Source organism: Shimia sp. FJ5 (genome assembly GCF_032918335.1).
GTDB lineage: Bacteria > Pseudomonadota > Alphaproteobacteria > Rhodobacterales > Rhodobacteraceae > Shimia > Shimia aestuarii_A.
On record NZ_JAWJUV010000009.1, the window covers coordinates 1 to 40,386 of the forward strand.

General features: G+C 58.6%; 39 protein-coding genes and 1 pseudogene. 19 read left to right on the plus strand and 21 right to left on the minus strand.

Translation table 11 applies throughout. The features are described from left to right. Nucleotides 1-388: 388 nt before the first annotated feature. From R1W01_RS18420 to R1W01_RS17430, 6 genes and pseudogenes are all read right to left on the minus strand, one after another. Nucleotides 389-484, minus strand: a pseudogene (locus R1W01_RS18420) (hypothetical protein); the annotation flags it as partial. Nucleotides 485-835: 351 nt separating this feature from the next. Continuing rightward, the gene (locus R1W01_RS17410) at nt 836-1,315 is read right to left on the minus strand and encodes a hypothetical protein (protein ID WP_297754097.1); all 480 of its coding nucleotides are present in this window, start codon (nt 1,313-1,315) and stop codon (nt 836-838) included. Next, the gene (locus R1W01_RS17415) at nt 1,302-2,381 is read right to left on the minus strand and encodes a PIN-like domain-containing protein (protein WP_297754094.1); all 1,080 of its coding nucleotides are present in this window, start codon (nt 2,379-2,381) and stop codon (nt 1,302-1,304) included. The genes R1W01_RS17410 and R1W01_RS17415 overlap by 14 nt, the downstream gene beginning before the upstream one ends. A 4-nt stretch (nt 2,382-2,385) precedes the next feature. Beyond that, the gene (locus R1W01_RS17420) at nt 2,386-2,913 is read right to left on the minus strand and encodes a hypothetical protein (RefSeq protein WP_297754091.1); all 528 of its coding nucleotides are present in this window, start codon (nt 2,911-2,913) and stop codon (nt 2,386-2,388) included. Beyond that, nucleotides 2,910-4,583, minus strand: a complete 1,674-nt coding sequence (locus R1W01_RS17425) for a DEAD/DEAH box helicase family protein (RefSeq protein ID WP_297754089.1) — start codon at nt 4,581-4,583, stop codon at nt 2,910-2,912. Before R1W01_RS17425 ends, R1W01_RS17420 begins: the two co-directional genes overlap by 4 nt. Next, the gene (locus R1W01_RS17430) at nt 4,584-6,926 is read right to left on the minus strand and encodes an ATP-binding protein (protein WP_317275386.1); all 2,343 of its coding nucleotides are present in this window, start codon (nt 6,924-6,926) and stop codon (nt 4,584-4,586) included. A gap of 335 nt (nt 6,927-7,261) precedes the next feature. Between R1W01_RS17430 and R1W01_RS17435 the strand changes: the two genes are divergently transcribed. From R1W01_RS17435 to R1W01_RS17490, 12 genes are all read left to right on the plus strand, one after another. Next, the gene (locus R1W01_RS17435) at nt 7,262-8,473 is read left to right on the plus strand and encodes a DNA cytosine methyltransferase (protein WP_297754083.1); all 1,212 of its coding nucleotides are present in this window, start codon (nt 7,262-7,264) and stop codon (nt 8,471-8,473) included. Then, nucleotides 8,473-9,324 carry an Eco29kI family restriction endonuclease gene (locus R1W01_RS17440; protein ID WP_297754079.1) on the plus strand — a complete coding sequence of 284 codons (852 nt, stop codon included), beginning with the start codon at nt 8,473-8,475 and terminating at the stop codon, nt 9,322-9,324. Before R1W01_RS17435 ends, R1W01_RS17440 begins: the two co-directional genes overlap by 1 nt. Before the next feature lie 554 nt (nt 9,325-9,878). Next, on the plus strand, nt 9,879-10,247 hold the full coding sequence (locus R1W01_RS17445) for a phosphoglycerate kinase (protein ID WP_297754076.1): 369 nt from the start codon (nt 9,879-9,881) through the stop codon (nt 10,245-10,247). Nucleotides 10,248-10,368: 121 nt separating this feature from the next. Further along, entirely contained in the window at nt 10,369-12,234 is a 1,866-nt protein-coding gene (locus R1W01_RS17450; protein ID WP_297754073.1) for a ParB/RepB/Spo0J family partition protein, read from the plus strand. A gap of 266 nt (nt 12,235-12,500) precedes the next feature. Next, a complete protein-coding gene (locus tag R1W01_RS17455) occupies nt 12,501-13,607 on the plus strand; it encodes a hypothetical protein (RefSeq protein ID WP_297754070.1) in 1,107 nt (368 codons plus the stop codon). A 279-nt stretch (nt 13,608-13,886) separates the two neighbouring features. After that, on the plus strand, nt 13,887-14,225 hold the full coding sequence (locus R1W01_RS17460) for a DUF736 domain-containing protein (RefSeq protein WP_297754066.1): 339 nt from the start codon (nt 13,887-13,889) through the stop codon (nt 14,223-14,225). 209 nt (nt 14,226-14,434) lie between these two features. After that, nucleotides 14,435-15,616 (plus strand): plasmid partitioning protein RepA, encoded by a 1,182-nt coding sequence (gene repA, locus R1W01_RS17465; RefSeq protein ID WP_297754064.1) that lies wholly within the window; start codon nt 14,435-14,437, stop codon nt 15,614-15,616. Between the two features lie 2 nt (nt 15,617-15,618). Beyond that, the gene (gene repB / locus R1W01_RS17470; RefSeq protein ID WP_297754062.1) at nt 15,619-16,590 is read left to right on the plus strand and encodes a plasmid partitioning protein RepB; all 972 of its coding nucleotides are present in this window, start codon (nt 15,619-15,621) and stop codon (nt 16,588-16,590) included. A 283-nt stretch (nt 16,591-16,873) separates the two neighbouring features. Beyond that, a complete protein-coding gene (repC, locus tag R1W01_RS17475) occupies nt 16,874-18,148 on the plus strand; it encodes a plasmid replication protein RepC (RefSeq protein WP_317275391.1) in 1,275 nt (424 codons plus the stop codon). A 134-nt stretch (nt 18,149-18,282) separates the two neighbouring features. Beyond that, nucleotides 18,283-19,374 carry a MarR family transcriptional regulator gene (locus tag R1W01_RS17480; protein WP_317275387.1) on the plus strand — a complete coding sequence of 364 codons (1,092 nt, stop codon included), beginning with the start codon at nt 18,283-18,285 and terminating at the stop codon, nt 19,372-19,374. Beyond that, nucleotides 19,371-20,258, plus strand: coding sequence for a nucleotidyl transferase AbiEii/AbiGii toxin family protein (locus tag R1W01_RS17485; protein ID WP_297754053.1), 888 nt, complete (start codon nt 19,371-19,373; stop codon nt 20,256-20,258). The genes R1W01_RS17480 and R1W01_RS17485 overlap by 4 nt, the downstream gene beginning before the upstream one ends. Nucleotides 20,259-20,474: 216 nt before the next feature. Continuing rightward, nucleotides 20,475-21,371 (plus strand): ArdC family protein, encoded by an 897-nt coding sequence (locus R1W01_RS17490; protein WP_297754050.1) that lies wholly within the window; start codon nt 20,475-20,477, stop codon nt 21,369-21,371. A gap of 51 nt (nt 21,372-21,422) precedes the next feature. Here the strand turns inward: R1W01_RS17490 and R1W01_RS17495 are convergent, their stop codons facing one another. Then, nucleotides 21,423-22,148 carry a hypothetical protein gene (locus R1W01_RS17495; RefSeq protein ID WP_297754047.1) on the minus strand — a complete coding sequence of 242 codons (726 nt, stop codon included), beginning with the start codon at nt 22,146-22,148 and terminating at the stop codon, nt 21,423-21,425. A 333-nt stretch (nt 22,149-22,481) separates the two neighbouring features. On the opposite strand from R1W01_RS17495, the gene R1W01_RS17500 reads away from it, so the two are divergent. The 6 genes from R1W01_RS17500 to R1W01_RS17525 all read left to right on the plus strand — a co-directional run bounded on the left by R1W01_RS17500 (nt 22,482) and on the right by R1W01_RS17525 (nt 28,062). Beyond that, nucleotides 22,482-22,682, plus strand: coding sequence for a hypothetical protein (locus R1W01_RS17500; RefSeq protein ID WP_297754044.1), 201 nt, complete (start codon nt 22,482-22,484; stop codon nt 22,680-22,682). Between the two features lie 70 nt (nt 22,683-22,752). Then, nucleotides 22,753-23,112, plus strand: coding sequence for a DUF2958 domain-containing protein (locus R1W01_RS17505; protein WP_297754042.1), 360 nt, complete (start codon nt 22,753-22,755; stop codon nt 23,110-23,112). Further along, nucleotides 23,109-23,336 (plus strand): hypothetical protein, encoded by a 228-nt coding sequence (locus R1W01_RS17510; protein ID WP_297754039.1) that lies wholly within the window; start codon nt 23,109-23,111, stop codon nt 23,334-23,336. Before R1W01_RS17505 ends, R1W01_RS17510 begins: the two co-directional genes overlap by 4 nt. A 322-nt stretch (nt 23,337-23,658) precedes the next feature. Next, nucleotides 23,659-24,243, plus strand: a complete 585-nt coding sequence (locus R1W01_RS17515) for a hypothetical protein (protein ID WP_317275388.1) — start codon at nt 23,659-23,661, stop codon at nt 24,241-24,243. Further along, nucleotides 24,236-26,152 carry a relaxase/mobilization nuclease domain-containing protein gene (locus R1W01_RS17520; RefSeq protein WP_297754033.1) on the plus strand — a complete coding sequence of 639 codons (1,917 nt, stop codon included), beginning with the start codon at nt 24,236-24,238 and terminating at the stop codon, nt 26,150-26,152. Before R1W01_RS17515 ends, R1W01_RS17520 begins: the two co-directional genes overlap by 8 nt. A 14-nt stretch (nt 26,153-26,166) precedes the next feature. Then, on the plus strand, nt 26,167-28,062 hold the full coding sequence (locus R1W01_RS17525; RefSeq protein WP_297754031.1) for a type IV secretory system conjugative DNA transfer family protein: 1,896 nt from the start codon (nt 26,167-26,169) through the stop codon (nt 28,060-28,062). Between the two features lie 5 nt (nt 28,063-28,067). On the opposite strand, the gene R1W01_RS17530 is transcribed toward R1W01_RS17525, so the two are convergent. From R1W01_RS17530 to R1W01_RS17595, 14 genes are all read right to left on the minus strand, one after another. Then, nucleotides 28,068-29,048 (minus strand): ATPase, T2SS/T4P/T4SS family, encoded by a 981-nt coding sequence (locus R1W01_RS17530; protein WP_411028174.1) that lies wholly within the window; start codon nt 29,046-29,048, stop codon nt 28,068-28,070. Then, nucleotides 29,045-30,433, minus strand: coding sequence for a TrbI/VirB10 family protein (locus tag R1W01_RS17535; RefSeq protein WP_297754028.1), 1,389 nt, complete (start codon nt 30,431-30,433; stop codon nt 29,045-29,047). Before R1W01_RS17535 ends, R1W01_RS17530 begins: the two co-directional genes overlap by 4 nt. Before the next feature lie 2 nt (nt 30,434-30,435). Continuing rightward, nucleotides 30,436-31,155, minus strand: a complete 720-nt coding sequence (locus R1W01_RS17540; protein ID WP_297754025.1) for a TrbG/VirB9 family P-type conjugative transfer protein — start codon at nt 31,153-31,155, stop codon at nt 30,436-30,438. A gap of 6 nt (nt 31,156-31,161) precedes the next feature. After that, complete coding sequence (locus R1W01_RS17545; protein ID WP_297754022.1) at nt 31,162-31,818, minus strand: virB8 family protein; 657 nt, start codon at nt 31,816-31,818, stop codon at nt 31,162-31,164. A 6-nt stretch (nt 31,819-31,824) separates the two neighbouring features. Continuing rightward, nucleotides 31,825-32,850, minus strand: coding sequence for a type IV secretion system protein (locus tag R1W01_RS17550; RefSeq protein WP_297754020.1), 1,026 nt, complete (start codon nt 32,848-32,850; stop codon nt 31,825-31,827). After that, the gene (locus R1W01_RS17555) at nt 32,850-33,290 is read right to left on the minus strand and encodes a hypothetical protein (RefSeq protein ID WP_297754018.1); all 441 of its coding nucleotides are present in this window, start codon (nt 33,288-33,290) and stop codon (nt 32,850-32,852) included. Before R1W01_RS17555 ends, R1W01_RS17550 begins: the two co-directional genes overlap by 1 nt. Next, nucleotides 33,287-34,066: a type IV secretion system protein gene (locus R1W01_RS17560; RefSeq protein WP_297754015.1), complete on the minus strand. Its 780-nt coding sequence runs from the start codon at nt 34,064-34,066 to the stop codon at nt 33,287-33,289. The genes R1W01_RS17555 and R1W01_RS17560 overlap by 4 nt, the downstream gene beginning before the upstream one ends. Further along, nucleotides 34,063-35,169 (minus strand): lytic transglycosylase domain-containing protein, encoded by a 1,107-nt coding sequence (locus R1W01_RS17565; RefSeq protein ID WP_317275389.1) that lies wholly within the window; start codon nt 35,167-35,169, stop codon nt 34,063-34,065. Before R1W01_RS17565 ends, R1W01_RS17560 begins: the two co-directional genes overlap by 4 nt. After that, entirely contained in the window at nt 35,169-35,369 is a 201-nt protein-coding gene (locus tag R1W01_RS17570) for a hypothetical protein (RefSeq protein WP_297754009.1), read from the minus strand. Before R1W01_RS17570 ends, R1W01_RS17565 begins: the two co-directional genes overlap by 1 nt. Then, nucleotides 35,360-37,750, minus strand: coding sequence for a type IV secretion system protein B4 (locus R1W01_RS17575; RefSeq protein ID WP_297754006.1), 2,391 nt, complete (start codon nt 37,748-37,750; stop codon nt 35,360-35,362). The genes R1W01_RS17570 and R1W01_RS17575 overlap by 10 nt, the downstream gene beginning before the upstream one ends. Next, complete coding sequence (locus R1W01_RS17580) at nt 37,725-38,096, minus strand: VirB3 family type IV secretion system protein (protein WP_317275390.1); 372 nt, start codon at nt 38,094-38,096, stop codon at nt 37,725-37,727. Before R1W01_RS17580 ends, R1W01_RS17575 begins: the two co-directional genes overlap by 26 nt. Nucleotides 38,097-38,111: 15 nt before the next feature. Then, entirely contained in the window at nt 38,112-38,393 is a 282-nt protein-coding gene (locus R1W01_RS17585) for a TrbC/VirB2 family protein (protein WP_297754000.1), read from the minus strand. Nucleotides 38,394-38,412: 19 nt separating this feature from the next. Then, complete coding sequence (locus R1W01_RS17590; protein ID WP_297753997.1) at nt 38,413-39,027, minus strand: lytic transglycosylase domain-containing protein; 615 nt, start codon at nt 39,025-39,027, stop codon at nt 38,413-38,415. Beyond that, nucleotides 38,999-39,331, minus strand: coding sequence for a hypothetical protein (locus tag R1W01_RS17595; protein ID WP_297753994.1), 333 nt, complete (start codon nt 39,329-39,331; stop codon nt 38,999-39,001). Before R1W01_RS17595 ends, R1W01_RS17590 begins: the two co-directional genes overlap by 29 nt. Nucleotides 39,332-39,488: 157 nt before the next feature. Between R1W01_RS17595 and R1W01_RS17600 the strand changes: the two genes are divergently transcribed. Beyond that, nucleotides 39,489-40,067, plus strand: coding sequence for a hypothetical protein (locus tag R1W01_RS17600; RefSeq protein WP_297753991.1), 579 nt, complete (start codon nt 39,489-39,491; stop codon nt 40,065-40,067). The last annotated feature ends 319 nt before the right edge of the window (nt 40,068-40,386 follow it).

Consider the following 40,386-nt stretch of genomic DNA (forward strand, 5'->3'; position numbering starts at 1 on the left):
CCAACTCCTGGCGCATATCTCGCCCCTCGGATGGGCGCATATCCTGCTCACAGGCGAATACAGGTGGAAAACCAGGTGATCTACGGGCTTCGGGTGTCATTCTGCACTCAGCCGGAGCAGACCCCGCGTAGATCGTTTCGTGGCTCACTCGAACCGGCTGTTCATCATAGGCAAGGCGGCCAGCAATCTGTTCTGAGGTCCAGCCAACCTTCAACTGTTTTATGACATGGGCGCGCAAACCTTCCAGCCGGATCAATTTGCGGCGCCGAGCGCGCCGAGCATCAGCCGCTCTATGCGCATTCACACGGTAGTAGCCATTCAAATACGGCAGTTCGTCATCTTCGAATTGGTTGCGTTTGATCTCACGATAGACGGTCGAGCGATGCCTGCCGATCTCAGCCGCGATCTTGCTTACAGGCATCTTTGCGTTCAACATGTCTTCAATTGGGCGTCTCTCACGCAAATCCAGCTCTGTGTGGGCCATGTTCTTTCTCCTTGCTTTTCAGCAGGATAAGGGATTTGTCGCAACCCAGTTTAGAATGTGCCCCTGCAAAAATAAATCTCGTAAGGTTTATTATGTTAAGTAAGTGGTGCCTTTGCGTTCGTTAGGACCATCGTACCTCAGTTAACAGATACTCCCGAATGATGCTTCGGACGATCACACCGTCATCCTCAAAAACGATATAAACATAAACACCTGGTTGGACGATTATCCACCCATCTGCCATGTCCTCACCGCTATACAACCGCTGGAGCAACCGGCTGCCAACTTCCGGCCAAGCGCTACCATGATCAACCAGAAGAAACTCGGCCAGTTTTTCCTCCTCGGTGTTGATTAGAGGGTGAATGAACACTTCCGACGGCTCATCTTGGCAAGGCTGTCCCAACTCATGAAATGCGTGCCCCCGGGCATTTTTACAACAACTGACCTGACGCGCTCGAGATCCGGGTACCAAGTCAGCCTTGAAATGCCGTCTTCGTCGGTGAAGCGTTCCACGCGTTCCGCTATCTCCCTCGCCAGTTTGAGATTGCCGCGCAACGCGCGACGGGCGCTCTCAAACATGTCGGGCACTGGATTAACGCCGCCATACATCGCGGCTCCCAGGAATGCCGCGAAGTATTCCTCGTCAGCGGAAAACCCGTTGTTGCATTTCTCACAGATGTCGACGACGTGAACATTGTCAGGCAAAGGATGATCCAGCAGGACTTTCGACGGGACATGATCGCGGGTTTGACGCATTTTACCCAACCGGGCGGCGCAGTGCAGGCAGTACCCCTTGTACCTTTCGTCCGTGAAGTCGTTAAACCTCTTCATCCATCTGCTCTATCAGCTCGTCGATCTCGTTCAGCCGTCGCCTTATCGTCGATCGGTCTATTGAAGTGCTTTTTTGCCGTCTCTGGTCGGGGTTTCCGGAAAGTTGCGCAATCAGATCATCGCGCTCGTCCTCCAGGGCGACAAGCTGATCCAAGCGCTCGCGGTCGGCGTCGCTTCTGGCCTTTCGTTCCTTGGCCTCGCTGTCCTGTCGCAGGCTCCTTTCGACCGCGTCCAAATCCTTCTTGATCTCGGGGTGGTGATCTACGGCGACACGAATGAAGTTGCCAAACTCGTAGATGTGAAACTCTTGCTCGGCCTCCCGCCTGAATTCCTCGACGAGTTCGGGGCGAGGACCAAGCTTTCGGCCGTTTTGCAGCCACCACCAATCCTCCTTGACATCATCGGATATGAAAATGACCGGTCGTTTCTCCGATTTCGCCTTTGCGATCATATCCTTCCAAATGATCAGATCACCGAACTTTCTGTACTCGTCGCCGTCCTTCTTGGCGTCCAGATATCCAGGCGGGACACGTCGCGCGTACCTGGTCTCCCCCTCTTTTTTTAGCTTGGCGAGCGTGTCTTCCGTCCATTGCGAGCCAACGCGGCCCTCAAACAGCTTGGTGACCTGATCGACAACGGCCGCGATTTCCTTGGTCGGGTGCGTTTCCCTCGCGGTGGTCAGTCGGGCTTCAAAATCGCTCTGGTACATGTCCAACGCGGTCAACTCGCGCTCAATCTCTATCGTTGGGTGCGCGCGCAGCTGGCGAAGACGCTCCCTGGCTTGCGCGATCGCCTTCCCGCAATCGCGTTGTATTTGATCGTAAGCGTCAAGGCCCGCGCGCTCCACGTCCAAGCGGTTCCTGTGAAACTCAAGACCCACCTGGTAAGGAATCCAAAGGGATTCACCCATGGCCTCAAACAACCTTAGCAACTCGTCCCTGACTTGGGCGGGGTGCCGTATGCAGTGCAGGAGAATATTCGCGTCAGGCACGAATATGGCGGTTTCCCAAATCGCAGCGACCTCATCCGTCGTTTTCGGATACCATCCGGCCAGCTCTTTTTTCATCGCCCTACTCCCACCAAACAACCGAGCCAACGCCCAAGCGTGCTGCCGCCTCCCGAACGAGGTCACGGGCGCCCGTGTCCAAGGTCTTACCGGTCTCGATGATCACGACAGAGGAACTCGCGGACGACTTTGTCGCCCATTGCCGTTCAAAGGCGGCCATCAATAGGTGTTTCCAGTCCCTGCTCTTGCCCCAACACACAACCCGACCGTCCGAAAGTCGCATGCCATGAGGTTTGATGAACTTCCTTTCGACGGCAATGTCAGGGTCAATGTTCAAAACCCGCAGTACCTGGTCGCCACTTTCAAGCAAACGCTCGCGGGCGTAGTCCTTCACCAAGGTGTCCTTGATGTAGACACGCACCGCCCGCGGGTCCATGAAATGGCCGAGCTTTCCGCCGATGTCAGGTGATTTGGTCCACTGTTCGTAGTACGTCGAATGATCGGCGTCTGACATCGTGAGCCAGCTTAAGTGGTCAAGCTTCTCCCAAAGAGCCTCTTTGATGCCGCGCCGGATGTCCTCAGGCATACTCATTGCACGGTTCCTCCGCCGTGGGGCTCGGGGAAATCAAACCTGGGAAGCTCCAACCGCGCGTCACCCTCTCGCGAGAAAAGATCCGCTTGATCTTTCATCCATTCTAGAATGAAACCACCGGCGCTCTCATCCCGGAACTCGACTACCCCTGGCAACCGAAGGCGCTCAAGATCGCCCTTGGCACCCATCTCCAGATTGATCACTTCTGAAATCCGACGCAGGTCGCTGACAAAGTCTAGGACAACGACTTTGTCCTTGCGTGGGCTGGTGCGCAAACCCCGACCGAGCTGCTGGACGAATATGCGCCGACTATGGGTAACCCGCATGAACGCGATCAGGTCCACATCCGGAACATCGACGCCTTCGTTGAAGAGATCGCGCGTCGTGACCAGATCGAGCGCGCCCGCTCGAAACCTGCTCATGACCTCATCGCGTTCGCGGGCGGACATCTCCCCGGTGATCGCCTCACAGCGAAGCCCAAATAGCCCGAGCATGGACGCGAAACTGTGCGCGTGCAAAACGGTGGAGCAAAAGACGATGCCGGATCGGCGTTTCTCGAAGTCGAAGATCTCTTTTATTTTCCTAGCCGCCTCCTCGTCACGCGTAGGAAGCAGAAGGCGTTGGTTGAGCTGGTTTATCGAATAATCATTGTGCGACCTGTCGCGGACAAACTCCCAATCAATATTGTCGGCGAAGAGCCGATAATCGGCCTCGCAGAGAAATCCGCGCTTGAGGCCCTCGGCTATACCAACTCTGATCACCGGCGGTCCCAACAACGTGTCGATGTCGTAGCCGTCCCCTCGCCAGGGAGTGGCGGTCACGCCACCGATCATGGCGTCCGCCATTCGGTCGGTCACAGCGCGGAAAGTGTCTGAACCCACGTGGTGAGCCTCGTCGATCAGCACAATGTCAAACTCGGGCAATTCTTCCAGACGGGCGACCGCGCTCTGAACCGTCGCGAAGGTTATGCCGTCCCAATAGGAGGGATACTCCCCTCCGACCAATCGGTGCGTCGGAATAGTCTTTGGTATCTGGTCCCAGAAAGCACGCTGAAGTTGGTCTACCAACTCACGGGTGCTGGCGAGGACCAATGTTTTTCTGCCGGGGACCAATCCATCCGTATATAGGCGCGCTACGGCCTCCGAGAGAACGACGGTCTTTCCAAGCCCTGTCGCCAATACAACCTGCCCCCTGCCCGTCTCCCGAAGTGAGGCGGTGAAGAGCTCAACTGCTTCCTCCTGATAGTCCCGAGGCTCCCGGCGCGAGGCGGGCATTTCTGGGCTTTTGCGTGCCATTTGAAGCAATTGGGCGGGCTCGAGGATGCCTATTTCAAGTCCCAACGCGCTCCAGCGCTCGATCGCGGCCCTCATGGCGGGCCCGGCTGGTCTCGACGTAGCAACGAATATTCTTGAGGCGTGATAAAACCGTGAGGCCTCGGCAACCTCGTCAACTGCCGAGGCGGCGGCGTAGCCGTTGGTTGTGAACTTGCACTGTATGACCCAAAGCTCGCCCTTCTTCCGACCCAGCACATCCGCGCCCCGGTCGCCGGAACCGCCCACGACACGAACATCCTCGAAACCGTTGCAGACTAGCAATCTGGCCACATCCCGCTCAAAGGCTTGCCAGGGGCCGCTCAACAGCCGGCGGGTATCCAGAAACGCGTCTCCCATTCAACTCGTCACATCAGGTCGCAGAAGACGCAGCGAACAGGTCGCTCTGATGATCGCGTCCCGGTTCGCGCTTTCAAGATCCCTGGAGGATTGGTTGGACAACCAGATCGCGTCTCCAAGGTAGGCGTCATATCGCGCGACAAGTCTTTTTCGAGCCTCGTCATCAACCAGCAGGTCGCCAAGGTTCAGTGTTTCGAATGGGTCAGCCCAGTATCTGCCATCGAAGAATAACTCGGGATGCCTGACAAAAGCGTCGCGCACCGAATGAAAGTCCATAAACTCCCAGAAACGCCCCTCCGAAATCACGCTACCCAGTTCGGATATGCCACGTGCCGCCATCTTCTTGGCGATATGCTCACGATCCGAGGAAGCCAGCTCATCATAAAACTCTTTGCCCTTTCCTGCCGGCAGCAGATCGGGAATGGCCTTGGTGAACTCCTCAAATGTCGTGTTCGCCACCGCGATGATCTCGGCGGGGTCCAACCGGGTCGCCGTGGCAAAACTGGATCGATAGTCGGCCAGGATATTGGCCAAAGTCACATCGTGAACCTGCCCTTTGAGGAAATCGAGCGTAAGCACCGAGAGCTCGGTGAGAAGCGCGTCCATGGGTGTCATGGTTGTTGATCTGAACACGTCATGTGTCGGATCCACAACGAACGCGTATGTTCTGGTTGCCACATCGTCCAGACGCAGCGTCCAGGGTAGGCCGCCGGAAAGTTCAGGGTCCGTCGGCTCGGTTGTGAAAGCCTCCACCGTGAACTCAACCCGATACGTTGGATGAACGTATTTTCGGCTTAGCTCATGTACCATGACACGCTCCGGAGCGGGCTCCTCCGGTTCGATTGGCTCGTCGTCATTTGATGGCGGGGTTTCCTGGTCCTCGGGTGGGTCCGCTGGATCGTCATCGTCTAGAAAGCCATCCGGCAGATCAGGCTCTCCGCCTCCTCTGCCCCCATCGCCCAAGATGGCCTTATCCTGCTCCTCAACGAGTTCCCACCAACGTTCATCGTCAAGATAATCGGTCTCATTCGAATGGAAGGAATCCGCCATCTGCTCGGATCGGTCGTTGTCTTTGACCACAAGGACACGGGACCAAAGGCCGTTTTTACCTTGGGGGCTGGAACGCCGGAAGGCTTGGAAGAGCTTGTACAGCGGGCTTGCGTTGCCATCGAAGCCGCTTTGCTTTGCGGCCATGGGCCGCAATGGCCCATCTCCCCGCACAATTCGAGACATTTCCGTCCAGGCGGGATCGTCCCGCTCGAACCGGTCCTTGGTGTAGCTCACCCGGCAGTGGTCTATGTGCACCTCGCCCACGAAACGCCCGCGGTTTCTGGGGTCGTCGATCGGGTATTCGACCTCTGATGTATCGCCATTGTTCCAAACAAAAAGATCCTTCGAACCGATCTCGATCTTTCGGCCATTTCGGATGAAGTCGATGCCAAAGTCTGACTTGTGCAAATACCGCTGAAGTCCAACCCAACCCCTGACGCGACGTTCGGTTTCGACAACCTCGCAATGATCGCTACCAGTGGGGCACTGCTCGTCCTGTGCGCCCAACGTGCGCATGCAATACCGGCAGTATCTGCGTGGCGCGAGCGCCACATCAAACTCCTCGACGGCATGGACGGACGTCCCGTCTCCGAGCTCAACGGAGCGAGACGGATCCCAGTGACAATGCCGCCTTGGTTCCAGCTTCTTGCCATTGACCTTGAGGCGGACGCGACCGGCCTCGGAGTTTTGCAGAAGGGACGAATAGGTGCGGGCGAGGTTCTTCCTGATCGTACCAAGGTTGGCGGAGCGAGCGAGATAGGCGCGCTGATCGGGCTTAAGCTTTGTGATCACAATTTCGGTACCGTGTAGACTGTGATCGGATTTTGCTCTTGTTTGCCGCGGGACCTTAAAGCTCTGGCTCGCTCTCAAAGAGTCAAGATCGATGCGAACACCAACGTATTCGGGATCACCGGCCCGTGTGGTCCAGACCTCCGTCACCAACCCCAATCGGGCCGTGGCGATATTGAAGCCCATGCCGAATAGGCCGAGATTGGTCAGGGGGTTGTTTCCGGTCCATCCGGCCCTTACCGCGTTTTCCAAAACGTCAATTGACATGCCCGGGCCGTTATCCCTGACAACAACACGCGCGTCGGGCTTGTTCGATGTTGGGATCGTAACGGATATCTCGGGATGCTCGATTGGGCTCCCTGACCGCGCGGCCTCGATCAAACCATCAATACCATTATCAATCAATTCGGCGATGCATCGCCACTGGTGCAGGTTGATCTCGCCCAGCATTTGAAGAACGCGCGGGTCGGGGGTGAGATCAAGTTCCTGAGTCAACGAATCCATCAATACAATGTCCTTTTCCACTCTTTCTAGTTGAAACGAGCAAACGAAAAAAGCCTTGTTCCCCATCGAGATGTCCAGTTTCGTAAAGGATGGGGCTAGTGACTGACGATCAGTTGTATAGAGGGCTCTCCGAAGTCATCGTGGGTCTGTGTTTGGGTCCCTTTCAACCGCATGCTGCAGTTGCTTCCGAGCAAATCTCTCATGATGTACTGGGTGCTGCGTCCAACTTCCTGTTGTGCTCGTTGATTTGATAGATGTGTGGTGCAGTTCGCCAAATTTTCTTGAGAAATGCGCAGCGTTCTGCTCTAAGAAAGAAAAAGAGCGGTTGAGAACATATGGCGAACACATGCACAGCGAAACTATCTAAACGCAAGTCGGTTGAGTTGTTCGCCGGAGCTGGTGGATTGGGTATCGGCTTGGCCAATGCGGGTTTTGAGCCGCAGCTTGTGGTTGAGCACAACAAATGGTGTTGTGACACGCTTCGAGAGAACCATGAAGTATTAGCGGAAGATTCATCGGAAAAAGGACCGTGGGAGGTCGTTGAAGGCGATATTCGGCATGTCGACTTTACCCCTTTTGATGGCTCGCTCGATTTGATTTCTGGTGGTCCTCCCTGCCAGCCATTTAGTCTTGGAGGACGTCATCGTGCCTATGACGATGCGCGGGACATGTTCCCGCAAGCCGTCCGCGCATTGCGAGAGGCCCGTCCAAAGGCGTTTGTTTTTGAGAATGTCAAAGGCTTGATGCGCGCATCGTTTCAGAACTATTTCGAGTATGTCCAACTGCAGATGGAACACCCCGAAATGATCTCGAAGCCCGATGAGCATTGGGAAGATCATCTGGCGCGTTTGGAGCGCCATCATACACGCTCAAATCGTCCAGGGCTGCACTATCGAGTTGTCACCCGCCTCCTAAATTCGGCGAACTACGGCGTGCCTCAGAAGCGCGAACGTGTACTTTTCGTCGGATTTAGAGATGATGTCGATGCTCGCTGGTCGTTCGATGCAGGTGATCACAGCATGGAAGCTCTGGTTTGGGACCAAACGTTCGGTGACTATTGGGAACGTCACAAGATTGCTAAGAAAGATCGCAGGCTTGAAGGCAGATCACTCCAACTATCGCGAAAACTCTCCGCTGAGCATCGACCGCTGTCGAAGCCATGGCAGACTACGCGAGATGCGATTGCGGATTTGCCAGACCCCCGACATTCAAAGCAGTCCGCGTCCATCTTCAACCACAATTTCCAAGATGGGGCTCGCACCTATCCTGGTCACACGGGTTCTTATCTCGAGGAACCGGCAAAGACCCTGAAGGCGGGTGTCCATGGTGTGCCGGGAGGTGAAAACATGCTCCGACGTGCGGATGGTTCTGTCCGGTATTTTTCGACGCGAGAAGCAGCGCGCCTACAAACTTTTCCAGATAGCTATAAGTTCCACGGGGCGTGGAGCGAATGCATGCGCCAGCTTGGAAATGCAGTCCCAGTCAAACTCGCACAAGTTGTCGGTGACAGCGTCGCTAAGCAACTTACGGCGTCTGAGAGCAATTGATGGCGCGCCGTCCCGAACTCATCAAAGTAGAAGAAACGCGCACCGCACTGGAAGAGCTACGGGAGCTTTCCACGACCGCTACGTTGACCGGTCCTTCTCGCAAAGCGCTCCTCGGGTCGATTTCTGATATGCAGGAGTTACTCGATCGTTTGGCGCGAGAGCTTGATCCTGTAGCGTTACCAGATTCGTTCTTTGATCCGACCGAACCGCGGCTCATTGGCCATTTTGTTGCCCTTGCCTTGATCGCTCAGGATCGTCGGCCGCTGGCAGATGTGTCCAAGGCATATGGTTCCGGCGTCTACGCAATCTACTATACCGGAGATGCTGAAATCTATGCACCAATCTCCGGTACAGAGACGCCTATTTATGTGGGCAAGGCCGATCCACCGGCCAATGCAAAGACAGTCATTGAGCAACTCACTAAGTTGACCGACCGGTTAGGCGAACACCGCCGCAATATAGATAAGGTTTCTGGGATTGAACTGGCCGATTTTGAGTGTCGATCGCTAGCGGTTCAGAGCGGTTATCAAGCCTCTGCAGAAATTCACCTTATCCGTTTGTTTGAACCAATTTGGAACAACGAGACTCGCATTCTTTATGGACTGGGAAAGCATGGAGATGCATCGACGACGCGGGCCAACAACAAAAGCCCTTGGGATACGATCCACCCAGGTCGTTCATGGGCAGCAGGCAATCCAGAGGCCAAGTCCCCCGCAGAAATTTCTACTGAGGTCGCCACACATTTTGCCAAGTCAAAGATATTCAGGACGACTGACGATGTATTTGAAGCATTCGCTCAAGGGATAAAACAGCAAGATGCCCTGGATCCGGATGATTTTTCCAGATCATAAGCAAATGAAAAGTAACCACTTTTAAGTACCTGTTGTGTCCATCTGGCACGTCAGCGCCCTGGCGCTGATCAGGCTCTTGGCTGCGTCCGGAGCCGCGTAGCCCGCGTCTCCGCCCATGCGGGTAGCGATCCTTCGTGCATGTGTCAGACGAGATCGCGGGCGAGACCGCGATCGCTTGAACCAGCGGTCAGCCGGGTCTCCGCTCCGCTCTAGCCCGGCTGGCAGGATTCCATTGTTGAATTCCGCCTGCCATCCGGCCAGCGCCCCGAACAGGGGCTCTGGTGTCGCGTTCCGCGCCAGCCTCTGCTGGAGAAATCCGGTTCCTCCCACGCGGGGGCGCGGGCCCCTCCCGATTTCACCGCTCCGGCCCCCTGTGTCGTCCCACCGTCCGGCCGCAGGTCGTGCTTCGCCCTCACCTGCTCTGCCCAGCCGAAAAGCATGGGGGCTTTTCGGGCTGTGAGATCAGCGAGGCCTCCGCCACTGGCGGAAGCGGACAAGGCCAAGAGGTCTCAAGAATAAATACCGCGCCGCTCTAACCACGAAAGGAGCAGGCCATGGGCCTCGATCAATACGCATATGTCAAAACTGCCGAGAGCGGCGATGAGGGCGAAAGCCCGAAATTCGTCTGGCGCAAGCATTCCAAGCTCCAGACCTTCATGGAGGCGCTCTATACCGAGCGCACCGGGCTTTCAGCCTCCGATCTGAATTGCGGTGAGTTGAGGTTGGAAACCGCCGACATCGACACGCTGGAGCAGGCGGTGAAGGGAAGCGCCCTACCCCATTGCGACGGCGGGTTTTTCTATGGGCATCAGTTCCAAGACGAGCAGGCCACGGAATACCGCGACTACGATCTTGAGTTCTGCGCATGGGCGCGGGCCGAAATCGCGCGAGGGTCAACCGTGATCTATTCCTGCTGGTGGTGACACCATGGGGCCGGTGCCTCAAGTGTTCCGGCCCCCTCCCCTACCCCATCAACATAACCAACCGCCGAGCGCCTGTGCCGCGCTTCGAGCGGGCCTGACATTCATCCGAAAGGACAATCATATGACCAAGCAACAGACCATCCAGACCGACACCGCCAGTGCCGTAATCCTGCAAATCCCCTTGGCGATGCTCTACATCTCCGATCTAAACCCGCGCAAAACCGTGTCCGAGGCGCATATCGAAAGCCTTGCAGACAGTATCGAGCGATTTGGCCTCATCCACAATCTCGCAGGCCTCATGGACGAGGACGGCAAAGTCGGGATCGTCGCGGGCGGGTGCCGCCTCCGCGCGATCCAAATGATCGCGGAGCGGTCCAAGACCCACCCCTTCACCACAGTTCCCGTCAAGCTGGCCGCCGACGCTGCCGAGGCCGAGGACTGGGCTAGCGCCGAAAACGCCGCTCGCGAGGACATGACCCCGGCGGATGAAATCCGCGCTTTCGGTCGCATGAAATCACGCGGGGCCAGTGTGCCGGAAATCGCTCTCGCCTTCGCCGTCACCGAAGCCCGTGTTTACCAGCGGTTGGCCTTGGCGGGCTTGCCCGAGCCAGTTCTGGACGCGCTGGCCGCAGGTGAGATCAGCCTCGGCACCGCCAAGGCCTTCACCCTCTCTGACGATGAAGCGCTCACCTTGAGCCTTCTGGATCAGGTCAAAGGTCAAGCCGTCTCTGAGAGTGCGATCAAGAATGCGCTGCACCCCGACGCCATCAAGGCCACCGACCGCCGCGCCAAGTTCGTTGGCATCGAGGCCTATGAGGCCGAGGGCGGAACTGTTACGTGCGATCTTTTCTCCGATGAAGTCTTCCTCGCCTCCCCTACCCTATTGGATCGGCTCTTTACCGGGAAGCTGGACGCGGCCCGAGCCGATCTAGTCGAGACCCAAGGCTGGGCATGGGGCGAAGTCCGATCCGAGGCCTGGCTCAACTATTACGAGCTGGATCAGATGAAGCTGGCCCGTCTCTACCCCATCGAGGGCGATTTGACCGAAGCAGAAGCCGGAGAATACGATGAATTGGCAGAGCTGGCCAATGGCGGGGTGCTGGACGAAGATGGCGAAGCGCGGCTCACGGAATTGCAGGCCATTCTCGACGGTGACTATTCCGAGGAACAGAAAGCCCACGCAGGATGCATCATCCTCGTGAATGGGTCTGGCAAACCCGAGATCACAGCCGGTCTGGTTCGGCCTGAGGACAAGAAAGCCGCCATCGGGGCCGGTGTCCTGCAAACGCCACAGACCACCAAGTCCGATACCCTGAAATCCCCCTACTCGCAGAAGCTGGCGGCGGATATGCAGGCGATCCGGCTGGCCTCAGTGCAGGCGGGGCTACTGGCCAAGCCTGAACTGGTTCTGGACCTTCTGGGCTTCGGTCTGTCCGAGGCATCAGGCAGTTTCGAAAGTGTCTTCGGCATTCGGTTGGACCGCCCGACCAACGCGCCAAGTGTTGAAGGCGGGTTTGCCTGCGAGCCGCGTCTGGAACATGGGATCGACGCCAGCGAATATTGGCAGAAAGGCACCCGTGTTGAAGACCTCTCCGAAGCCTTCGCCACTTTCCGCGAGACCGGCAAGAAAGCCCGCAACGCCCAAATCACAGAAGCCATTGCGCGCACCCTGCCCTACCGGGCTGGCGGCGCAGAGTTCTTCGGCTTGATTGCCGACGAGGCCGGGGCCGATATCCGCAAGCATTGGACGCCCACGGCGGAGAATTTCTTCTCGCGGGTCTCAGCCGGTCATCTGGTCGATCTGCTGTGCGAGTTCCTCGACTGTGACGCCCGCGACGAGCGCATTGTCGCCTTCGCCAAGCTCAAAAAGGCGGAAAAGGCCGAGAAGATGGAAAAGCTCGTGGGCGATCCAACCACCCAGAAGCTCATGGGCATTACGCCCGATCAAAAAGCCAAACTCGACAAATGGGTACCCGACTGCACCTGACGGCTCCTTCGTGGGAAGGACCAACTGGCCCCGCTTCGGCGGGGCTTCTTTTTGATTGAGTTAGCGTCAAGAAGCGAGGCCTGGAAAATTGTCCGGCGGCGGGCAGAAGGACAAGCCCCCTGCCCCGCCGCCGGACCGGCGCTATCCGCGCGGGAGCACCGCCTGGGCGGCGCGAGATGGCTTTTACCCCAAAGTAAGACTTCACAGAGTTGTAGCGTGGTGAGATGTAACTATAAGAAAAATATAAAAAATGATGAGGTCTGGTGATGAAAGAAATTTCGCGTGAGGAACTCTTTGAACTCGTTTGGCGCAAGCCGATGACAAGGCTAGCGGAAGAGTTTGGCCTCTCCGATCAGGGCCTCTCCAAGATTTGCACGCGCCATGCGATTCCGAAGCCACCGCCGGGTTACTGGGCAAAGCTGGAAGCGGGTAAGGAGGTAGAGAGGCGCAAACTTCCCCCCTGCCCTGCGGGAACGGCCAGTATCATTAGGATCACGCAGAGCGGTCAGTTTCAAAGAAAATCCCGTGAAGGCAGGAAACGTGTTGAGGAGGCCGCGGTGAATGTCACCAAGACTTCCATCCCCGGGACGCTTCGCAATCTCCACCCCATCGTCGCGGCTTGGGTGGATGAACACCGAAAGGAACAAGTAGAACTGCGCGCTCGATTTCGTGCCCACCGACCGGACGATCTTTGGTGGGGGGAAGAAGAACTGGCTGATCTAACGGAGAGGGATCTTTACCGTTTCCGGGTCACCAGCGCGCTCCTGAAAGGATTTGAAACCCAGGGAGGCCGCGCGCTTGAAGGCAGTATCCGTGGCAAGTTGAAGTTGGAGGTCTACGGGGAAAAGTTTGAAGTCTCCGTTGTCGAAAAGATGTACCAGTTTCATGGAAGGCCCTCAGATGAACCGAAGGGTTGGACCGCCTACCCTTATCACCACAACAGCGCCTTAGCTCCCACCGGGTACCTGCGCTTTACGATCACCACCTATCTTGGAACGGGTGTGAAGAAAGAGTGGGTCGAAACGAACAAGCTCAATGGTGAGGCTTTGCTTCCTTCGGTGATTGCGGGCCTCATGTTGGCGGGCCCTGCTTTGGCCGCCCGGCGCGAAGAGTTTGCGGAACGAGACCGTCGTATTGAGGCCGAGCGGATCGCAGAAGAAGAGCGCCGTCGGCTGGTTCAGTTTGAGCAGGAGAAGTGGCGGCGGTTCCGAGATCGAGCGAAGGATTGGGAAGAGGCGCAAAGGCTTCGTTCGTTTCTCGCCGCAATCGAGGCGAATCCTCGAGGTCTCGCCGAGGAAATCGACGGGATGTCTGCTGCGGACTGGCTGCAATGGGCACACCGCAAGATCGAGGAATTCGACCCGTTGGGGTGATCCGATGGCTGCCGTTTTAACGTAATACAATAGCGTCAATCTGTGCTGGTGGTGCGTCGCACTGGCCTTCCATCGGTGTTGCTTAGAATGCTGGTCGCAGGTCCCGCCAAAACCACAAAGGGCGGTTACCAGAATTCTCCCCTGCCCCTTCGGATCATTCCTCGCGAAACAGAATTCTGCTTCCCTACCCTTCTCCGCTGCGCTCCGCCTCCGGTGTGGTTTTGGCATTGGTCCCTGCCTTCTGACCATCATCGCAACACCAAAGAAAGGACCCTGGCGATGACCACCAACTGCATTAAATTCGACGCTCCCGATATCGAAAAAGCCAAAGGCAGCGGTTCGATTTCCACCCTGACATTCGACATCGACATTACCGTTGAGCCCGTTTCCAGCGACAATCCGTTGGCCCCGACGCACCGTGTTCTCGGCCGTTCTCCCCGGGGCCGCCTGGTCGAGTGCGGCGGGATCTGGAAGAAGCAGAATCGGGAGACCGGCGCCGACTACTTCACGCTGACGATCCGCGATTTCGGTTTCAATGCCAATCTCGGCAAGGCCGCGAACCAAGAAGATGATGCGCTCCAGGCCGTCATTCCCTGGGGCCCCCGGGACGCCCAATAACCTCTGCACCGGGCCAAATTCTGGTCCGGTGCATCCACTCCTCGGGTGCTGTTAACAGCTGTTAACTCCTCCGGGGCGTATCGCTTCCCTAGTAGCCCATTGGTTCGATGGCACAAATTGTGGATAAAATCCTTGACTTAGCAGGGTGAATCACGGCCATTAGAGTCAAGTTGCGCAAATAAGCGCGTTCGAGCAGAGAAATTGCAACTATGTTCCAAACGGCACCCATCGAAGCAGCCTCTCAATCTGAGCTTACAAGCCAGATGGCGGCGCGTCTACATACTGCGCTCACCACGCATCTTCAGCAAGCTTATGCGCCCGATCAGCGCAAGAATTTGAGACTATTCAGTGCAACAGAGACTGCTGAGCTTCTTGGCGTGACGGGTCAGTTCCTGCGCAAGTGCCACAGCGAGGGGTCCTTGCCAGAGCCGGATGTCATCAAGAACGGGCGTCGGTTCTATACCGGTGAGGAAATCCTGCAAGCCCGCCACCTATTGGAGGCGAGTTCGCGCACACCCGGGAAGTACCTTCCAGGCCGCCGCGAGGGCGATAAGCTCCAAGTCATCCAACTGATGAACTTCAAAGGCGGGTCGGCCAAGTCCACTTCAGCTATTCACCTTTGTCACTACCTTGCCCTGAGTGGATACCGGGTTTTGGCTATTGATCTGGACCCGCAAGGTAGCCTCACGGGTTTCTGCGGAATTCAGACGGAGTTGGAGTTCGAGGGAGCGTCGATTTATGATGCGCTCCGTTACGAAGATCCGGTGCCCATGTCGGAGGCCATCGTGGAAACCTATTTCCCAGGCCTTCACCTTGCACCCGCGCGTCTTGTGTTGAGCGAGTTCGAAACCGAGACCGCGGTCAATGCGGGTCGTGGCGTTGCCTTCTTCGAAAAGCTCAGCCAGGCGATCGGGTCGGTTGAGAGCAATTATGACGTGGTGGTTATCGACAGCCCACCGGCACTCGGGTTTCTGACCCTGACCGGCCTCTATGCGGCAACCTCGGTCATCGTGCCGATGACGCCGAGCATGCTCGACTTAGCCTCAACACAACAGTTTGTGGAGATGACCTCCGCCTATCTCGGAGTGATCGAGGATACGGGCGTCAAACTGGATCATGACTTCTTCTCCTTCCTCATCACGCGTGATGATCCGAGCGATATTCCAAGCCAGCAAATCGTGAGCTTGATGCGGGCCCTGTTTCAAGACCGCGTCGTGGCGGCCACGAGCTTGCGAAGCACGGCGATTGGTGACGCATCCATGCTGAAGATGTCGATCTACGAGGTTTTGCGATCTGAGATGACGCGGTCGACCTATGATCGCGCCAAGACCAGTATGGACGCGGTTGGTGCGGAAGTTGCGGCAATGGTCCAGCAGGCTTGGGGGCGTTAATCATGGCAATGGGGAAAAACAAAACTGGGATCATGGCCGCCATTACAGCGGCGACAGAGGCGCCGAAAGACGGTGGTTCTGATCGAGCGCATCGGACCTTACCCAAAGGGACGATTGGGTCTGTTCGTGCGGGGCTTGGCGGCATCCAGGACATTGATACAAACCTCATCCTGGCCTGGGGTCCTAAAGACCGGCTGGATATCGAGTTAACAGCTGTTAACAGCGCCGAGCCACAAGAGTCGATCCAGGATCTTGCCTCCAGTATTGCCGAGGCCGGACAACAGGTGCCTGTGCTTCTGCGCCCGTCCAAGGAAAGAGACGGGCATTTCGAGGTGATCTACGGCCAGCGACGGATACTGGCCTGCCGGCATCTTGGTATCCCGGTGCGCGCTCTGATCCGAACCCTTGATGATACAGACGCCCTGTTGGCAAAGGGGCTCGAGAATGCCGGGCGTGCAGAGCTGAGCTACTACGAACGCGTTCGTTTTGCTCAAGCGATTTTGGAGCAAGGTTATTCCCGGGCGGAGGTATGCCAGGCTCTGGCGATCAGCAAGAATACCTTGTCGCAGCTTGAGCGCATCAACCGCTTGGTTCCCACGGCCGTCGGTGAAGCGATCGGTGCCGCGCCGGGGGCAGGGCGCCCGAAATGGACGACTCTCGCCACAGCGTTTGAAAAGGAGCAGTTGACAGAAAAGGCTGCCCTTGGGGTTCTGGCTCGTTCAGGTGATTTGGAATCCGATGGCCGGTTGGAGCTTGTGCTCAAGGAGATTGGCAAACGCGGCAAGCAAGAACGCACTGTTGAGGAACGCTCGCCACTTCCTGGCGTTCAGATCAAGAGTGGAAAATCCGGGCTCTCGGTGACCGTCAAGAGAGCAGGCAACAACACGAAATTCGCAAATTGGCTGGACCAAAACCTGGACCAGCTCATTCAGGATTCCTTCGAGCGGTTTCAATCAGAAAACCACGAAGGATAGCGGCGGTTAACAGCTGTTAACCGTCAGAACAGAGGCAACGAGCAGAAAGGAGGACGGCACCAAAAGGAAAACCCTCGAAACCGAAGTCCCGAGGGCTGCTGCGCACAAGGCGCGATTTGTTTTGACACCACAATCCTAGCAGCCCGCGAATCGCTAAACAACGAAAAACGTCTTTGGGCGAACAGGTTTTCTGTGCCTACTGAGCAAAATGAAGAAAATCAATGATGCTCCGCATGGAGCGACTGGGACAGTCATGCCTCAGAACGATGGAGGCATGTCCAATATCAATCATCCATCGGGTTGGCGGAAAGCAACGGCCGGACTCGCGGTCGCTGAACGGCACGCGCAGGTGGGTGAGCGAGTAGCCGTTCCCAAGGCACAGGCCTTTGTGGCCGTAAAACGCGTGGGCGCTCATATCGGCCTCAAGGCCGGTGACATGCTGCTTCTCGATACCCTTGGGGCCTTCACCCAAGGACAGGACTGGGAGGAGGGGCAGCGCCCTATCGTCTGGGCATCTAACGCCTATCTGATGGAGCAGACGGGCTTCTCGCTCTCTGCGCTCAAGCGCCATGCGCGGCGCTTGGCCGAGATCGGTGTGATTGCCTTCAAGGACAGCCCCAATGGCAAGCGGTGGGGCCGTAGAGACGCTGACGGACACATCATCGAGGCCTACGGCTTCGATCTGTCGCCGCTGTCGGCCCGCGTCGAGGAGTTCGAGCAGCTTCAGGTCGAACTGCAGGCCGAACGTGAGCTCTGCCAGCGCCTGAAGCGTCAGATCACGGTTGCACGCCGGATGATCCGCGCCCGGATCGAAGCGGCGTCTCACGCGGCGCTGAGAGGGCCCTGGGAGCATCTTTCGGGGCTGTTCGAGGAACTCCTAGACCGTCTTCCGCGCCGAAATACCGCCTCTGAGGCACTTGAGCAGCTCCTGGCATGGTTTAGGGAACTTCAGGAGCGCGTCGAAGCGACGTATCTCAAGGCGGTTCGGGCGGACGCGATTGTGGAAAACACCGTTGGAACCATCGAAAAGACTCAAGAAATGGACCCCAGGGAGGTCAATTCTGAACCTCATATACTAATTACAACCCAACTTAATCCTGTAACCTGTAATCGCTCAGAAACTGAGCAAGCGGCGGGCGTGGTGCCAAATGCGCCACCGGAAGAGCAGGTGGATAGGGAGTTGGAAGATTGGGTTGCCGAGACGCGGAAAAAACGCGGAGCAGCGCTTGATTTGCCAACTGTGATGCAGGCTTGTCCTGAATTCGCGTCCTGGGCGCGCAATATGGGCGGGTACTTGAAGGATTGGGGCGATCTGCACCGGGTCGCCGGGCAGCTGAGACCGATGATCGGCGTCTCGGAGCATGCTTGGAACCTCGCGCAGGACCGGCTTGGGCCGCAAATCGCGACGGCGGCACTGGTTCTGACCTTCGACAAGCATTGCGCAGGCGAAGTGGCCTCTCCGGGCGGCTATCTCCGGGGCATTGTCCAGAAAGCCGGGGCAGGGGAGTTGCATCTCGAGCGCAGTTTCTACGGCAGGCTCAGCGGCCAGGCGGCGTGATTGGGGCGGCACCGAGCTTGCTGAAGATGGGCTTGGTTGGTCGGGATGTCGATATGTACAGGTTTGCTGAACAGTGAATATTGACTTTTTGGTGAATATGAGGGAAAAGAAGCTAAATCTGCTGAACAGTGAATATGGAAGAAATCGCGAACATAGAGCCGGAACTTATGGAAAGCCTGGGCGACAGCTTTGAGGCGATTCCTAACGCTCACTTGGGCGAAATCTCCTGGGAACTGGGGATTGGCGGGCGTTTGCGCCCGGATGCAATCCTTGACGCTGTCTTGGCAGGTCGCGAAATCGCCTTCGTGGTCGAAACCCGAGGCGATGTGTTTCCACGAGACGCACGAGAGATTGTCTGGCAGCTCAAACGATACCTGCGGGAGTTGGATAGCTCCAACCGGCGGTATGTTCCGATGATCCTTGCACGTTCGGTTTCGGAAGGGGCTCGGGACTTCCTTCAAGAAGAGCAGGTCGCCTATCACGACCTGAGTGGATCGCTCTTTGTCAGCGTCGATGAGACGTTTGTGCTGATCGAGAGGCCGAAACCCAAGCGGGCCAAGCGGCGAGCCATGAACGTTTTCAAAGGAACCCGTGCACAGGTCTTGCACTCCTTGTTCGATCGTCCAGGCGAATGGGTGAGTGGCTCGGAAATCGCCGAATATGCTGGTGTGTCGGCCGCAACCGTGTCGGAGACCTTCAAGGAACTTGAGCGCCGCGATTGGCTGGACGTGAGAGGGGAGGGGCCTGCGAAACGGCGCAGGTTGATCCGGCCGGATGTCCTCCTGGATGCCTGGCGTGACAGCATTCTGGCAGGTCGTGTGTCGAAGCGGAGCCGGTATTACGTTCCGCGGATGAAACCCGAGGACATGGCCCGCGAGATCGAGGGTGCAAACTACTATGACGACTTCGATCTGGAGTTCACCGGACAGTTTGCCGCCCAGGCATATGCGCCGTTTCTTTCAAATGTCTCTGACCTGACGGTGCGGGCCTTTGGAAAGCGGTCACTGGATTGGCTCATCTCCACTTTGGGCGCCCGCGAGGTTTCCGAAGGTGCAAACCTCGTCGTCATTGACGCGAAACCAATGAAGCAACGTCACAGGATGTTTGACGAGCGAAAACGCTTGTTGGCCTCGCCCTTGCAAGTCTATCTCGACCTGCTGGAAGATCATGGTCGTTCGAAGGAAATGGCAGAGCATCTGCGCTCTCAAAAACTGGTGTGGCAATGAAGAAACCGACGGCCATTCAGGGCTACAACCAAACTGTCACCGAGGCTTGTGAGCGTGTGCTCGTCACGCTGATCCGCCATCTGGGACCGTGGCGCGACTCCATCATTCTCGTGGGTGGCCTGACGCCACGCTACCTTATCAAGGAACGTCCGCCGGCGGTGCCCGCGCATGCGGGAACCGGGGACGTTGATGTCGTTGTGGACATGAAGCTACTGGCAGATACCGAGGCCTACCGAACGCTCGAGGACAACATCAGGGCCATCGGGTTCAAACGGTCAGAAAACGATGAGGGCAAAAAACTCTCATGGCGCTGGCAGCAAGAGTTGGTCGACGGTACGGTTCTGATCCTGGAATTCCTGGCGGACGCCGGAGATGAGAGGGGCGGAGCGTTACAGGAATTGCCCTCGGAAGGTGCGGTTTCGGCAATCCATATTCCACACTCGGCAATGGTGTTGGATCACCATGAGACAGTGGAGATCACAGCCGAACTGCTGGACGGCGGTGGCGTCACGACCGAAACCATCCGGCATGCCGACATTGTCAGTTTCACCTGCCTCAAGGCGTTCGCGTTTGATCACCGGGCCGAACCCAAGGATGCGCACGACCTTTGCTATTGCCTTGAGCACTACAAAGGCGGAACGGAGGCTTTGCGTTCTGCATTCGATGCCGCACTGGCTGGCAAGCACGCAGAAACCGTCAAGGCGGCGATCGGCATCCTCGCGCGGCGTTTTTGTGATGGCGACGGGTTTGAAGGCTATCAGAAAGATGGCCCGGTCGCCGCAGCGCGATTTGAGGGTGCAGAGGACTGGATGCCCGACAATCGGATTCTTCGGCAGCGAGACTTGAGCGCCGTTGTTCAGGATGCCATCGAGCCATTCATCTGATCTTGGTCCGGCGGGGTAGGGGGCTTACCGCTCTGAACTCCACCGTCTCATCCCCGTGCGAGCAAGGGGATCGCGGGTCTGGCGGACCGACGCCGCCCGCGCAATGGCCTGCCCGCTCCATTCGCTGACGCTCCCGTGTTGACCATGCCCGGGCGGCCTGATGCGTCCGCCATTTCCTCCCGCGTCCCGCACGGGGACGAGACAATGGAGGATCACATGGCAAAGCCCGACATCTACACCCGTATCACAGAGAAGATCATCGCTGATCTCGAGGCTGGCACCCGACCCTGGCACAAGCCCTGGAATGCCGAGCACCTCGCCGGTCGCATCACCCGGCCCTTACGCCACAACGGCATCGCTTACCGCGGCCTCAACATCATCTTGCTCTGGGCCGCGTCCGTCGCCCATGGCTTCGCCGCACCCACCTGGATGACTTACCGCCAGGCACTCGAACTCGGCGGGCAGGTCCGCAAAGGTTCCAAGGGCCAACTCGTCATCTATGCCGACAAGCTCCGCAAGACCGAGACCGATGAGGCGGGCCAAGACCGCGAGGTCGAGATCCCCTTCATGAAAGGGTACACGGTTTTCAACGTCAATCAGATCGAGGGACTGCCTGAGACCTACTACGAGGTGACAGAGCCGATGCCCGAGACCGCCGAGCGAGATGCCACCGCGGAAGCGTTCTTCGCTGCGACCGAGGCTGATATTCGCCATGGTGGCAACCAGGCCTTCTATGCGGTCGATGCAGACTATGTGCAGATGCCGCCGTTTGAGACCTTTGAATCCCCCGAGGCGTATTATTCAACCCTCGGCCACGAGGTTTGCCATTGGACGCGCCATCCGAAGCGCCTTGATCGCAGCTTCGGTCGCAAATGCTGGGGCGACGAAGGCTATGCCCAAGAGGAATTGGTTGCTGAGCTTGGGGCAGCGTTTCTGGCCGCTGATCTGGGCCTGTCGCCGGAACCGCGTGATGAACACGCCGCCTATATTGCGCATTGGCTCGAAGGTTTGCGTAATGACAAGCGGTTCATCTTCCAGGCTGCTGCTCACGCTCAGAAAGCCGTTGATTACCTGCATGGGCTGCAACCAAACACGGATGAGGTCGCCGCATAGGCGGCCTCAATACCTTGGAAGCGAAACGATAGAAATCCTCAGTGCGCGGCATCAGTGCCGCGACGGCGCTTCGACTATGTCATCGGTGCTGAGTTGGAAACAGGCGTGCCAAAGCGGCGTCTTCCAATAGGTCTTGTCGGACCGCCGGTCGCTTTCCGAGGTCTCATCCAGAAACCCGATCCAGCTTAGGGGCCGCAAGACGTGGGTGAAGAGAAACCCCGCATGGTCGTAGTATTCCCGATCATAGACACCTTGCCGTTCCAATCCGTAGAGCGTCTTCACCAGATGCTGCTCGGTCAGGCCCTGTTCTGCCTCGATGTTGATGATGTTGAGAAAGATGTCCCAGTTGCCCGGCGCCGTGAACTCGGACCTGGCAGTGCGGGCGTGGTTGTAGCGGAAGAGGTAGGTCTCGGCGAGGTCGGCGAAGAAGGCGCCACGGTTTGAAGCTGAAGCCTTGGCTTTCTTTGAGACCTGGAACTTGCCCTTCACGTGGCGACCTAACTTCATGACGACCATGAGATCATGCACGACCATGGCTGGCGCGACATCCCATTCATTGAGGACCTTGTTCAATCGCAGCAGTTCCTCTGCCTTGTAGTCCGGCCAGGGTGAATTCTCTGCCATCCAGTGCGCGAATTTCCGGTTGAACGCCTTGGTCTGTGTCAGCCGGATCCCGCCGTGTGTGTCGGCATAGGTGAAGGCGAGCTCCATGGCCTGCAGCAGCCGGGATTGGTCCAGGACAGGGTCGTCATCGGCAATGGGTCGAAGCTTGATCATGCCCCGCCATATCAGGTTGTGCAGGGACGTGTCATTCTGGTCGTGGCTGGTTCATCCAACCACAGGCATCATCCATCGTGGACGTTTCCAATCCTTTTGCGGTCTGGCGTGATTGGCACGCAGCCCGGCCACCTCGGTTCCCCTCTCGTTTTCTTTCTGATGCAATCTCCGTGACCTGGCCCGGCTGCCGGGCGCGGCTTTCAGCCACCCCCTTCAAGCAGAACTTTCCCCTGGCGGCTCACGCCACCATTCCTCGCGCGCCAAAGTTCAGCCTGACAGCCGGCCCGGGCAGACACGGTCTCCCGTTTGCATCGAAAACGAAGGAGAACTGATATGACCAAGTACTACACCGTCACGACCCCCGACACCGGCAAGGATGGCAAAACCCGCTTCCACAAGGTGGGTGTCGCCTTCCCGCAGAACGAAGGCGCCAAGTCCTTCATGACCATCCAGCTCTTCGCAAATCCGGTGAATGGCGAGCTCGTCCTCTTCGAGCCTAGGCCCGACAGCGACGACGGCCAGGTCGCCGAGTGACCCGGCCGAGGAGGGGCCTTGCGTCCCTCCCATCAAACCTCACCGACATCTCATACGAAGGACAGACACAATGGAACTTTTGCCCCAATCCATCCTCGACCAGCTGGCCGCCAATGGCCGCGCCAACCAGGAGCGCATCGAAACCGGTGAATATACCATCGACTTCAAACCGGTGGTCAAGCTCTTCACGCCTGACGGCGGCGCCACCTGGCTCCTCAGCGAAACCGATCCTGAAGACCCTGACATCGCCTTCGGTCTTTGCGATCTCGGCCTTGGCTATCCGGAACTGGGTTCCGTTCGGCTCAGCGTCCTCAAGGCGCATCGTGGCCGTCTTGGCCTACCGATTGAGCGGGACCTTCACTTCAACGCAGACGCGCCACTCGGCACCTATGCCGACCGCGCCCGTGAGGCCGGAGGGATCGTCACATGAGAACGAACATTCGTCCTGAACACATCAGCGCCTTCGAGGCGCTGACTTCGGGAGAGCACGACAATTTCGCGCTGTTCTCCTGCTTCCTCGATGGCGAACCAGCCGTGGCAATCGTCGCCGTGACGCCGCCGGAAATCGAGGACGGTGAGTACCAAATCACACCGCTCTTTGTCGGTGTTACGAAAGACATGGTGCTCACGGATCACGATGGAACCGCAGCCTGAATGACACCTGAAAGCTGTTTTGAAACCTTCAAGGTCACCCGTTTCGGGTGGCTTTTCTCTATGCCTTTACGCCCCCGTTTTCGACGTGCCTCAGACAGAGCCGGTGCTTCGGCATGTACGTCATACCCATGAGAACTAAGGCCAATTCGGTCATCGAGGATTGGACCTTGAGGGCATTCCAAAACGCTCATTCGACTCCCAGACTCACCCTGTTTCAGCTAAAGACGAATTGACATGAAGGTATGAAATATATAAAACGTGGTAAGAAGAGACATTGGCAGGATATGGCAAATGTATACACATTTTGTCCGAGGGGTCTGAGGTGGCGGCACGCGGCAAAAACCTGACGATTGAACAGCGGATCGAGATCGCACGGCGGTTCCAGGCCGGCGAGGCGGGGCGGGATTTGTCAGCCGAATTCGGTGTGTCGCTGCGGCACGTGTCGCGCCTGGCAAAGGAGGAGATCGGTGAGGGTGTAGCGGTCCGCGATCCATCCGAAGTGGTTACCTTCCGGGCGTCTCAATCCGAGCTTCAGGCATTCGACGCAGACTGGCAGGCACGAGGTTTTGCCAATCGCAGCCAGGCGCTGAAAGCAGTCGTGCGGGCACGCTGTGGGTTCATGGATGTGACCGCAGATCGGCTCGATGGGTTTGTCGGGGCCTGGCGTCAATCGCGCGATCTGACCGATGCCGGGATGGCCCTTGCCAAGGCGGTACGGCGGGGACGGTTGGTCCTCACGGACGAGGATCGGGCACTGGTTTCCGAGCTTGTCGAACTGGCACAGAAGATGACCCGCGACCTTGGTGCGATGAAGGATCTGGCGCAGGTGCAGCGCGGGGCAGGGCTGCCGGATATCGTTGAGGCAAATGAGGCAGAGAGCGTAAGGGAGGTCACCGCAAATGGCTGATCCCCTTTCCCTCTACACCTCGGTCATGGGGCGCCTCTGGGAAGATGAGCGCATCCGGGGAAAGGCCCAGGCGCGGATCGATGCGCGGTTGGCTGGGCGCAGGCAAGGGCGCAGCTATGCGCGCGTCGGGCGGCTCTCTGTGCGCAACATCGCGAAGGCGGCATCCGGTCAGAGCCGGGCTGCGGTGTTCAAACGGATCAGGGCAGGAGGGTGCAAGACGCGGGCCAGCCTTGGCAACCAGCTTTCCTATATCAACGACAAGGCGGTCTTTACCTACTCGACGATGACCAACCCGCTGGATGACGCGGCGGTTCTCACAGGTGCGCAGAAGGAAGAGATCATCGAAGCTTGGTCCGAGACCTGGCGCGGCACGACCAAGCTTGGCTTCACCTCGCATATGCTTCTGTCTTTCCCCACGGATGTCAGCACCGACACGGTCCGCGACATCGCGCTCGACTGGGCCGAGCATTTCTTTGAGAGCGGCGAATATGGCGACCAGTGGGATTACTTGCTGGCGGTCCATGACGACCGCGCGCATCGCCATGCGCATATCGTTCTGAACAATCGCGGCCGCGAACACGGGACCTGGTTCTCTTGCTGGGCCGAGGGGGTGATGTCGCCCCAGCTCATGCGTGAGAAGCAGGCGGAGATCGCTGAGGGCTATGGCGTGATGCTGGACGCCACCACCCGGCTTGAGCGCGGCATCTTTGCCAAGGCTCCCGGCATCGAGGAGATTTACCGCGCCAAGGAAGAGGCACGTCTGCCGCGCGAAATCGCGATGACGCCGGAAGAATCCGCCATCGCCCAGGCGCAGGTCGTGGGCTTTGCCAAGGACTATGCCAAGCTCGCCGATCTGCTCGATCGTATGGACCAGCGCCACCTTGCAGGCGCTGTGCGAGCGATGGCCAAGGGGCTTGGCACTAGTACCGTTCACCAGTTCACCGCAGGAGAGATTGATATGAATGACATCCAGACCGTCGGGGATGCGATCGAGTATTCCGAACGCACCATCGAGGCCCTGCGGCTCAAGGCCGAAGAATTGGACGGCCAGGCACGCGCCAGCTTCGAGGTGAAAGCCGCACCGATCATTCGCGATCTGTCGCAGATGGTGCCAGACCCCGATCTGCGGGCGCGGTTTGGTCGGGACCTGGCCGAACCCTATCCGCCGGGCGCAGGGGACGTGCGCATGGTCGAAGCACTGCAATCCGGGCGGGACGAGGCTCTGGAAGGCATCCTGTCAGATGCGCAGGAAGCGGGGATCGACGGTGATGATCTCACCGCCCGGATCGTCTCGGGCGGCACTACAAACTACGGGTTGGCGCAGGATTGGGTCGAGCGGGACATGGGGGCGGTCTTGGCGAAGGACGGCCTCACGGTCGAGACTGCTAACGACGACCAACTCGATGCGGCGCTCGAGAAGGTTGATGGTGTGATGGATCGCATCATGGAGCGCGCCCGGGATATGGGTGTACCTGTCGGGGCGGGACTCAGTGTTGAAGATGGGCAAGACCTCTCTCTGGTCGACGATGCAGACCGAGGACCGAACGTCTATCTGCAGGAACTGGCGGATATGCTGAAAGAGGGCACACTCACCGAGGACCAGGAAGAGGTGGTCGAGCGGACCTTGCAGGCTGAGCTCTTCAAAGAGCTGGGCGAGGAAGGCCTGGCCGAGCTGCGGCGCGGCAACTACGCGGTTTTGGAAGAAGCACTACCCGGCAAGATCGATCAGATCACGGTCACGCAGGAATTCCTCGAAATGACCCACGAAGAAACCGGCGATCAGGTCTTTACCGAACGTGCTGCCGCCCTGCAGCAGGACAAGGTGACGGAGGTGGCCCGGCAGATGGAAGCCGAGCAGGCCAAATCCCGAGAGCTCGGGCGCGATCTCGACGACGAAATGTCCTTCTGATCGGAGCACCTTATATGAAACCCATCCCTCTCTGGGCCGCGGTGCCCTTCGGTCTGATCTGTGGCACGCTGCTGGGCACCATTGTCGCCAGCTTCTACCTGGCGCTGGCGCTGCGCACCGGATATGGCCAGTTCGACATGTTTGCGGTCTGGCGTGCCGGTGCAGGGTTGCGCCTCGCTCATCCCGAAGCCTTCAAGGTAGCCTTTGGGGCTGTTGGGTTCGGAGCACTTGGGCTTGGTGTCCTCGCCGCCGCCTGGACGTGGAAACGGGAACAGTACGACTATGGCTCGGCCCATTGGCAGACCAAAGCGGAGCTTCGAAAGAACGGCATGCTGCAAGGCCCGGGCAAAGGCTTTGTCTGCGGCAAGCTCGGTAAGCCGAATTCCAAAGCTGACTTTATCTCCTCCACCGAAATCCCGCATGTGATGATGGTGGCGCCAACCCGGGCCGGTAAAGGCGTGGGTTTCGTGATCCCGAACCTTCTGTCTTTCGCGGGCTCGGTCGTGGTTCTCGACGTCAAAGGCGAGAATTTCGACAAAACCTCGCGGCTGAGGGCGTTGAATGGCGACGAGGTTTTCCGGTTCAGCCCGTTTGACTGGGCCAACAGCACTCATCGCTACAACCCGCTGGCCCGCATTGCAGCCTATCCCAGCTTCGCGCAACAGTTTACCGAGGTGTCGATCCTGGCCGATCTCTTCCTCGACAAGGACAACAAGACCCTCGACACTTTCTCGGAAGCCGGCAAGTCGATCTTCGTGGCCGCCTGTCTGCTGGCAATTCAGCGCGGGACACCCACCTTAGGCGAGGTCAACAAGATCGTCTCGGCAGGGGATTACAAGAACGCCCAGTACAGCGCCTATGCCGAAGAAGCGAAGGAAGAGGTGGTGCGTGAGCTCTGGACCAATGCGGCCAGCGCCTCGTCACGGCTTTTGACCTCGAACATCCAGGCGCTGATGACTGCCGGCCTCAAGCAATGGGACAACCCGGCGGTGCGCTCGGCGACCGAGGCGAGTGACTTCGACTTTGGCCGGTTCCGGCGCAAACCGCATTCGCTCTATATTGTGGTTTCCGAGGATCACATCGCAACGTTGGCACCCCTCCTGCGTCTCATGTTTGCCGATCTCATTGCAAGTCTACGCCTGAACGAACCGGGTCCTGATGAGCCTTGGCCGGTCATGATGATGATCGATGAATTCCAGCAGATGGGGGCGATGCCTTATCTCGAGCGCGCAATCCATTCGCTGGCAAGCTATGGTGGGCGCGTGGCGATGATCGCGCAGTCGCTGGCGGCTCTGGATCGCATCTATGGGTCCGAAGGCCGTGAGAGCCTGGAAAACGGGGCAGGGCTCAAGCTCTACATCACGCCGCGTGACCAACGCACCGTTCGGGAGGTATCGGCGGCAGTTGGCAGCACCACCCGAGAGGCCATCACACGCATGTATGGGCGCAACAAGGGCATCCTTGGCGCGACCTCGACCAGTGCGCGGCTGGAGGAGCGACCGCTGTTGTCGGAGACCGAGGCACGGCTGCTCGATCCGGATGAGGTCATCATTCTCGCTTCGCCGCAGCACCCGATCAAGGCGCAGCGGATCAAGTACTACGATGATCCGATGTTCAAAGGGATGGTCGAGCAGCAGGAGGGCAGGGACTACCCCTATCCACCGAGCGTGGAAGGGGTGGGGCCATGGGTTGATGGTGATGATGACGGGGAGGATGTTGAGGAGGAGGACTCAACCAGCACGCTGAGGTCGCGGCGGCGACAGGCGCGCGCGATGCGGGCGGTGGCCGCGAAACCCGATGCAGAGGATTTGCGGCCGGAGGATATGGACCGTGACGAAGGGGTGCCGCCGGAGTGGGAGCAAGTGCTGGACCGGCAGGAGAGTTTTATCGGGGATCTGTTGGCAGAATAGCTGTTTCAGCCCAACACCAACAATTCTGCAATCCCTCGCTTCCCCTCAGTCCGCCCCAACTGCACGATCACATCAATCGATTTTCGAATATAGGTCTGCACTTCTGCAAAGGTCAGCGGTGTTCCGGCCTGGAGAACCATGATTGCCAGCCGGTCAATGGCAAGTTCTGCTGTTTCGGCGTGAATTGTCGACACCGACCCGCCATGCCCAGTGTTGATCGCTTCGAGGTAAGTGAGAGCTTCCGCACCTCGCAACTCGCCGACAACGATCCGGTCTGGTCGCATTCTGAGCGAGGCTTGCAACAGTGCACCAGCTGAGCGCGGGCTGTCCTTGATTCGACTCGCGAGCAGGCAGACTGAATTTGGCTGGTGCGGAAACAGCTCGAGCGCATCCTCAATTGTGATGAGCCGCTCATTGTCAGGAACATGCGTCAAAAGATGACGCGCAAAGGTCGTCTTACCCGTTGAGGTCCCGCCACTCACCAGGATGTTGAGGCGGTTCTCAACAAGCTGCTGCAGTGCTCCAGTCAGATCGGTTTCTGCCTGTTTCGAAATTGCTTTCAGCTTCTCCTCTCGAATGTCGGTCAGAGAAACAGCTTTGCCCTGAAGGTAGGTGGGCTCATAGTTGCGAATGTTGGTTTGCCCAAACAGCCGGATGGTGATCGCGGCCCCTTGCTCCACAGCAGGCGAAACCACGACCTGCACCCTTAGCGGTCTCCCCCGAAACTCTACTTTTCCGGACACCAGCGGGTTCTTTTCGGAGACTTTGCCCTTGGCATCGCCGACCATGGTCGTGCCGAGGTTGACCGCATCAACTGCGTCTACGGCCTTGTCAGCACATTCCATCGCAATGGAACCACGTCGTTCGATCCACACCCGACCGTCCGGATTGATGGCCAGCTCGATGACGTCATCATCGGTCAGCCAGTGTTCAAAAGGTGCAAGATAGCGTTCGAGATAAGAGGAAGGGAATACTTCTATATTCAATGAATAATAACATCCCTGTCCACGAGCACGGTCACACCCGCACCCTGATCTACATAGATTGTCGGCGACATCGAGACCTGATCGGCGATGACGGAACTGGTGGCGTCAGACAGATCGGAGCCAATATCCGCAAGAACGTCGGATGCGGTTTCGTCATTGACGCGATCGGCGGCTACGGAGGGGGCAGCCCCGATGATCGAGATCAGCGCAGCGCCACCGAAGCGTTCAAGGAATTTGGTGTCGACGAGGCCGGTTATGCCGGAGCGGCCAAGCCGATCAGCGCCGACAGAGGCGATATTGATTGAGGTTCCGTCGGGTGTGAGGATACGGGTCCAGAGGATCAGAATTCGCTTCTGGCCGACTTCGACACCAGAGCGGTATTGTCCGAAAAGCCGCGAGCCGCGCGGGATCAGGATACGGTCCCCGGTGAATGCTGGGACCGGTTCAGAAACCACCGCTACAACATTGCCGGGCAGATCGCTGTTGATCGCAGTTTGCAGCGCGGCCTGGATCACGGAGCCTTGTGCGAGCGTGCGATCCGGGAATTCCATACGCGCGGCCTCTTCGATCTCAAGAGGGCGTGCGGCGGTTTGGAGATAGACCTCGTTTTCATTCAGGGGCGCACTTGCGCCCGCCGTTCTGGAAACCGCTGTACCAGAAGCAGCGGAACTCCCCTGACCATCCGAATACACGACTGCGGGCGATCGTATCTGAGCCGTCAGCAACTCCGCGGCCGCGCGTTCCTCTTCTTGCCGTCGTCGTTCCTCCAACAACCGTTGATCAGCGATCAGAGCACCCTGCTGAATCTCGGTTTCCAGTGCCTCTCGTTGTGCGCGCTCGGCATCAAGCAGGCTTTGCAGGCCGGAAAGCTTTGCATCGCTTTCGCGCTCGAGAGCTGTCAATTCACGCTCCCGTTCCGCGATCTGTTCCTCCAGTGCCTTGGTCTGGGCATCAAAGGCTTCGCGCAGATCCCCAACAGCGGCCTGGATTTCCGCGTTGCGGGCCGATTGACTGGCCGCCAATGCCTCACGTAGCTGCGCCAGTTCGTTCAGGACCTCCTGGCTCGGTTCGGGGGCAGGGGCCGCAGGCACGTCGAGGGCTTCCTCCACCGCAATGAGCGCATCATTGACGCGACGGTCGCTTTCATCCGGGGGGAACTCCAGGCGTCCACCACCGGGGCGGCCGTCCTGAAAGGGTGTGACCTCGGATGTCTCAAGTTGTGTTGGACCGTCCTGGGCGCTGCTCGCCAACCAGTAGGCTACTCCCGCGCCGCCAAGAGCGAGGGCGATTGCCAGAGCTCCTACACCGATGCCGCCGGACCGGGGTTTCGGCTTGCCATCCTTGAACGTGTCGAGGCGTTTTTGCAGATCAGGATCGTCGGCCATGGTCAATTGCTCACGTAGATGGCGGATTGATCCCGCGCGATGCAGAGCGCTTCGTCACCAATCCGCAGGGTCCAGTAGTCGTTCACGCCGAGCACGCGGACGGTATTGCCGTCTTGCGTCCAGTTGACCGTGCGTTCACGACCCTGATCGTCGACCTTGAAGATGGCTGGCTGTCGGGTGTTTTCCGGGAAGGTGAAATACGTATAGCGCCCGTCGTCATAGACTGTTGTGGGGCGGAAATCGCTCTCGCCCGAGACGAGATAGGCGTAGTTGCGCGGCGCCTCAAAGCCCTTTGCGGTACTGGGACGTGAACGCCGAGCCTCTTCGGGGTATTTGAACCGTACCTCGAAAAACATGCCAGTGCGGTTCGGGATCGACCCTTCACGCAGATGGAAGGAATAGCTGCGCCGGTTGGTGATCACCGTCATGTTGGTCGAGGCCCTGGCGACATGCGGCTTGATGGTCAGCACATTGCCAAGCTCGGGGATCGGATCGACCTGGAAGCTTTCCGTGTCGCCAACGATGACCGCTTCGAACCGTTCGCCACGGCCAAAGTGGATCGTGGTCGAATGGCGCAAATCGGTTTCGATCCGGAAGACCTGGTTCTCGTTGTAGACGGCATAGCGGATGCGGATATCGAGCGGACCGCCCTGGGGTGTTGCCTCGGCGGAGACCAGGGTGGGGAGTGCTGCAGCAAGCAGGAAAGGTGTAATGAACTTCATGGGAAATCAATTCTCGAGAGTTTCGGCATCGACGCGGTAGGAGGTGACGACGAAGCCAAGGGGGTTGGCCCAGACATCCTGCAGGCGTTGGCGGGTTTGCGGGCGGAATTCGTACGCCAGCGTGGCGACGTAGGGTCGGGTCACAGTTCGAGTGTCGCGCTCACGCCGCAGCGTTCGCGTGAAACGGACCTGGGCGACGCCCGGCTCGATCTGGTTTACCGAGCGGATCACAACGTCGATCTTGGCTTCGCGGCCATAGACCGTAATCGGATAGTCCTCGTTTGATGAGGACCAGAGATCGCGCAGGGTGCGGGCGGCGTCACTGTCAGAGCGATCAAGCACCGAGTTGATACGCTGTTCGCCATCAGTGAGGTCATAGGTTTCCCGATCATCGACGTAAGCCACGAGATTGGCCTGGATGATGGCATCGCTTTCATTGAGGGTGAGGGCCGCGACCTGCGAGACGCGGTCCATCTCGCCGGTCTCCTTGTCGACCACGACGACGAAGGTCTCGACCGATTTCAACGGGAAGAGAGAAACGGCGCCGAGGAACCCGGCAAGCCCGACAATGATGCCGGCGGCTGCCACGAAATACGCAAACCGTTCTCGTCGCCGTGGCCCGTAGATAAAATCCGCCTCGAAGGCGTCGCGTGCTTTGCTCATTGTGTCTCAGGGGGTCTGGTTGGGATTTCGGAAGGATTTGGCGCGGGCAAGGAGCGCGCCGGGTGATTGACGAATGACCTGGCCGGTTTTGACGAGGCCGTCGCTGGTGGCATGGCGCAACTCATGAGGTGTTTTCCCGGTAGCCATGCGGGCGGCCCCACCGGTTCCATATTCACCAGCGTTCACGACGCCTTGCCGTGCCAGACCGGTAAGGCCGATGGCATTCGAGGCGATGCCGACCACACCGGTCAGGTTTGAGGCGATGTAGGGCACCGAGGCCATAATGCCCGCGCTCAGGATCAGGATGACAAGGAAGGGCAGGATCAGGCTGATCGTGGCCACATTGTCGGGGTCGGCCGAGGAAGCCCCGATGTTTTCGGCGATGGCGACGATGATCCCGGCGGCGCCCGCAGCCGCCACCGGCATGAGCGCGTAACCGACGGTTGCACGCGACCAGGCCTCGAAAAGCGATTGGGTCGGCTTAAAGAGCGAGGCCAGGATCATGAAGGGCGCGATGACGATCATCAGCGTGAAGACGATCTTGGCGAAGGCGATGATCCCGGCGGTGACAGCGGCGAAGATCGCCGATAGCACGAAGAAGATCGCGCCCAGCACGGCACCAAACACCCAGCCCGCGTTGTCCCCGATGGTATCGCCATAGGCGGTGATGCGGTTCACCATGGAATCGAGGCTTTCGTAAACGCCCGCCTCGTCACCGGAGGCCGTGAGCGACAGAATGCGCGCGCCAATTGCGTCCGGCACATCGGTGACGATGCCATAGATGACGGAAAAATTGTCCCAACTCTGGGCGAATATCCCGACCAGGGCCAGTTTGATGCCGAAGGCGAAAGCGCTTCCGAATGTCATCGGTCGAAGTTGCATGACCACATTGATGCCGAGCAGGATCAGTAGCACACCGGATCCCACGGATATCACATCACCAACTTGACCCGCGGCCTGGACAAACCCGGCTTCGGCGACAGTGTCGATGGCCGTGTCAACCTCACCCAATATGTCGCGAATGATCCCCATTACTCGGCGCAGACCTCTTCAAGCTTATTTTCAACAGCGTCGGCTTGCCCGCGTAGAGCAATGACATCGAAGGGGAGTTTCGGGTTGTCAGACGTTTGAAACCGGTCGGTCGCTAGAATCGCATCTTCCCAACCAACCAGGTCAAATTGGCAGCCACAGAATTGCGTCTCAACTGCGTGTTCGGCAGCGACGATCCGCAAAATCTCCCGGTACCCGTTCCGGACATAAGCGAAGGAATGCAGATCACGGGGCGGGCGCGGCGTGTCACACGCCTGAGTTGGCTCTTCGGGCTGTGTCATGGTCTCGAACCCGTCTGAGGTTTGAGCTGCGATTGGCGTAGCAAAGATCAATAGACTGCCGACGGCGACGACCGCGCTCCACGCGCTGGCGGCGTACTGATCGAGGTGGACGCTCCACCCGCTGACGGCGTTCCGTCTCATTCGGGGACCTCCATGGAACGGAATTTGCGCTCGGCTGCGAGGGTGGCGGCATCGACAACACCGAGCTGACCCGCACTCACGCCTTGTGCGGCTTCCAGACGCCAGATTTGGGTCATGATGATCCCGAGCTCCGCCGTGACACGGGTGTTGAGATCGACGGCGGCCCTGAGCCCGTCCTGATCGTCAATGAGCCCGACCATGGTTTCGATACGTTCCAGACTGGCGCCTGCTTCTTCATGGCTTTCCTGGGCAGCAACCGACAGCATCGCGCTGGCCCCGGCGGATGTAGCGAGGCGCGTGTCTGCGGGCTCAGATGAGGATGACAGGGTGGCGAGGCTTTCCGACGTCAGGCCTGAGCCGCGCAGAACCGATTCAACCTGTCCTGAGAGATCGGCACCATCGACAAAGCCGGACAGGAAATCGCCTTCCGCAAGCGATTGCAATGTGGTCAAGGGGGCGACAAGCTTGCCCTTGAGGCGCTCGAATTCCTCGATGGTCGCAAAGAGCTCGCCAACACCTGAACCTTCGATCAGGGAGCGGAGTTGAGCTTCGAGGTTCAGAAGCTGGGAGAGTTGGGTTTCCAACTCCTGACGCATGGTGGCCAGTTGTTCGAGTTGAACATTCAGGTCCTCCGCCATGTGTTCGATCTGCAGGACCAGTTGGCGAAGCTGCTGCCCGTCGAACGTTGGCACGCCTTGAGCGATGGCCGGGGGGACGAAAGCAGGGGATATGGAGAGCGCAAGCGCTGCGCTCGCACCAAGCAGAAAGCGTTTCATTCAGATACCTCCATGGCCATGAATTTTCGCTCCTCCAACCGGTCCACCATCAGATGCTGGGCATGCGCCACCTCGCGGGTCTGGTTCGCGGCCATCAGGCGCGTCCGGAGTGAGAGGATGCGGGCGATCTCCGCCCGCGCGTAGGTGTTGAGTTCCATCGCCGCTTTGACGTTGGGCTGTGCATCGATCTGGCGAATGATGGCAGCGAGGCGGTTGACGACCTGTTCGGTCGTCGCGTGCGCATCGGCGGCATAGTAGAGGCTCGCATCCGAGATGTTCGAATTCTCAGCCAGTGCCATGTCGGTCGGGGTCAGCGTGCCAAGCGCATCGGCGCCGCCGATGACAGCAAGGTATTCGTTGTAAAACTTCGAGATATTGCGGACGTAGCCTTGCGTTTCCTTGAAGGGCGGTACACCGCCATATTCGATGACACGCCCCGGTCCGGCATTATAGGCGGCCAGTGCGTTCGGAATGGTGCCGAAACGGTTCAACTGTGTCGTGATGTAACGCGCGCCACCACGCAGGTTGTCCATAACATCATAGCGATCCACACCCATATCCGCAGCGGTACCGGGCATGAGCTGGGTGAGGCCGTAAGCGCCAACCGGGCTTTGTGCTGTGACGCTGAACCGGCTTTCCTGCTTGATCAGCGCCTGGAAGAGACAACGCCATTGCGTGGGTGACAGCCCCGCACGGGCCACACCCGGCGCGCTGGCGAAATCACCGGCGACGCGCACGATCATCATCTCGATGGTCTCGCGCCCCTCTCCGAAGAGCCGGGCATCCATCGGGTGGTTGCTGACCGCAGGATAGATGCCTGAGGCCGGAAAGCTGCCGCCGGTTTCCAAATGGGCGATATCAAACCCTGCACCTGTCATGGCTGAGGTCATCTCTTCGAGCACGCGGAGTTGCTCGGCCTGAACCTCGGCCAGTTGGTCCTGGGCGGAGGTCGTCTCGCGCTGGACCGACATGTCCTCGCCAAGACCGCCCAAGATCGCCACAAGTCGGCCAATCCCGGAATTGTCCTGGGTCGGAACGCCTTGGGCCAGTCCAGCCGAAGGCCCACAGCACAGGACTGCGCATATGAAGAGCGCGCGGTACATCAGCTGCCGTTCAACGGTTCAAATACACAGTCCTTGGGTTCGTCCGGTGACTGCGTCGAAAGGGAAAGTGCGAGCGGCGTCATTGCATTGCGGGAGACAACCGGCTCGCCAGTCTTCCCGAAACAGGGTGAGGTTTGTTCGGTGTAACGCTCACAGGCGGCAACGCCGAGAAGGGTCATCATCAACAAAGCTACTCGCATTTCGTTCTCCAGAAATCAGGGGTGTTGCGCCATTCGGCGCCAACTTGCGCTTCGCCGGTCCGCCCACCCCCGAGGATCGGGAGCAAATCCCCGAGGGCAGACAGATCGGCATCGACAAAGAGGCTGTCACCGGCGGACCGCACCAGCGCGATGCGTTGACCGGCGGTGGGCTGGGTGAGCAGGGCAGCTTCTTTTTCTGAGACGCGTAGGAAATCGTAGTCACCTGCTGTGGCGCGGTCATTGGGGAAGAGGATCTGGGTCGGGACGGTTTCAACGATGGTTTTGCCGACCCGGGCTTCGCGCAGCTGGCTGGGGTATTGCGTCATCATGATCACGACGCAGTTCATCTTCCTGAGTGTCACCAGCCAACTCTCAAGCCGCGCCCCAAAATACGCGTCATCCAGCAGCTTCCATGCCTCATCGAGTACGATGATGGTCGGGCGTCGATCTTCGACCACGCGTTCGATCTGGCGAAAGATGTAGGAGAGTACCGCCATGCGTTCGGTCGACATATCGAGGATCTCGGTCATGTCAAAACCGACGATGTCGCTGTCGAGTGCCAGGGTGGGCCCGGACGGGTTGGCGGCAAAGACCCAGCCGTAGCGCCCACCGGGCACCCATTCGCCCACGCGCGATTGCAACTCGCCGCCATCATCGAGGGAGCGGAACAGGGTCTCGAAACTCTCGAATGTCTGCAGTGAAGTCCCGGCTTCCGCGTTCTGGCGCACCGCGTTTTGAATATGACGGGATTGCTCGCCTGACAGGGTGCCGTGGGTGGAGAGCAGTGTGCCAAGCCAATCGGACAACCAGGCCCGGCCACGCTTATCGGTCTCGGTGGCGAGCGGGTTCAATCCGGTTGGCACGCCAGCACGCACCTCGTGATACTTGCCGCCCAAGGCACGCACGGCCATTTCAAGGCCTCGGTCCTTGTCAAAGAAGAAGAGCCGCGTCCCGACCCTTTGGGACTGCGCCGCCAGAAAGGCGGTGGTCAGGGTTTTGCCGGTGCCGGTCCGGCCCAGCACCAGCGTATGGCCGACGGCGGGTTCCTTGCCCGCATGGCCTGCCTCGTGGAAATTGAACCGGTAGCCAGAGGTGCCAACGGAAGGCAGCACGGTGATCGGTTCACCCCAGGGGCTGTCCTTGCCACCTCGGCCTTCGACTGAGCCATGCAGGGCGGCGAAATCGGCGAAGTTGATTGAGGAGATCGGTGTGCGCCGCGCCCGGTAGCCGAAGTTGCCCGGGTGTTGTGCAAAATAGGTGGCTTTAAGTGCCATGTTTTCGCGCACGATCACCGCCATGATTTCCTGGCCCGCGCGTTTGATCTGGGCGGCTGCGCGTTCGAGCAAGTCGCGACTTTCGGCATAGACTGCGACGGAGAGGTGATGATTGCCGAAAGCAATTCTCCCCGCCTCCTGGTCATCTGCGGCAATGGCAAGCTGGTCTCGCAGCGAAACAGCGGCATCATCCGAGGCATGCATCTGACGGATGATCCGCTGGATGCGCTCGGCCATGATGTTGGTTGGGATCGGCGTGAATGAATTGGTCAGCACGATGTCGAGTGGCAGATCGAGCCCGTCGAGCAGGGTGACATCGGTGAGTGCCGGGTAGGACTTGATGCTGAAAAGCGCGCCGTAGCGTGTGGCGCCGGTTGTGGCGCAGTCGATCCGCGCCGTGTCACCCTCAAAGGTAGCACGGACGTCACCTAGTTGATGTGACAGGGGCAGGGCGCCTTGGCCGAAGGCGACGGGCGCGAAGGCGCCTGAGTTCAGCGTGTTCAGAAACCCGAGCCACTCACCACCAGCCGTGGTCAGCCGTTTGGGCCTGGCATTGGCCAGCGCGACTTCAAAAAATCCGACAACCTCGTTGAGCTCCTGCATCCGCGCCGAACGGTTCTTAACCCAGCCCTTGCGGGCAAGGCCGCGAAGGAGGGGCAGGCGGGAGGTCAGTTCGGGCCGACGCAGGATGGTGAGATAGAGCTGTGTCTTCTTGGGTTGCAGGCCTGTGACATGGCGCTGCCAGCGCCGATCGATTTCACCGGCAAAACAGTCGCCTTCAATGGGCTGCAATGCCAGATCCTGTGGTACGGAAATCCGGTGCACGTAGAACCCGAAGAGATCGCCAGTTTGAGCAACGATGGCTGCAACGGCCCGGCGCAGCGCGTCGAGTTCCGCGTCCGGCGTGGTCATTGGGTTGAGGCCATCAAGGCGCAGGGTTGCCATCAGGTCGCCCTCGCGCAGGATCAGCACATCATCTGCAGCCCGCGAGAAATACGGCAGATGCTCCGCGAGAAAACTCTCCCGCGCGAAAGCGCCGCCGTCGGCTGCTAAAAGGGCAGGGGGCACAGATTTGATGCCATCAAGCGCCAAAGCTATCGCCTCCATGCAGAGGTCGGTTCTTCGTCGTGCGAACCGAGCCGTAGGAAACCCGCAGCACCTCGAAGAAATGCGGTTCCTTGTCAGCGACAAACCAGAGCACCGGGTAGGTAATGATCCCGATCAGGAAGAAGATCAGCGACTTGGTCCAGATGAAGGGCAGAACGACGCCCGAGGCCAGCACCACGAGGTAGCCGACAGGTAGGCCGAGATATTTCGGCGGACGTGCAAGGCCGAGGAAGAGAGGGGATCGTTCTACCACTGNCGAGGCCAGCACCACGAGGTAGCCGACAGGTAGGCCGAGATATTTCGGCGGACGTGCAAGGCCGAGGAAGAGAGGGGATCGTTCTACCACTGCTTTACCCACGCCTTAGGTAAAGCCGTCGACGATGGTACCGGCCGAGAAGATCAGCACGATGCCGATGATGACCGAGGCGAACCAGCCCCAGTTCAGGCGTCCCATCATGCACATGAAGCCGGTACCGATGACGGCCAGCGTGGCGACTGCAATGCCGATCGGACCCGTCAGCGCGGCTTCGACCGTCTCCAGCATGGTTTGGATCGGAGAGAGGTCTTGCGCGAAGGCAGGTCTTGCCAGAAACGCCAGGGTTGTGGCGGCAGGCAATAGGTGTCGGAGACGAGGTATTCTCATTGGGATTTCCTTTGGTGAATTAGTTGAGGCCGATGACAACGGGCACCCGCGACGTTCCGTGAGTGGCGGTGCGGGTTATGAGCTGCTCGGCAGGCTGTCCGGAAAGACGTGCTCGGATGCGATGAATGCGCGCGATGTAATTGCGCGTCTCTTTGAATGGGGGAACGCCGCCATATTCGCGAACCCGGTGCGGGCCAGCGTTGTATGCGGCCAGCGCCAGGTCGATGTTGCGAAACTCTGACAGCTGGGCCAGCAGGTATCGCGCCGCGCCTTCGAGGTTTTGCTTGGGATCGGTCCGGTCAACGCCCAGGCTTCGCGCCGTGGCTGGCATCAACTGGCCCAAACCATAGGCGCCTTTCGGGCTGACGGCTGTCGGATTGTAGCTGCTTTCTGCCTCGATCAAGGCCTGGAACAGAAAATGCCATTCGGTGGCAGTCAGTCCAACTGCACGCAGACCGCGGTTTTCCGCATGCCGTTCGGAAGTTGTGCGGATGGCGGTGAGGATCGAGTGACGACCTTCAGGAACAGGCCCGTCTTCACGCGCGACAGCAGGCTCTACAGTTTCTCGGTCATGAAAATTCCAGCCGGAGGTTCTGACGCTGCCGTCAGCCTTGATCACCATCAGGTCCGCCATCGCCCTCCGGGGCGTTGCGGATATCGAGATCGAGAGAGACAGGGCGGCCGTCACCATAATTGGTGTGATGATTGACGAGCCCCGGCCAGAGCGCGAAATGGCGCACCTTGGGTCCGTGTTTCTGGACCTTGGCCGCGACCAGGATGAGTTCCTCGTCCCCGACGCTATAGACACACTGGTAAAGCGGCTTCCCGTCACCTGTGCCCCCCACGAGTTCGTACCGACAGGTGAAGTCTACCTTCCTCGCGATGAGGTCCTTCACACCATCCAGTGTGATCAGACTCAGGTGTCTAGCTATCGGCATGGTCTCTCCCTTTGAGAGACCTTCTTACATGATGCAAATGACACGGAAACTACAGTTAGAGTCAATATATATAAAACGTAGAAAATAGAAAAAGATGGCGAAAGCGTGAATTCGCCGCTACGTTGAGCCGGATTTTGGCCGTCACACGGAGGGGTAGATGCGTTCGTTCATTCTCAGCTTGGTTTTGTCAGTGGTGATTCTGCCGGTCACGGCAAAGCAATCTCGTGCTTACGACATGGACTGCGCGATCATGCTCTGCATGGCCGGAGGGTTTCCATCGAGTGCCGTTTGCGCGGCTGCCTACGCGGAGATGATCCGCCGGATTACACCCTGGCCAGTTCGACCACCGTTCGGCATTTGTACCTTTGCGGCCGTTCCCATCGAACTCGGTGGGCCGGGTGGGGAAGGGGAGTTGGACATATCCATCCCCGAATATGCATGGCTGCGGAAAACCCGGGTTCTTTGGTTCTACGGACGGTCATATGAATCGCGCGACGATCCGCGTCAGTGGGACTGGTACGTACGATCGTGCGATCACGAAAACCGATACTGCCGATATCATGTGCGCGTTTTCGGATCACACAAGCCCTGGCCCGAGAGTTTTGTCAGCGAGAATGGCCAGTCGATTTCATTTCCGAGTAGCGGAGGACGCTTTAGCTTTTTCCATAGGGCCGTAATGGTCGAATACGGCGACTACGAAGGCAACATGGATCACTCGGAGTGGTTTCGCTACTGATTTCCAATTAACACGCTATTTGGTTGAGTCTATCCGACGAATTTCGATTTGCTCTTCGTCTATGTCTTCCGGGTCGACAAACCACATCTTGCTGATCTTTCCGGTGTTCCAGCGAAATTCGCGCCAGACCAGGCTCATGCCAGCCGAAGTCATAATGTAACCTTCGGCTATAGGTTGTGCGGTGAGGCGAGGAGGGGGTCTGATGCCGGAGAGTGCAGAATCCTACGCTAAGGCTATTTGGTCATCTTTTGGGCCACCTGTATTCGCCGGTGAGAAGGATGTGCGCCCACCCGAGGGGTGAGATATGCGCTAGCAGGTC

Excerpts from the sequence above, each read along its gene's own strand:
- R1W01_RS17410 (WP_297754097.1), bottom strand. The coding sequence starts at position 1,315 with ATGAAGAGGTTTAACGACTTCACGGACGAAAGGTACAAGGGGTACTGC.
- R1W01_RS17415 (WP_297754094.1), bottom strand. The coding sequence starts at position 2,381 with ATGAAAAAAGAGCTGGCCGGATGGTATCCGAAAACGACGGATGAGGTC.
- R1W01_RS17420 (WP_297754091.1), bottom strand. The coding sequence starts at position 2,913 with ATGAGTATGCCTGAGGACATCCGGCGCGGCATCAAAGAGGCTCTTTGG.
- R1W01_RS17425 (WP_297754089.1), bottom strand. The coding sequence starts at position 4,583 with ATGGGAGACGCGTTTCTGGATACCCGCCGGCTGTTGAGCGGCCCCTGG.
- R1W01_RS17430 (WP_317275386.1), bottom strand. The coding sequence starts at position 6,926 with ATGGATTCGTTGACTCAGGAACTTGATCTCACCCCCGACCCGCGCGTT.
- R1W01_RS17435 (WP_297754083.1), top strand. The coding sequence starts at position 7,262 with ATGGCGAACACATGCACAGCGAAACTATCTAAACGCAAGTCGGTTGAG.
- R1W01_RS17440 (WP_297754079.1), top strand. The coding sequence starts at position 8,473 with ATGGCGCGCCGTCCCGAACTCATCAAAGTAGAAGAAACGCGCACCGCA.
- R1W01_RS17445 (WP_297754076.1), top strand. The coding sequence starts at position 9,879 with ATGGGCCTCGATCAATACGCATATGTCAAAACTGCCGAGAGCGGCGAT.
- R1W01_RS17450 (WP_297754073.1), top strand. The coding sequence starts at position 10,369 with ATGACCAAGCAACAGACCATCCAGACCGACACCGCCAGTGCCGTAATC.
- R1W01_RS17455 (WP_297754070.1), top strand. The coding sequence starts at position 12,501 with ATGAAAGAAATTTCGCGTGAGGAACTCTTTGAACTCGTTTGGCGCAAG.
- R1W01_RS17460 (WP_297754066.1), top strand. The coding sequence starts at position 13,887 with ATGACCACCAACTGCATTAAATTCGACGCTCCCGATATCGAAAAAGCC.
- repA (WP_297754064.1), top strand. The coding sequence starts at position 14,435 with ATGTTCCAAACGGCACCCATCGAAGCAGCCTCTCAATCTGAGCTTACA.
- repB (WP_297754062.1), top strand. The coding sequence starts at position 15,619 with ATGGCAATGGGGAAAAACAAAACTGGGATCATGGCCGCCATTACAGCG.
- R1W01_RS17480 (WP_317275387.1), top strand. The coding sequence starts at position 18,283 with ATGGAAGAAATCGCGAACATAGAGCCGGAACTTATGGAAAGCCTGGGC.
- R1W01_RS17485 (WP_297754053.1), top strand. The coding sequence starts at position 19,371 with ATGAAGAAACCGACGGCCATTCAGGGCTACAACCAAACTGTCACCGAG.
- R1W01_RS17490 (WP_297754050.1), top strand. The coding sequence starts at position 20,475 with ATGGCAAAGCCCGACATCTACACCCGTATCACAGAGAAGATCATCGCT.
- R1W01_RS17495 (WP_297754047.1), bottom strand. The coding sequence starts at position 22,148 with ATGATCAAGCTTCGACCCATTGCCGATGACGACCCTGTCCTGGACCAA.
- R1W01_RS17500 (WP_297754044.1), top strand. The coding sequence starts at position 22,482 with ATGACCAAGTACTACACCGTCACGACCCCCGACACCGGCAAGGATGGC.
- R1W01_RS17505 (WP_297754042.1), top strand. The coding sequence starts at position 22,753 with ATGGAACTTTTGCCCCAATCCATCCTCGACCAGCTGGCCGCCAATGGC.
- R1W01_RS17510 (WP_297754039.1), top strand. The coding sequence starts at position 23,109 with ATGAGAACGAACATTCGTCCTGAACACATCAGCGCCTTCGAGGCGCTG.
- R1W01_RS17520 (WP_297754033.1), top strand. The coding sequence starts at position 24,236 with ATGGCTGATCCCCTTTCCCTCTACACCTCGGTCATGGGGCGCCTCTGG.
- R1W01_RS17525 (WP_297754031.1), top strand. The coding sequence starts at position 26,167 with ATGAAACCCATCCCTCTCTGGGCCGCGGTGCCCTTCGGTCTGATCTGT.
- R1W01_RS17535 (WP_297754028.1), bottom strand. The coding sequence starts at position 30,433 with ATGGCCGACGATCCTGATCTGCAAAAACGCCTCGACACGTTCAAGGAT.
- R1W01_RS17540 (WP_297754025.1), bottom strand. The coding sequence starts at position 31,155 with ATGAAGTTCATTACACCTTTCCTGCTTGCTGCAGCACTCCCCACCCTG.
- R1W01_RS17545 (WP_297754022.1), bottom strand. The coding sequence starts at position 31,818 with ATGAGCAAAGCACGCGACGCCTTCGAGGCGGATTTTATCTACGGGCCA.
- R1W01_RS17550 (WP_297754020.1), bottom strand. The coding sequence starts at position 32,850 with ATGGGGATCATTCGCGACATATTGGGTGAGGTTGACACGGCCATCGAC.
- R1W01_RS17555 (WP_297754018.1), bottom strand. The coding sequence starts at position 33,290 with ATGAGACGGAACGCCGTCAGCGGGTGGAGCGTCCACCTCGATCAGTAC.
- R1W01_RS17560 (WP_297754015.1), bottom strand. The coding sequence starts at position 34,066 with ATGAAACGCTTTCTGCTTGGTGCGAGCGCAGCGCTTGCGCTCTCCATA.
- R1W01_RS17565 (WP_317275389.1), bottom strand. The coding sequence starts at position 35,169 with ATGTACCGCGCGCTCTTCATATGCGCAGTCCTGTGCTGTGGGCCTTCG.
- R1W01_RS17570 (WP_297754009.1), bottom strand. The coding sequence starts at position 35,369 with ATGCGAGTAGCTTTGTTGATGATGACCCTTCTCGGCGTTGCCGCCTGT.
- R1W01_RS17575 (WP_297754006.1), bottom strand. The coding sequence starts at position 37,750 with ATGGAGGCGATAGCTTTGGCGCTTGATGGCATCAAATCTGTGCCCCCT.
- R1W01_RS17585 (WP_297754000.1), bottom strand. The coding sequence starts at position 38,393 with ATGAGAATACCTCGTCTCCGACACCTATTGCCTGCCGCCACAACCCTG.
- R1W01_RS17590 (WP_297753997.1), bottom strand. The coding sequence starts at position 39,027 with ATGGCGGACCTGATGGTGATCAAGGCTGACGGCAGCGTCAGAACCTCC.
- R1W01_RS17595 (WP_297753994.1), bottom strand. The coding sequence starts at position 39,331 with ATGCCGATAGCTAGACACCTGAGTCTGATCACACTGGATGGTGTGAAG.
- R1W01_RS17600 (WP_297753991.1), top strand. The coding sequence starts at position 39,489 with ATGCGTTCGTTCATTCTCAGCTTGGTTTTGTCAGTGGTGATTCTGCCG.